A 55,744-nucleotide genomic window follows, 5' to 3' on the forward strand; every position below is an offset into this window, starting at 1 on the left:
ATCCTGACCGTGGAGAAGCGCCCCAAGACCCCTGGGGAGGTGGTGCTCGAGGTTCAGGACCTCCGGGTGGCGGAGGCCGGGAAGAAACCCCGGCTGGATGGGGTGTCGTTCCAGGTGCGCGCGGGGGAGATCGTGGGGATCGCCGGCGTGGAAGGGAACGGCCAGACCGAGCTGGTGGAGGCCGTTACGGGCCTCAGGCCGTACAGCGGAACTGTGCGCTACGGCGGCGAGATCCTCGCGAGGCCGGACGCGCGGCGGGTGCGGGAGTGGGGCGTGAGCCACATCCCGGAGGACCGGAACGCCCGCGGGCTGGTGCTGGACTTCCCCACGCGGGACAACGTCATCCTGGGGGACCATTACAAACCGCCGTTTGTGGGCGCTTTCGGGTTTTTCGTGGACGAGGCGGTGAACCGCTACGCGCAGGAGGTGGTGGAGGCGTTTGACGTGCGTCCCCGCAGCATCCACCTCTCCGCGCGGCGCTACTCGGGCGGGAACGCCCAGAAGATCATCGTGGGCCGCGAGCTCGCCCGGCGTCCCCGGCTGCTGGTGGCGGCCCAGCCCACGCGCGGCGTGGACATCGGAGCGATCGAGTTCATCCACCGCCGCATCGTGGAAGCGCGCGACGCGGGCATGGCGGTGCTGTTGGTCTCCGCGGATTTGAACGAGGTCATGAGCCTATCGGACCGCATCCTGGTGATGTACGAAGGCCGGATCGTGGGGGAGGTGCGGCCGGGCGAGGTCACGGAAGAGGAGCTGGGCTTGATGATGGCGGGGATGCGCGCGAACGCTTAAGCGTACGGCCCACGCCGGGGCGCGCGAAGCCCCCCGGCGTTGTTTTTTTTCGCGAGTGAGCCTTTACTGAGTAGCCCGCATGACACGGTACGGCCCCACGGGTGCGTAGGGTGGAGCGTGGAGGTCAACCGTGCGAAACCTGTATGTAACCGTTTTTTTAGGGTTGCTGTTTGGGGGGGCGGCCGTGGGGCAGAGCTTTAACTTCGTCGTGCTCGAGGTGGACGCTGATACGGCCAACATCCCCGTGAACGAGGTCATCAGCGGCGGCCCCCCGCCCCAGGGCATCCCGGCGTTGGGGTTTACCGGGAGCTTTAACGGCCGGGTGCCGCCCACCCCGGCCCCGAAGTTCATCGCTGCGGAGGCGGCCTCGGCGTGGCTCGAGCCCCAGGAGCCGGTGCTGGCCTTCGGAATGAACGGGGAGGCCAAGGCCTATCCCTTGCAGATCCTGATGTGGCACGAGATCGCGAACGATGTCGTGGGTGGGGTGCCCGTGGCCGTGACCTTCTGCCCGCTCTGTAACAGCGCCTTCGCCTACGACCGCCGCGTCCCCCTCACCCAAGCTCAGCTGGAGGCGGTGCGCGCGAAGAACCCGAACGCGCCCCTCGTGGAGCCGGACGCCGCCTACCTCGAGGCCTACGCGGATGAGGTCGGGGAGGAAGCGGCGGCTCAGGTGGTCGCCGCGCTCGAGGTGACCTTCGGCACCTCAGGGATGCTCTTCAACTCCAATCTGGTGATGTTCGACTCGGCGACCAGTACCCTCTGGGCGCAGCTCGCCGCGGAGGGCAACGTGGGCACCCTGACCGGGGTGAAGCTCCTGCGCTACCCGGTGCAGATCGTGAGCTTCGCGGAGTTCCGCGAGGCCTTCCCGGAGGGCGTGGTGCTCTCGCGAGAGACGGGGTTCTCCCGGCGGTACGGGCAGAACCCGTACGTCGGGTACGACCGCGTGGACCAGCCGCCCTTCCTGTTTAGCGGGCCGACCGACGGCCGCCTGCCCCCCAAGCTGCGCGTGGTGAGCCTCGAGCTCGGTGGGGAACCGGTCGCCTACCCCTTTAGCGTCTTGGAGGAGGTGCGGGTGGTGAACGACGCGGTGGGGGGCGTGCCGATCGTGGTGATGTGGCGGGAGGGCACCACGAGTGCCTTGGACCGTTCCTCGATCAGCGGCAGTAAGGATGTCGGTGCGGTGGCGGTCTTCCGCCGGGAGCTGGACGGGCGGGTGCTGACCTTCGAGTGGAACGGCGAGGCCTTCGTGGACCAGCAGACCGGGAGCACCTGGAATCTGTTCGGGGCGGCGACCTCGGGGCCGCTCGAGGGCCAGCGGCTCGAGCCGGTCATTCACGACAACACCCTGTGGTTCGCCTGGGCGGCGTTTAAGCCCGAGACCCGGGTGTACGGTATCTCGACGGAGTAGCGATGAAGCGCGCCCTGCTGGTGTACGACGGCGGCTGCGGGTTTTGCGTCCGCTGGGCGCGCCGGTGGATGCGGTGGGACCGTGCACGGCGCTTGGAGATCGTCGCGTTTCAGGCGCCGGGCGTTCTCGAGCGCGCGGGGATCGGGTTGAGCGCGGCGCGGGAGGCGGTGTGGCTCGTGGAGGAGGGGCGGTGCTACCGGGGCGCGGCGGCGGTTTTTAGGACCTTGGATCTCGCGCTGGGCGTGCCGGTCTTTTACGCGGTGTACCGCCTGCCGGGGCTGGGGCGCGTGGCGGATGGGGTGTACGGCTGGGTGGCCGCGCACCGGCACCGGTTCGGGGGGGCGGGGTGTGGCTCGCACGGGTTGCCGTGAGGCGCTCGTGTCCCTCACCCGCTTCACATGTTTAACACTCCTTTCACCATGTTGGGGCGCATACTACAGAGACGCTCGTGGAGGCATACCCTAAGGTGGAGGTGCAAAGCCGTGAAGTACGTTCTGCGCATAGCGGTGGTGGTTTGGGCGATGGGACTGGCGTGGCCTGCTTTAGCCCAGGGGATCGGGACGCAGGCCCCGGACTTCACGCTCGTAGGGCGGGACGGGGAGGTGATCCGGCTCTCGGATTTTCTGGGCCGGCCGTTGCTCCTCAATGTGTGGGCCAGCTGGTGCCCCCCGTGCGTGGAGGAGCTGCCGCTCATCCAGGGCGTGGCGGACGCGCTCGGGCCGGAGGTCCTGGGGGTCTTGCTCCTCAACAACAACGAGCGCTTCGAGACCGCGCTGGCCTTTCTGGAGGAGCACAACCTGTCCCTTCCCGCGGCCCTCGACCCCACCCGCGCGCGGCGGAAGGAGCTCGAGGCGGCCGGAGTGAAGCTCGACACGACCCTCGGTGTGCTTCGCGCTTACCGAGTGCGCGGCATGCCCACCTCGTTCTTTATCGACGCGGACGGCGTGATCCGCGCGGTGAAGGTTGGGGCCTTTACCCGGCGGGAGCTTTCGCAACTCCTCGCGGAGATCGGGGTCGAGTGGAGGCCGTGATGGAGGGAGTGTGCACGTTGGGGGTGAGGACGTGAGTACCGTGAACGGCGCGCCTTCTAGAGCGTGGCTGCGCCTGCAGGTCACGCTGCACAGCCTGGCCTTCGTGATGGGCTTGAGCCTGGTTTTTATCGCGCTTGGGTTTAGCGCGGGGCTGGTGAGCGACTTCCTCTTTAGTTTCGGGGACGCGCTCCGCATCGGCGCGGGGGTGTTTTTGGTGCTGATGGGGCTCGTCATGCTTCGAGTGATTCCGATCCCGTTTCTGCAGCGGGATCTGCGGCTGCACCTGGCGCGCAAGCCCTCGGGGTACCTGGGCTCGATGCTGGTGGGGGTGGCGTTCGGCGCGGGGTGGACGCCCTGTGTGGGCCCGATCCTCGCGGGCATCCTGGTGATCGCGGGGACGAGCGGCTCGCCGCTCCAGGGCGGGTTGTTGCTCGCGAGCTACTCCCTAGGGTTCGCGATCCCCTTCCTGATCGCGGCGCAGATGCTGACCTACTGGCGCAAGCTCAACCGGTACACGCTCCTCGTCGAGCGGATCGGTGGGGTGCTCCTCATCGGGGTGGGCGTGGTGCTGCTCACGAACGCTGTGGCCACCTTCTCCCCGTACCTGGCGGGGCTTGGAAGCGCGGAGTACGCGCTCGCCGGGAGCGAACCCACGCACCTAATCGCGTTTTTAGGAGGGGCACTCTCCTTCATGTCCCCTTGTGTGCTCCCCATCCTCCCCGCCTTTTTAGCGTACCTAACAGGATTAAACGCGGACCAGCTCGCGCAGGCCGCCTAGTCCGCGCCCTCTACACGAACGGCCCCCACCCGGGAGCCGTTCGTCATGCGGGGATCAGTCCTGTCCCCGCCCGGCAGAAAGCACCGCCAAGAACGCCTCCTGGGGCACCTCGACCTTCCCGATGGCCTTGAGGCGCTTCTTCCCCTCCTTCTGCCGCTCCAGCAGCTTCTTCTTCCGGCTCACGTCGCCCCCGTAACACTTCGCGAGCACGTCCTTACGCAGGGCCTTGACCGTCGCGCGCGCGATGACCTTCCCGCCGATCGCCGCCTGGATCGGCACCGCGAACTGCTGGCGCGGGATGACCTCGGCGAGCTTGTCCACCATCGCCCGGGCGATGAAGTACGCCTTCTCCCGGTGCGCGATAAAGGCCAGAGCGTCCACGGGTTCCCCGTTCACGAGGATGTTCACCTTGACCAGCTCCCCGGGCCGGTACCCGATCTGCTCGTAATCCATCGAGGCGTACCCCCGGGTGATGCTCTTCAAACGATCGTGGAAGTCGTAGAGGATCTCCGCGAACGGCACCTCGTACACGAGCTCGACCCGCTTACCGATGTAGTTCATGTGAGCCATCCGGCCCCGCTTCTCCTGCAGCAGCTGCATCACCGCGCCCACGTACTCCTCCGGCGTGTACACCGTCACGCGCACGTAAGGCTCGAGCACCTCCCGGATCTTCCCAGCGTCCGGCAGGTCCGAGGGGTTGTGCACCTCGAGCTCCGTCCCGTCGTGCAGCACCACGCGGTACACGACCGAAGGGGCGGTGGCGATCAGGTCCAGATCGAACTCCCGCTCGAGCCGTTCCTGAACGATCTCGGCGTGGAGCAACCCCAGGAACCCGCAGCGGAACCCGAACCCGAGCGCTTCGCTGGTCTCCGGCTCGAACCATAGGGCGGCGTCGTTAAGCTTGAGTTTCTCCAGGGCGTCCCGGAGCCGGCCGTAATCTTGGCTGTCCACCGGGTAGAGCCCGGCGAAGACCACGGGCTTGGCGGGCTTGAACCCAGGGTAGGGCGCTTCGGTGGGGCGTGTGTGGTGCGTGATCGTGTCGCCCACCTGCGCGTCGTGAATCTCGCGGATGCCGGCCATCACCCAGCCCACCTCCCCCGGGGTGAGGGCGGGGGTGGCCTCTAGGTGGCCGGGGCGGAACACCCCGACCTTGTCCACCGTGTACACCTTGCCGGTGGACCAGATGCGGATCGGGTCCCCGGGCTTCACCGTGCCTTCGTAGATGCGCACGTACGGCACGACGCCCTGGTAACTGTCGTAGATCGAGTCGAAGATCAGGGCCTTGAGGGGCGCTTCGGGGTCCCCCTTGGGGGGAGGGATGCGCTGCACGATCGCTTCCAGGATCTCGTCCACGCCCTCCCCGGTCTTCCCGGAGGCGAAGATGGCCTCCTCCGCCGGCAAGCCGAGCGTCTCCTCGATCTCGAGGGCCACCTCCTCAGGGCGTGCCGAGGGCAGGTCGATCTTGTTCACCACGGGGATGATCACGTGGTCGTGCTCGAGGGCCAGGAAGAAGTTCGCGATGGTCTGCGCCTCAACCCCTTGGGTGGCGTCCACCACGAGCAGCACGCCCTCCACCGCGGCGAGCGCGCGGCTTACCTCGTAGTTGAAGTCCACGTGCCCGGGGGTGTCGATCAGGTTCAGGGTGTAGGTGTGCCCGTCCCGAGCGGTGTAGGCGAGCCGTACCGCCGCGGCCTTGATCGTGATGCCGCGCTCGCGCTCGAGCTCGAGGGAGTCCAGGAACTGCTCCCGCATCTCGCGCGCCTGCACCGCGCGCGTCTGCTGCAAGATCCGGTCGGCAAGGGTGGATTTGCCGTGGTCGACGTGCGCAATGATGGAAAAGTTGCGGATCCGCTCCTGCACCCCCTCATTCTAGCCCGTGGGCGTGCCTTGGGGTAGCATGGGGCTGGTGATGCGGCCACCGGTTTCCTTGCGGTACAAGCTGACCTACGCGGGCCGTCCGGCGGGGGAGGAGACGCTGGTCCTCGAGGCCGTCCGGCACGGGTTGCGCTTGACCCTCACGGCGGAGGTCACGCTGCCTTTACCAAAGACCCGGCAGCGCTGGGTGAGCGAGATGGACCCGGCGGGCCTGCCCAGGCGCTTCGTGGAGCGGGTCGAGGGCCGGGAGACCCGGGTTTTTGAGCTCGAGTTCTTGCGGGATGAGGGCGTGGTGGTGGGCCGCGGCCGGGAGGATGTGGTGCTGCCTTACGTGGTGGACTACCACGACCCGCTCTCCTTGATCTACGCGCTCTCCCGCTTCGAGGGGGCGTACGCTATGTTCCACATGGTGGGTGGGCGGGCGTACGCGGAGCGGTTGCCGGACGAGACCTTGGAGATGCCCTGGGGTCCGGTAACGGCGCGTGTCTTCCGGTTACGGCCGGGCATCGGCCTGGTGTACTACGATCCCGAGGGCATCCCGTTGCGCTTCACGCAGCGGCTGGGCGGGCACGTCTTCGAGGCCCGGCTCGAGCGGCTGGAGCGGGGGGCGCCGGAACCCAAATCGAAGGAACGTCGTGGTCGCCGCCGCCGACGGCGGCGCAGATAGGGGTGAGGTATGGCCGAGATGCGCGTGTATCGAGCGGAGGAGGTTCGGGACCGGTTTCGTTCCCGGCGGCTCGCGTTCACGGTGAGCGAACGCCTGAAGGAAGGCATCGCGCGGCATTTTGGGGAGGCGCTCTCCCCGGAGGAAGCCGTGCGCCGCATCCTAGCGGAGGTGGCGCGCGAGGGGGACACGGCGCTTGACCGGTGGAGCGAACGCCTGGACGGGCACCCGGTGGAGGAGGTGCCCAAGCGAGCCTGGCGCGAGGCATACGACGACCTGCCCGCCGCCTTAAGGCACGCCCTTGATGCGATGCGCGAGCGGGTGCAGGCCTTTTACGCGCGCGAGCCCCAAGGGGGGTTCGTGCACGCGGATGCGGATGGGGTGTTGATGCAGCTCGTGCGCCCCCTGGAGCGGGTGGGGGTGTACGTGCCCGGAGGCAGCGCGCCGCTGGTGTCTACGGTTGTGATGACCGTGGTGCCCGCGCGGGTCGCGGGGGTGGAGGAGGTGATCCTCGCCACCCCGCCCAAGCCGCACCCCGCGATCCTAGCCGCGGCCTGGGTGGTGGGGGCGGACCGGTTGTTTGCCATGGGGGGCGCGCAGGCGATCGGGGCCCTGGCGTACGGCACGGCGCGCGTTCCGCGCGTGGACAAGATCGTGGGGCCGGGCAACCTCTTCGTGACCCTCGCGAAAAAAGAGGTCTTCGGCACGGTAGGGATCGACGGCCTCGCGGGGCCCACCGAGACCCTGATCGTGGCCGACTCGAGCGCGGATCCTAAGGTGCTCGCGGCGGACCTGCTCGCGCAGGCGGAGCACGATTCCCTCGCCGAGCCGTGGCTCGTCTCGCCGGATGCGGCGCTTTTGGAGCGGGTGAAGGCGGAGCTGAAGGCGCAGCTCGCCGACCTGCCCAGGGCGGGGATCGCACGCGAAGCCCTGGCGCAGGGGGGGATGGTGTGGGTGCGGGATTTGGAGGAGGCCGTGGAGCTCGCTAACCTGTACGCGCCCGAGCACCTGTGCCTTTCGGTGGCGGACCCGGCAGCGCTGTTGGGCAAGGTACGGAACGCCGGGGGGGTGTTCCTCGGGGAGCACTCGGGGGAGGCCCTGGGGGATTACGTGGCGGGGCCGAGCCACGTGATGCCCACCGCGGGCACCGCGCGCTTCCAGGGAGGCTTGAGCGTGCGGGACTTCCTCAAGGTGATCCCGGTGGTGGGGCTCACGCGGGACGCGGCCGCGCGGTTGGCGGAGCCCGGCGCGGAGGTGGCGCGGGCCGAGGCCCTCGAGGCGCACGCGCGCGCGCTGTTGCGACGAAAGACAGACTAAGCCCCCGCCATGGCTTTATCTACGGTGGGGGCTCGGGTGGGTTTAGCGGTGTAGGTCCTTGAGGTGCCTGAGGGCGATGGGAGCGGCGAGGGCGAGGCCGAAGAGGAGGAAGGCGCGCTCGCCGCTCCAGCCAAGCGCGATCAAAGGCAGGATGCCTGCCGTGATGAACGCGGCCCGGTACGGGCGGCGGGCGGCGAGGGTGAACAGCGCCCAGAGCCCAAAGGCGCTCGCGAACACCCGGGGGTCCACAGCGAGAAGCACGCCCGCGGCGGGGGCGATGCCTTTGCCGCCCCGGAACCCCAGCCAGGCCGAGTAGGCGTGCCCCCATACGCTCGCGGCGCCGGCGGCGAGCGCGCCAGGAAGACCGCCTATAGCCTCGCCGTAGAGCACGGCCAGGACGCCTTTCGCGACGTCCAGGAGCAGCACCATAAGGCCCGGCACCACTCCCAACACCCGCAGGGCGTTGAGGGCGCCGGGGTTTTTCGAGCCGAGTTCGAGGATGTTCTTGCGCTGGATGAGGCCGAACCAGTACGCGAAGGGCAGACTGCCGAGCAGGTAACCGATGACCGTGGCGGTAAGAGGCTCCATCAGCGGTGCATTCCGTAGTACTCGGGGTTGGGCTTCCAACCCAGGGCGTTCGCGAGCCGGTTCGTGAAGTTGAACATCGCGATGATCTGCGCAGCCTCGAAGATCGCCTCGTCGCTGAGGCCCGTTTGGCGTAGCGGCTCGAGGTCCTCGGGGCGCATCTCCGCGGAGTTACGGGTCATTTGGATGGCGAACTCGATCAAGGCCCGTTCGCGTTCGGTAAGCCCCTCGGCGCGGCGTGGGTTGTGCGTGAGCACGTCCACCTGGATGGGGTCCGCGCCTGCTTCGCGCAGGTAGGCCGAGTGACTCGCGAGGCAGTACTCGCAGGCGTTCTCGCGCGAGACGACGACCGCGAGCAGCTCGCGTTCGCGGCGGGAGAGAAAGCCCTCGCCGCGCATGAGGAAGTCGTAGTAGTTGAACCAGCGGAGGAAGTGCTCGGGGGCGAGGGCGAAAACGCGGAAAACGTTCGGGACGAAGCCGAACTTCTCGCGGGCCTTGGCGAACAGCGCGCGGACCGCTTCGGGGAGGTCTTTTTCCTCGGGGACCTTGAGCCAGCTGATGGACATGGGCCCTCCCGTGAACTAGCGGTCCTGCTGCGCCGACCAGCGTTGGGGCACGGCCTGCTTCAGGAAGTCTACGATCTCCTGGGTGGGCGTGCCGGGGCCGAAGGCTCGAGCCACCCCGATCTCCTGGAGTTTGGGGATGTCCTCGTCGGGGATGATGCCGCCGCCGAAAAGGAGGATGTCGGAGGCGTTCTGTTCGTCGAGGAGGCGCTTGACCTCGCGGAAATAGTGCAGGTGCGCCCCGGATAGGATGGAGAGCCCGATCGCGTCCACGTCTTCCTGGAGGGCCGCGGAGACGATCATCTCCGGGGTTTGGCGCAGCCCGGTGTAGATCACCTCCATGCCCGCGTCGCGCAGCGCGCGAGCCACCACTTTCGCGCCACGGTCGTGGCCGTCCAAGCCGGGTTTGGCGATAAGGACACGGATACGGCGTTCCATGTAACGTATTTTACCCGATAAATCCGAAAAGCGTTAGTTGTTAGGGCGTAAAGCGCGGCGAGGGCAGGAGGATCCCGCCCTCGCCGGTTCGCGCTCGCGTTACACCATCACCGGTTCCTCGTACACGCCGTACACCTCGCGCAGCACGTCCATCATCTCGCCCAGGGTGCAGTACGCCAGGGCACACTCTACGAAGTGCGGCATCGTGTTCCGGTCCTCGACCGCGGCCTGTCGCAGCCCCTCGAGGGCCTCCTTGGCGCGCTCGGGGTCGCGCTCGCGGCGGACGCGCGCGAGGCGCTCGCACTGGACGCGCTCCACCTCGGGATCCACCTGCAAGAGCGGCACCTCGACGTCCTCGTCGTCCTGGAAGGCGTTCACGCCCACGATGATCCGCTCGCCGGACTCGACCTCCTTCTGGTACTTGTAGGAAGCGTCGGCGATCTCGCGGAGGAAGTACCCCGACTCGATGCCCTTGATCACGCCGCCCATGCGCCGGATCTCCTCGATGTAGCGCATGGCCTCCGCCTCGATCTTGTCCGTGAGCCACTCGACGTAGTAGCTGCCCGCGAGCGGGTCGATCGTGTGCGTGACCCCGGTCTCGTAAGCGATGATCTGCTGGGTGCGGAGCGCGATCTTGGCGGCCTCCTCCGTGGGCAGGGCGAGGGCCTCGTCGTAGGCGTCGGTGTGCAGCGAGTTGGTGCCGCCGAGCACCGCGGCGAGCGCCTGGATCGCGACGCGCGCGATGTTGTTCAGGGGTTGTTGCGCGGTGAGGGAGACCCCGGCGGTCTGGGCGTGGGTGCGGAGCATCCAGCTCCTGGGGTTCTTGGCCCCGTAACGCTCCCGCATCTCCCGGGCCCAGATGCGCCGCGCGGCGCGGAACTTGGCGATCTCCTCGAAGAAGTCGTTGTGCACGTCGAAGAAGAAGCTGATGCGGGGCGCGAACTCGTCGATGTCCAGGCCGCGCTTTAAGGCCCACTCCACGTACTCGAACCCGTCCGCGAGGGTGAACGCCAGCTCCTGGACGGCGGTCGCGCCCGCCTCGCGGATGTGGTACCCCGAGACCGAGATGAAGTTCCAGCGGGGCACGTGCTTGGGGCCCCACTCGAAGGTATCGATCACCAGCTTGGTGCTGGGCTCAGGCGGGAAGATGAACTCCTTCTGGGCGATGAACTCCTTGAGGATGTCGTTTTGGATCGTGCCGCCGAGCTTCTTCCAGTCGTACCCCTTCTTCTTGGCCATCGCCAGGTACATGGCCCAGATCGCGTTGGCCGGGGCGTTGATCGTCATGGAGGTGGTCACCTTCTCGAGGTCGATCCCGTCGAAGAGGATCTCCATGTCCGCGAGGCTGCTGACCGCCACCCCCATCTTGCCGACCTCGCCCTTGGCGAGCGGGTGGTCGGCGTCGTACCCCATCAGGGTGGGCAGGTCGAACGCGGTGGAAAGCCCGGTCTGGCCGGCCTCGAGGAGTTTCTTGAACCGCTCGTTGGTCTGCTCGGCGGTGCCGAACCCGGCGAACATGCGCATCGTCCAGAGTTTCGAGCGGTACATGGAGCCGTACACGCCGCGGGTGTACGGGTACTCGCCGGGGTAGCCCAGTTTCTCCTCGTAGTTGAAGTCCTTGAGGTCCTCCGGGGTGTACAGCGGCTCCGGTTCGATGTCGGAGAGGGTCTTGTGGAGCACCGGCCGCTCGGGCATCTTCTCAACGCTCTTCTGGTAGGTTTCGCGCATCCAGGCGTGCTTGGGCCGCATGGGTTACCTCCTGGATCCGATTATATTACGTTTTACACCCTCAGTGCTCATAAAGCGTGGGGGTTGGCCGGGCTAGCGGGCGGCCAAGACCGAGAGGAGCCCCTCGCTCCGCAGCGGGCCCACGTGCTGCTCCACATGCATCCGCAAGGCGCGCAGCAAGCGGTCCACCGGCCCCGCCTCGAGCGCCGGGATGGCCGCGGTTCCAGGCTGCGTGAGCACGCGCGCAAGCGCCTGCGCGCCCTCCCCCCCCAAAAACACCGCTTCCGCGCCCGCGCACGCCCCGCACGCGAGCGTGCCCCCCGGCTCGAGGTGGGTGGGTGCGTGCCCGCAGCGGCTCGCGAGCGCCGGGCCCAGCCCCGCTGCCCGCAGCATGCGCCAGCCGCCCCACACGAGCGGCACAATTGGACGCGGGTGTGCCCCCACCCCCCTGAGGGCGGAGGTGAGGAGGGGCCAAAGACGAGCCGCGACCTCCGGTGCGGCCAGATGGTAGGCCAGTTCCCCCAAGTAACTCGCCGCAGCGAAGCGAGAAGGGGCGGTGAGGCCCTCGAGCCGGCCCACGAGCTCAGCCTGCGTCAGGGTGGGCAGGTCCGAGCCGGGCTTGTGGTAGGCCTGGAAACGCACGTGGTGGAACAGCATCAACCGGCCCGAGCGCCCCGTGGGACGAAGCGCCTTGCGGGCCACGGCCTCGAGCGAGCCCTCGAGGGTCACGAAGCGCAGCATCACGTCCCCGCCCGGCAGCACCCGACGCCCGACGATGATGCCCTCGTGCAACCGGTACCGCTCCACCCCGTTATGGTAGCGTGGGAGCGTGGTACAGTTGGACGCTTCGCTTACCTTGGCGGAGTTCATCCGCGTAGTACGCAACCACGAACGGGTCGTCCTGGCTCTCGCTGCGCAGGAACGGCTCGCGAAAGGGCGCGCCTACGTGGAGCGCCTCCTCGAGCGGGGCGACGTGGTGTACGGTGTGACCACCGGGTTCGGGAAGTTCGCGAACGTGCGCATCCCTCTGGAGAAGGCGCGCGAGCTGCAACGCAACCTCCTCCTGTCCCACGCGATCGGGGTAGGGGAGCCTTTCCCGACCGAGGTGGTGCGCGGCATGCTCCTCCTGAGGGCCCAATCCTTGGCCCTCGGGTACTCCGGGGTGCGGCCGGTCGTGGTGGAGCGCCTGGTGGACTTCCTGAACCACAATATCCACCCCGTCGTGCCCTCCCAAGGCTCGGTGGGAGCCTCCGGGGACCTCGCGCCCCTCGCGCACATGGCCCTCCCCTTGATCGGGGAAGGGGAGGTGGAGTACCAGGGGCGCGTGCGGCCCGCGCGCGAGGTGCTGCGCGAGGTGGGCCTCGAGCCCCTGGTGCTCGAGGCGAAGGAGGGGCTGGCCCTCATCAACGGCACCCAGGCCATGACGAGCCTGCTGGCCCTTCTGGTCTGGGACGCGGAGGTCCTCCTGAAAACCGCGGACGTGGCCGCTGCGATGAGCGTTGAGGCCCTCAAGGGAAGCCACAAGCCCTTCGACCCCGCGGTGCCCCGCCTGCGCCCGCACCTGGGGGCCCGCGCGGTTGCGGAGAACCTGCGGAAACTCCTCGCGGACTCCGAGATCGAGCGGTCCCACGCGAACTGCAGCAAGGTGCAGGACGCCTACTCCCTCCGCGCGGTGCCCCAGGTGCACGGCGCGTCGCGCGACGCGATGCGCCACGTGCGCGAGGTCGTGGAGCGCGAGCTCGTGAGCGTGACGGACAACCCCTTGGTCCTCTGGGACGAGGGGCGGGTGATCAGCGCGGGGAACTTCCACGGCCAGCCTCTCGCGCTCGCCGCGGATTATGCGGGAATCGCATTGGCCGAGCTCGCGAACATCTCCGAGCGCCGGGTGGAGCAGATGCTGAACCCCGCCCTGTCCGGCCTTCCGGCCTTCCTCGCCGAGCAGGGCGGGCTGCACTCGGGGCTCATGATCAGCCAGTACACCGCCGCGAGCCTGGTGAGCGAGAACAAGGTGCTCGCGCACCCCGCCTCCGTGGACTCGATTCCCACCAGCGCGAACCAGGAGGACCACGTCTCGATGGGCACGCACGCCTGCCGCAAGGCGCACCAGATCTACGAGAACACCCTCTGGGTACTCGCGATCGAGCTGGCCTCGGCCGCGCAGGCCCTGGACTTCCACAAGCCCCTCCGCCCCGGGAAGGGGGTGGCGGCGGTCTACCGCCGCATCCGGGAGGAGGTGCCCCACCTGGACCGGGACCGGTACCTGAGGCCCGAACTCGAGCGCTTACGCCAGATGATCCGGGCTGGGGAGATCATCGCGGTGGCCGAGAGCGCGGTGGGTGCGTTGGCCTAGGGGGTACGGCAGGCGGGTGTGCTACCCTGAGATCAGAAAGAGGTGGTGGTTGTGGGGGAACGTACGCTGGAGGACGTGCTCGAGTGGGTGGTGCTGGGGCTTTTGGTCGCAGTCATCGTCCTGGTCGCCTTCTGGCTGGGCGGTTGGGTCATGGTCTTCGTCGGGCGGGTGTTTCTTGCGCTGGCTGCGTTTATCGTGGCGCTGTTGAAGTTCTTTGTGCCGGCCTTGATCGTGGCGGGGTTGTTCTACCTCCTGGTGCGGTGGCTCTCCCGCCCGCGCACCGCGTGAGGCGAACACAACCCGCCCCAGCGGGCCAGGCCCGCTGGGTTTGTGTTTGCGTGCAGGGCCACTTCCCGGGCCGAGTCCGTGGTTTAGAATGAAGCGCTGGCTCCGGATGGCGGGGCGCAAGGAGGGAAACGCGCAGCGTGAACGAACGGCTTAGGAAACGCATCAAGGAACGGCTCGAGGCGGAACGCGGCACCATCTACAAGGACGCCCCGGTGCGCGTGACGCTCGCGTACCCGAATACCTACGCGGTCGCCATGGCCTCCCTGGGGTTCCAGGTGGTGTACCGCATGTTCAACGCGGAACCCGAGTTCGCTTGCGAGCGGGCCTTCCTCGAGGACGCGGAGTACGTTCGTAAGGGAGAACTCCCCACCTACGAGTCCGGACGGCGCGCCGGGGACTGCCACATCTTCGGGATCTCGGTGGCCTTCGAGCTGGACCTCGTGAACATCGTGCGCCTGCTCGAGGCCGCGGGCCTCGAGCCGTTCCGCGACCGACGGGACGCGCAGGACCCAGTGGTGATCATCGGGGGTCCCTTAACCTCCTCGAACCCTCACCCGCTCCGTCCCTTCGCCGACGTGATCCTGATCGGGGATGGGGAGGAGACCGTCCCGGCCCTCGCCGAGGCCTGGCGTAACGCTTCGAGCAAAACCGAGTTCCTCGACCTGATCGAGGGACTGCCGGGCGTATTCCTTCCGGACCGCGAGGAGCGCGACCCGCGCTGGGCCACCGCGCGGGTGGACTGCTTGCCGGTCTACTCGCAGATCATCACCCCGAACACCGAGCTGCCGAGCATGTTCCTCATCGAGGTGGAGCGCGGCTGTCCTCGGCCCTGCACCTTCTGCCTCGCCCGCGTGATGTACGGCCCCACCCGCAACGCGGACCCCGAGCGGGTCCTCGCGGTCGTGCCGGACGGGGTGGAGAAGGTGGGGTTGATCGGCGCGGCGCTCTCGGACTACCCGCACGTGAAGTACGTGGGCCACAAGCTCCTCGAGCGCGGCGTGAAGCTCGCGGTCTCGAGCATCCGCGCGGACCGCGTGGACCACGAGCTGGCCTGGATCCTGAAGGAAGGCGGGCTGCGCACCTTCACCATCGCGGCGGACGGCCCCAGCCAGCGGTTGCGGGAGCTCTTGAAGAAGCAGATCAAGCTCGAGCACCTCTATAAAGCGGCCCGGATCGCGCGCGACCTGAAGTTCAAAGGGTTAAAGCTCTACCAGATGATCGGCCTCCCCACGGAGACGGACGACGACATCACCGAGATGATCGAGTTCACCAAAGAGCTCGCGGAGATCACCCCGGTCGCGCTCGGGATCTCCCCGTTCGTGCCCAAGCGGCACACCCCGCACTTCAACGACCGCTTCGCGGGCATTCGGGTGATCGAGGCCCGCCTGAAACGCATCCAGAAAGAACTCCGCAAGCTCCGGCCCCGCGTGGAGGTCCGGAACACGAGCGCGAAATGGGCCTGGATCGAGGCCGTGATCGCCCGGGGCGGACCCGAGGTGGGGCGGGCGGCCTACCTCCTCAAGGACCGCGAGTCCTTCAGCGCGTGGAAGACCGCCCTCCGCGAGGTCGGGTGGCACGACCCCCGCACCCTGCCCGATCCCCCTGAGGAGACGGAGCGCCTCGAGCTGCGGGTCGTCTAGCGCGCGACGGTGCGGGAGGGGCGGGTGGAGTACACCGAAGCCGTCCGCTGGTTGTACCGGCAGACCCGCGCCGGTCGTGCCCGCACTCCAGCACGCACCGCGGCCCTCCTCGAGGCCCTGGGGCACCCCGAGCGAACCTTTCCCGCGGTGCACGTGCTGGGCACGAACGGCAAGGGAAGCGTCGCCGCGTACCTCGAGGCCGGCCTCGCCGCGGCGGGGGTGCCTTATGGCGTGACCACGAGCCCGCACCTCGTGGACTTCCGGGAGCGCGTGCGCACGGACCGGGGGCTGGTCCCAGCGGAGGAGGTGGTGCGGTTCGTGCGTTGGGTTCGAGGGCGCGCTTGGGAGGAGCCCCCTACCTTCTTTGATCTGGTCACCGCCCTGGCCTTCGCGCATTTCAGCGTGCGGGGCGTGGCCCTCGCGGTGGTTGAAGCGGGGGTGGGCGGCGCGCGCGACGCGACGAACACCCTGGCGGAGGTGCGGGTCACGGTACTCACGAACGTGGGGGAGGACCACCTCGAGGCCCTCGGCGGCAGCCTCGAGGCCGTGGCCTGGGAGAAGGCCGGTGCGGTGCGTCCGGGGGTCCCGGTCGTGACCGGGGCGCGGGGGGTGGGCCTCGAGGTGATTCGCGAGGTCTGCCGAGAGCGGGACGCGCCGTTATTTGTGTTGAACGAGGCGGAGGTGCTGTTCTCTCTGCCCGCGCCCCCGGCCCTGCCCGGGGCGTACCAGGTGGGGAACGCGCGGCTCGCCGCGGCGGCCCTGCGGCTTTTGGGGTACCCGGAGGGCGTGGTGCGTCGGGCGTTGTTGGAAGCCCGGATCCGTGGGCGGATGCAGGAGGTGCGGCTCGGCGGGGTGCGGGTGGTGCTTGACGGGGGGCACAACCCTCCCGCGGCCCGGGCCGTGGCCCGGGAGTTCGGGGCGTACCACCTGGTGTACGGGGCCTTTCCCCGTAAGGACGCGCGCGCGGTGCTCGCGGCGCTCCTCCCGAAGGCCCGGAGCGTGCGGTACACCTCCGCGGGGCCGGGCAGTTTGGGGCAGGGGGCCCTCGAGGCCCTCCACCCGGCCCCGTACATCCCGGACCCGCGGCGGGCTTTGGAGGAGGCTGTAGCGGCCGCGAAACGCACGGGCGACCCCGTGCTGGTCACGGGGTCGCTGTACCTGGTGGGCGCGTTACTCGCCGAAGGCCTCGGCGAGTAGGCGGCCCTGATCGTCCACGAATACCACCCGGTCCGGGCGAGCGTTGACCTGGATCAGGACGTAAGGGCTGGTCAGAGCCTGGGTGACGATCGCGCCTGGGGGCGGGCTTTGCAGCTCGAGCACGACCGTGAGCGTGCGGCCCGCGAGCCGGACTTCCCGCACGTCCACGCGGTACCCGCCGGTGGGCTTCAGGCCCCAGAAGAAGGCCACGACGCTGTGCCGTCCGAGGTCCACGCTGGGCGGGGCTGGGCGGGGCACGCGGTTTTGCGCGATGAGGTCCCACACCTCCGCAAAGTGCGTGGGGCTTAGGGCCAGGAAGCCCTGCGGGTCGCGCAGGGTGTACCCGCTTTGCGTGCCTTGCTCCAGCAGGCGCCACAGTTCCGGGCGTGGTTCCACCAGGATCAACTCCCTTTCGACCCCGAACTGCACCGCGAGCGCGGCCTCACGGTGGCGGCGGGGAGAGGGACTGAAGCGCAAGCGCTTAAACACCGGCTCCTCCAGCTCGTACACTACGAACGCCTGCCCTCCCGCGCGCTGCACGAGTTCGCGGAGGATCACCCGCGTCTCCTCCCGGGTGAGGGCGGCGAACTCGGGCTCCTCGCGGTCCGGCACGCGCACCGCGATACGGTCCGCGTCGAGCGCACGGGCGAGCTTGTACCAGCGCCCATCATAGTACCAGACCGACCGGACCTCGGTTTCCGTGGACACGACGAACCGGCCGCTGGGGATGGCCTGTACGGTCCGGGCGGGTAGGCGCACGCCCGGCAGCACCTCGCGCAGTAGCGGGGCGCCGTTCACCGCGAGGGCGCCCGGTACCGCCCAGATGTGGTCGAGGCGTTCGTCCGTGAGCTCGAGCACCGCACCCTGGTGCTGGATCGTCTGGGGATCCCCGTAGAAGTACACCCACCGCTCGGCGGCGTCCTCGAGGAGGAGCTGGATCTCGCTCGTGGTGTACCGGGGGCCGGGGGTTTGGGCGGGGAGGCACCCGGAGAGCACCAGGAGGAGCGTCAGAAGGAGGGTAGGATAACGCATGATTTCATTGTATGCCCCGCCCAGGCAGGCGGGGGGTTCCGTGAAGGTTTCCTAAAACCGGGGGCTAGCGGCTTGCTCGCGGGTCCAGCGCGTCGCGCAGCCCGTCCCCGAGGAGGTTGAACCCGAGCACCGCGATCATGATGGCCAGGCCGGGGAAGAGGCTGATCCAGGGAGCGGTGCTGAAGTAGTTGAACCCTCGGGCGATCATCAACCCCCACTCGGGATCGGGGGGTTGCGCACCGAGCCCCAGAAACCCCAGGCCCGCCGCGTCCAGGATCGCGGTGGCGATCGAGAGGGTGCTCTGGACGATCAGGGGGGAGAGGCCGTTGGGGAGGATGTGCCGGAAAAGGATTCGGCTTTTGCTCGCGCCTAGAGCTTCGGCCGCGGTGGCGAACTCCTGTTCCTTGAGGGAAAGGACCACGCTGCGGGTCAGGCGGATATAGATCGGGATCTGCACGATGCCCACGGCCAGCATCGCGTTGAAGATCCCTGGGCCGATCACCGCGACGATCGCGATGGCCAGCAGGATCGAGGGGAAGGCCAGCATGATGTCCACCAGCCAGCTGATCACCATGTCGAGGCGCCCCCCGAAATACCCGGCCACAAGACCCAAGACCGTGCCCACGACGACCGCAATCCCCACCGCGACCACACCGACGCGCAGGCTGATCCGCGTGCCGTGCCAGACCCGGATCAGCATATCCCGTCCGAGTTCGTCGGTGCCCATGGGGTGCTCGAGGGAGGGGGCCTCGAGGCGCTCGCGGAGGTTTCGGTCGCGGCTGGCGTCGTACGGAGCGACGATGGGCGCGATGAGGGCGAGGATGATGAGCCCCAGGACGATGGCCAGGCCGGCTTTACCCGAGCTGGATTTCCAGAACCGGCGTAGGGCCTGCTGGGTAGGGGTGCGCATGGTTGAGGTTTGTGCGGTCATGAAGCCTCCTAACGGTACTGGATGCGCGGGTCGAAGAGCCCGTACGACAGGTCAACGAGCGCGTTCACGATCACGTAGATCGTCGCGATGAAGAGCGTGCCCCCTTGAACGATGGGGTAGTCGCGCGCGCCGATGGCGTCGTACAGCCACTTCCCGATACCGGGCCAGTTAAAGATCGTTTCCGTAAGGATTGCGCCGGTGAGGAGCGTCCCGAAGGAGAGGCCGATGATGGTGATGACGGGAAGCATCGCGTTTCTGAGGGCGTGCTTCCAGATCACCACGCGTTCCGCGAGCCCTTTGGCGCGCGCGGTGCGGATGTAGTCCTGGTTCATGACCTCGAGCATGGAACCGCGCATCATGCGAGCGATGATCGCGGTGGGGATGGTGCCGAGGGCGATCGAGGGGAGGATTAGGTGCTTTAGGGCGTTGAGGGTCACGTCGAGACGACCCTGGAGCAGGCTGTCCAGCACGTACAGGCCGGTGATGGACTGCAGCTCGAGCTGGACGTCGAGTCGGCCTGAGGGGGGGAGCCAGTGCAGGTTGACCGCGAAGATGTAGATGAGCAAGAGGCCCAGCCAGAAGATCGGCATGGACACACCCACCAGCGCGCCTACCATCACCCCGAGGTCCACCAGGCTGTTTTTCCGGATGGCGGCGAAGATGCCGGCCGGGATGCCGATCAGGATGGCGACGATCATGGCGCCCACGGCGAGCTCGAAGGTGGCGGGGAAGCGGGCGGCGAGCTCGGTGCTGACGTCCACGCGGCTGAAGATGGACTGTCCCAGGTCTCCTTGTAGCACGCGAGTCAGGAACGTGAAGTACTGGCTATCCAGAAGGGCGGAGGGATTACCGGTTTGCTGGAAGGCTTCAAAGTTGAAAAATAGGGGTTTGTTCAGGTTGAGCTGTTCTCTGAGTTTTTCCAGGGCCTCTGGGGTGGCCCGTTCCCCCAGCATCACGACCGCGGGGTCGCCGGGGATGAGGTGAACGAAGGTGAACACCAAGAGGCTGACCCCGAACAGTACGGGGATGATGCTCAGAAATCGCCGCACAGCATACGCGCCCATCGGTTCTCCTTTTTACTTCATGTTTATGCATCAGAAAAGGGGGCGCGCCGCATGCGCGACGCGCCCCGCAGGAGCGGGTTACTTCACCTCGACCAGGTTCAGGTTCTCCGAGCTACCCAGGGGGCTCGGCACCCACCCTTCCACGTTCTTCAGCGTGGCGTGAAGCGGGTTGTTGTGCGCTACCGGGATGCGGATCACGTTCTCGTAGACCAGCCGCTGCACCTCGGCGTACAGCTCCTGGCGCACTTCGGGATCCGGTTCGGTGCGGGCCTTAAAGAGCAGCTCACCGATCCGTTCGCAGACCTCGGTGGTGCACCCGCTCGCGCTCTTAATGGTCTCCGGCCCGAAGAAGGTGAAGAGGTAGTTGTCGGGGTCCGGGTAGTCCGGGCTCCACCCCAGCATGTAGAGGGGGAACTTGCCTTGGTTGTAGTCCGAGAGGTAGGTGCCCCAGTCCTCGGTCTTGAGCTCCACCTGGATGCCTACCTCAGCCAGGTAGCTCGCGATGGTTTCCGCGATGGGCTGTGGCGCGGGGAAGTACGGACGGGAGACCGGCATGAACCACAGCTCGGTCTTGAACCCGTTCGGGTAGCCGGCCTCGGCGAGGAGCTTCTTCGCCGTTTCCGGATCATAGGGGTATGGCGGGATCCCCTCGGCGCGGCCCCACATCGCGGGCGGCACGAACTGGGTGGCGCGCTCGCCCAACCCCGCGTAGAAGGCATCCACAATCGCGTCCCAATCCACGGCCATCGCGATGGCCTTACGCACCAACAGGTTGTCGAGCGGCGCGTGGGTCTGATGGATCGCCAGGTACCCGATGTTCAGGCCGTTCTGCTTGACCGCCTTCAAGTTCGGGTCGCTCTCGATGACCCGGAGGTCTTCCGGCGAGAGGTTGTTCGCGATGTGGATCGCGCCCGCTTTCAGCTCGGCCAGGCGGGAAGCCGGTTCGGGAATACCGCGGAAGACCAGGGTGTCCACCTTGGCCTTCTCGCCCCAGTACTCGTCGTTGCGCTCGAGGACGACCTTATCGCCGATCGTCCAGCTCTTGAACTTGAAGGGGCCCGTACCGACCGACCCGACCTCGGGGGTACCGTACTTGTCGGGGTTTTTCATGACGGCGGTGGGGCTGTCGATCTGCATGTAGATCGCGCCGAGCATCTGCGGGAAGAAACCCACCGAGTCGGTGAGGTGGAAGCGTACCGTGTACTCGTCCACGACCTCTACGCGGTCGAGGATGCTGCCCTCGCCCTTGAAGCCGCCGAAGACCCAGGTGAAGGGCACGAAGGACTTGCCCTCGCCGCGGTAGGGGTGGTTGGGGTCATTCCAGCGGTCGAAGTTGAACTTCACTGCTTCGGCGTTGAACGGGGTACCGTCATGGAACTTGACGCCGCGGCGCAGCTTAAAGGTCCAGATCGTGGAGTCCTCGTTGGCCTCCCAGCTCACGGCGAGGCCGGGCACGATGTTGGCGGTGCCGGGCTCGAAGGCCACCAGGCTTTCCGTGATCTGGTAGGCCACGCGCAGCGAGTTGCCGTCCTGGGCGTCCACCGAATCCAGGGTTTTCGGGAGGTCACTCTGACCGTAGATAAGCGTTTGGGCAAACCCGAGGCTCGCCGCGAGCAGAACGGCGAGAATACTAGCCGTCCATCGTTTCATGCCATCACTCCTTTCTCGACTCCCGCAGATTGCGGGTTCATTTGGGTACAGCGAAAGTATATCGAATCCCAGGCCAAAATCCAATACGTTGATGAACCTTCGGGCACAAGCTACCCCCCTCCGATTGCGGCCGGAGGGGGGTAACCCGCGGAGACTCGGTGTGGCTATACCTCGCCGAGGTAGGCGCGGCGCATGGCTTCATTATTCAGCAGATCCTGCGCTGGGCCGGAGAGCACCACCTCGCCCGTCTGCAGCACGTACCCGCGGTCCGCGATCCTCAGGGAGATGTTCGCGTTTTGCTCCACGACGTACACGGTGATGCCCTCGTCGTTGACGCGCTTGATGATCTTGAAGATCGTCTCGACGAGCCGCGGCGCGAGGCCCATCGAGGGCTCGTCCATCAGGATGAGCTTGGGGCGGCTCATCAAGGCGCGGCCCATCGCGAGCATCTGCTGTTCACCGCCGGACATCGTGCCCCCCAGCTGGTTCAAGCGTTCCTCCAGGCGGGGGAAGAGGGAGAAAACGTACTCCATGTCCTCCTTGATTCCCTTCGGGTCGCGCCGCAAAAACGCGCCCATCTCGAGGTTCTCCCGCACGGTCATCTTGGGGAAGATCCGGCGGTTCTCCGGCACCACGGCCATCCCGAGCTCGATGCGTTCCGCGGTGGAGAGCCGGTCCACCCGCTGCCCGCGGAACCAGATCTCGCCCTCCGCGTTACGCACGATGCCTAGGATCGTCTTGAGCGTGGTGCTCTTTCCCGAGGCGTTCCCCCCCAAAAGGCACACCATCTCGCCCGGGTAGAGCACCATATTCACCTTGTTCAAGGCCCGGATGGGGCCGTAGTAGCTGCTTACATTCTTAAGTTCAAGGAGCGGTTCCGGCATCAGTCCTCCTTCCGGCCCAGGTAAGCCTCGATCACCCTGGGGTCGTTCACCACGTCCTTGTAATCGCCTTCCGCGATCTTTTCCCCGTAGTCCAACACGACCACCCGGTCGGAGATCTCACCCACGAGGTTCATCTTGTGCTCCACCAGGACGATCGTGTACCCGCCTTCATCCCGCATCCGCCGGATGATCTGGGTGATCTCCTGGGTCTCGCGCGGGTTCATCCCGGCGCTGGGCTCGTCGAGGAGGAGGAGTTTCGCCCCGGTCGCCATCGCGCGCGCCATCTCCGTGCGGCGGCGGTTCGCGTAGGAGAGCACGTAGACCGGTTGACGCAACCGGAAGGTCATGAGGCGCGGCCCAAAGAAGGAGAGCTTCTCCAGGGCCCGCTGGTGCATCTCCTCCTCCTCCTTGAGGTACTGGGGCGTGCGCAGGATGGCGGAGAGCCAGTGGGACTTGATCCGGTGGTGCTGCGAGATCAGGACGTTTTCGAGCACCGTGAGATTGGTGAAGAGCCTAAGGTTCTGGAAGGTCCGGGCGATCCCACGCCGGCAGATCTCGTTGGGCTTGAGGCCGTGGATCGGCTTGCCCTCGAACAGGATCTCCCCCGCGTCGGGCTTGTACACCCCGGTGATCAGGTTAAACAGCGTGCTCTTACCGGCTCCGTTTGGCCCGATGATGCTGACGATCTCGCCCTCGTTGACGGTAAGGCTCACGTTGTTGATGGCCTGAAGACCTCCGAAGGCCTTGTAGACGTTCCTAAGTTCAAGAAGCGCCATTTTCCCCCTCCTTGTCCTCACGGAGGCCCGGGTTCAGCTCAGGGTTGGAAAGCCAGGCGTCCTGGGCGCGCTGCTCGTCCGTAGGGGTGACGGCGCGCGGCCCGAAGAGCATCTGCCACGACAGCTCCGCGCGGCCCATGATCCCCTCGCGCCGGTAGATCATGATGAGGATCAACACCACCGCGAGCAGGATGCGGCGAAGCCCGAAGAGCTGTTGCGGTTCGGTGAGGAACGGGTGGTTTTGGAAGATCAGCGTAGCGAGGAACAGAACGCCGCCGATCGCGCCGAACCAGTAGTGTTTGGGCTCGAGCACCGGCCGGAGACGGCGAGCGGTGCGGATGTAGTAGGTGAAGCCGAAGGCGAGCAGCATCAGCCCCCCAAGGGTGTAGAAAGCGTAGCTGAGGGGGTAGGGTTGCTCGAGGAACCCGCCGTAGATCCGGACTAGAACCACGATGGCCGTACCGAGAATGGCGCCGGTGATGGAGCCCAGTCCGCCCAAACTGATGGCGACGAGGAGGAAGAAGGTCACGAAGAAGTTGAAGGTTTGGGTGTCGACGGACTGGAGGTAGCTCGCGTACATCCCGCCCGCCACGCCGGCAAAGAAGGCGCTGATGGTGAAGGCCAGGACCTTGTGGTAGGCGAGGTTGACGCCCATGGCTTCGGCGGCGATCTCGTCCTCGCGGATGCCTTCGAAGGCCCGGCCGTAGGAGCTGTACTTCAGGCGGCTGAAGAAGAAGATGGTGAGGACGAAGACCGTGAAGGCCCACCATATGGAGCCCGCATCGGCGGGGATGCCCTTGATTCCCAAGGGGCCGTTCGTGAAGCGGGCGACCTCGGGCGTGCTGGGGAGCAGGCGGATGATCTCTCCGAACCCGAAGGTAACGATCGCGAGGTAGTCGCCCTTAAGGCGCAGCGAGGGGAACCCCACAATGAACCCGACCAGGGAAGCCGCGGCTCCGGCGATGAGGAGCGCGATGATGAACTTCGCGTCCATGGAGTTGGCCAGGAAGTCCAGGCCAAGGCCGCGGAGCCACTTGTCGAGGTCCAGGTTCTCGCGGGCCCACTCTGAGAGGAGCCGGGTGCGGAACGGGGAGCGTTCCTGCTCGGGAAGAACGAGCAGGGCCGTCACGTACCCGCCGATCAGCATGAAGCCGTGGTGCCCCAGGGAGAGGATGCCGAGCTGGCCGTTGATGAGGTTCAGGCTGATGGCCGCGATGCCCCAGATGAACACCAGGGTGAGGGCGGAGACCAGCCCCCCGGCGCTAGGGAGTTGCGTGAGGATGTAGATCCCTAGAGCGGCCAGCAGCACGGTAGCGAGGGTGAGGAGCGTGTTTCGGGTCCGCATCATACCTTCTCCGTCAGGTCTTCACCGATGAGACCAGAGGGCCGGAAGAGCAGGATCAGGATCAGGAGGACGAACGCGAACACGTCGCGGTAAGCGGTAAGGGCAGGGAAGAGGCTGACCACGTAGATCTCGATGAAGCCGAGGACCAACCCCCCCAAGACCGCGCCGGGGAGGCTGCCGATGCCTCCAATCACGGCGGCAGTAAAGGCCTTGATCCCGGGCAGCAGCCCCATGAGGGGGTGGACCTGCCCGAACCGGAGGGCGTACATCACGCCCGCGGCGGCCGCGAGGGTCGCGCCGATGAGGAAGGTCAGGGAGATGATCTGATTGACGTTCACCCCCATCATCTGCGCGACCTCGGCGTCTTGGGCCGTGGCGCGCATGGCCTTACCCAGGCGGGATTGCGTAATGAAGCGGTTGAGGATGAAGAGCAGCACCGCGGTAATCGCTGGAACCAGGAGCAGGATGCCGGTGAAGTACACGGTATCGCCGCCGATGTTTAGCGTGAGGACCTGGTTCAAAGAGGTCTCCACCGTAAAGCCTTGGATGCGGGGACCGAAGATCAGCTGCCCCACGTTCTGAAGGAAGAAGCTCGCGGCGATCGCGGTGATCAGCATGCTTTCGCGTGGAGCGCCGCGCAAGGGGCGGTAGGCGATGGCCTCGAGCAACACGCCGGCGACGGCGGTGAGCAGCATGCTGATCAGGAGGGCCTCGACCCAGCCTACCGCGCGGAAGGTGAGCAGGAGGAAGCTTCCGATAAAGATGACCGCCCCGAGGATGATCTGGCGGCTTCCCGAGGAGGCGCTGAGTACGGCGCGTAGCACCCCTAGGACCACGCCGCCGACGAGCACGGTGACGAGCAACGCCACAGCCCAGGGGAGGGGGGTGAAGAGCATCGCGTAGAAGGCGAAGAACGCCCCGAGCATGAAGATCTCACCGTGGGCGAAGTTGATGAGGCGGATGATCCCGTAGACCATGGTGTAGCCCAGGGCTATGAGCGCGTATAGGCTGCCGAGCGTGAGGGCGTTGAAGAAGTCCTGGACGCCGCGGGCCAGCGTGTAGTTCTCCAGGGAGATCACGCGCCACGCGAGGAGGAGGGCGAGGACGATCCCGACGAGGAGGGTGATCTGTCCCGATCGCGTCTTGGGTACTGGAGAGGGTTTGGGTGCTGCCACAGTCGCTAACCTCCAACGGAACCGGTTCCTGTGCTTCTTTTTCTGGGCCGGGGCGAGCCCTTCTGCTCGCGTTAGGACTCGCCCCGGGGCTTGCTTACGCTCTAGAGTGCCTCAGGCTTTACCGCGTGGAGCGCCCGAACAGCGCGACGCGTTCCCAGGAGCCGTCGTCGTTGAACTTGTACTGGTAGAAGCCGATCGTCCGGTCGGCCGGCGTGCCGTCCGTGCCCTTGTAGGTCACGTCGCCAGAGACGCCAGGGAAGTTCTCCAGGTTCGCGAGCGCATCGCGCACCGCCTTGACGTCGGTGGTCCCCGCGCGTTTGATGGCTTCGATCACGACGTTGTAGGAGTCCGCACCGGCGAGGGCGAAGCCGCTGAAGGAGCTGTTCGGGAACATCTCGAACAGGGCCTCGCGGAAGGCTTCCGCGCGCGCTTTGGCTTCGGGGTTGGGGATCAGCTCGGGCGCCGCGAAGCCGGTGAAGAGGTAACCGTCGAAGGCCTTACCGGCCCCGTTCGGGCACTGCGGATCGTCCGAGGCGTCCGCGCCGAGCACCTGCTGGTTGAATCCTTGCTCGCGCAGCTGCTTCATGAAGGGGGCCCCTTCGGCGCAGAAGCCCGAGTAGTAGATGACATCCGGATTGAAGGCGCGGATGTTGTTGAGTTGCGCGGTGAAGTCCACCGTGTTGGAGACGAAGTCCTGGATCAGCGTACGGGCACCAAGGCGGCGGGCTTCCTGATCGAAGAACTCGGCCAGGCCGAAGGAGTAGTCGTCGTCGATCTGACGGAAGATCGCGATGCGCTGGGCGCCCAGGTCCTGCACCGCGTAGCGGGCGGCGACCACGCCCTGGAAGTCGTCGGTGTAGGCCATGCGGAAGATGAAGTCACCGATCTGCGTGGTTTGCGGGTTGGTGGAGCTGGTGGAGATCATGATGATGCCCGCGTCCTGCAGCACCTCGGCGGCGGGGATGCTCATGGACGAGGAGATCGCCCCGAGCACGGCCACCACGCCTTCGTTCACGAAACGCTGGGCGCAGGCGATCGAACCTTCACGGGTAGTTTCGTTGTCGCAGATGGAGAGCTCCACCTGCTGCCCCAGCACCTCAGGCAGCTGCGCGTGGGCCACCTTGATCCCGTTCAGGGTCTCCTGCCCGATCGCGGCGAACCGCCCGGAGAGCTCGAGGTTCACGCCGATCTTGATCTGCGCCGATGCAAGAGAACCTACAGCCAAGGTCGCGGCAACGAGAAGTAAAGCCTTCCTCATACTCCCTCCTTTGCGAGTGCGAGCTAGGTTATTTTTTCTCGCACCCGTATTCTATAAGCCGGCACAGCGGAAATGTCAATACAATCACATGCGCAAAGATGCAGGAGGCATGCGGTTTGGGGTAAAAGCATACCCGGTCCAACCCCTCGGGGTTGGACCGGGGCGCTAGGTGCGGTGCACGCTAGAGCCTTCCGAAAGGTGCGGTGCATTCGAGATCCCGTGCTACGCCGCCCAGCGTGCGGCTTGCGCCGACGCGATTAGTACTCGGCCAGGTACTGGTCGAGCTCCCACTGGTGCACGCTGGTGCGGTAGGACTCCCACTCGATCTGCTTGGCCTGGATGAAGTGCTCGTAGATGTGCTCGCCCAGCGCTTCCTGAATGACCTTGTCCTTCTTGAGGGCTGCCGTGGCCTCGCGGAGGGTGCCCGGAAGTTCGCGGATCTTGTGGCGCCGCCGCTCCCGTACGGACATCTGGTAGATGTTGCGCTGGATGGGGGGCGGGGGCGTGAGGTCCCGTTTGATGCCATCGATGCCGGCGGCCAGCATGGCCGCGAGGGCAAGGTAGGGGTTGCAGGAGGGGTCGGGCATCCGGAGCTCGGCGCGGGTGCCGACGCCGCGGCGGGCCGGGATCCGGATCATGGCGCTGCGGTTCGCAGCCGACCAGGCGATGTTGGTTGGGGCTTCGTACCCGGGGGTGAGGCGCTTGTAGGAGTTCACCAGCGGGTTGGTCAGGGCTACCATGCCGGGGGCGTGCTCCAGCAGTCCCGCGATGAAGTTCAGGGCCGTGCGGGAGAGCTGATACTCGGCGGTCGGGTCGTAGAAGGCGTTCTCCCCGTTCTTGAAGACCGAGAGGTGGGTGTGCATACCCGAGCCGTTGATCCCGGCGATGGGCTTGGGCATGAAGGTGGCGTGCAGCCCGTGGTTGAGCGCGACGCGCTTGACCACGAACTTAAAGGTGCTGATGTTGTCGGCGGTGGTGAGGGCGTCCGCGTACTTGAAGTCGATCTCGTGCTGGCCGGGGGCCACCTCGTGGTGGTCGGCCTCGATCTCGAAACCCATCGCCACCAGGACGTTCACCATGTCCCGGCGGGCCTCCTCGCCTTTGTCGATGGGGGCGAGGTCGAAGTAACCGGCGGCGTCGTGGGTTTCCGTGGTGGGGAGGCCGTTTTCGTCGCGTAGGAAGAGGAAGAACTCGGGTTCGGGGCCGGCGTACATGTTGTCGAACCCGAGTTTTTGGAGTTCCTCGATCTGGCGTTTGAGGACGTAGCGGGGGTCTCCCGGGAAGGGGCGGCCATCCGGGTAGGCGACGTCACAGATGAGACGAGCCACCCGCCCCTGGCTGCTGTTTTCGAGGGCGTCGGGAAGGATGACGAAGGTGTTGTAGTCGGGTTTGAGAAGCATGTCCGACTCCTCGATGCGGGTAAACCCCTCGATCGAGGAGCCGTCGAACATGATCTCTCCGTCCAGGGCCTTTTCGAATTGGGAGGCGGGCACCTGGACGTTCTTGTTCATCCCCATGATGTCGGTGAACTGAAGCCGGAGGAACTGAACGTTCTCCTCTTTGAGGATCTTTAGGATCTCCGCCTTGGTGTACGCCATCTTGTTTATGCCCTCCTATCTAGCCATTCGGCTGTGACAAATGTACAAGTCAAAGCGGAGGGTTGTCAATATGAACCTGGTCAAGTGTCAACAGTTTTGTGAACGATGAGTTATAATTTTTGGGTCAATTCAACGGATGGGTCTGCACGAGGCGTTCGGTTGATTCGGAGAAAGGGATGCATTTAGTTTCGCGCGGTTTAAGGCATGAGGGTGGCTTCAACAAAGCATGGCTCCACGCCTACGGGGCTTGAGAGGTCCATAAAAATACCCCCCCTGCCCTAGGCAAGGGGATACCCGTGACCGGTCGGGGGGTTACGCCTGGCGGTGAGCCAGCTCGCGCAGGCCTTTGAGGTTGATGAGGGCCACTTTCCCGTATCCGGAGCGGATATATCCTTCGCGCGCCAACTCCCCGATCACTTTGGTAACCGTCTCCCGCACCGAGCCCACCGCCGCCGCGATCTCGTCATGGGTAACGTGCACGACAGGGTTTCCAGCCTTGTCTTGCGTGGCGAGCGGGGTGTCGGCAAACGTCAAGAGCGCCGCGGCGATGCGGTTTTTAAGCCGCTGGGAGACGAGCCGTTGGATCGTGCGGTAGCTTTCGCTGATCGCGCTGACCAGGTGCACCGTGAGCTCCACGGTCTCTTCAGGGGAGAGCAGGGCGGGGTTCAGCTCGTCCACCTTGGTCAGGGTCGCGGCTTCGGCGAAGTAGATGCGTTCGATTCCCGCGAGCGCCTCCTCACCGAAGTACTCTCCAGGCCGGACGAAGCGCAGCGTCAAGGCGTTCCCCTCGTCGTCCACGCTCTGAATGCGGACCAACCCCTCGCGCACCTGATAGAGCTTGTCGCGGGGGTCCGGCACCCCAGGGTACAGAATGATCTCCCCAGGGCGAAAGGTCAAAGTATCCACAACACTCGCGGGCATTACAATCTCCTCCTAATCCCAGGCTAGCACGACCCCCATATTTTGTAAATACCTAGGTTAATTAAAAGGGGTGTGGACCGTTCGGGTGCACGCCGCGTTCCGGCTACCCCTGGGTTTCCGCAGCCAACCACTCCAAGTAAGGCCGCGCCCCAGCCTGGATCGGCAACGCGATTACCTCGGGCACGGTGTACGGATGCAGCGCCCGCACCCGCGCCTCGAGCGCCGCGAAGCGGGCCTCAGTGGTCTTGATGACGAGTAGAAGCTCCGCGTCCTCAACCACCTTACCTTCCCAGCGGTACACCGAGGTGAGTCCCGGCACGATGTTCACGCAAGCGGCAAGCCGTTCCTCCACCAGCGTGCGCGCGAGCGTCTTTGCGGTTTCCTCGTTAGGTACCGTCACCAACACAACCAGGTTCATAGATCACCTCCAGCGGCTGTATCCGCAAAAACCAGCACCTCGGGAGCTTGGATCCGCTTAGGGGGCAGGTCCTCGCCCGCTAGCCACGCTCGCAGGGCCGCGCGCTTTCCAGACCCCGTCACCAGATAAAGCACGGTCGGGGTTTGCGACAAGGCCCTTGGAGTCAACGTAACCCGTGACGGGGGGGGCTTGGGAGCCTGGAAGACCGGGGCCACCAGCGTGGGGGCTTCGAGGGCCGCGTGAGCAGGGAAGAGGGAAGCGGTGTGCCCATCCTCACCTAAGCCCAAAAGCACCAGGTCGAACGGCACGAGCGAAGCGACCACCGCCTCCATAGCTTCCGCGGCTGCTACTGGGCCGTGCTCGGCGGGATAGGCGTGCAGGGTGTACCCGAGGTTTCCCAATGCCTCCCGAAGCGCGCGGTCGTTGCGCTCCGGGGCCTCCGGCGGGACGCAGCGTTCATCCGAAACGATCAGTTGGATGCGGGACCAGTGCAGATCCGATTGGGCGAGGTGGCGGTAGGCCGCCAAGGGGGTGCGCCCTCCCGCGAACACCGCGCGACCCCCAGCCCGTAGACGCTCGGCCAGAAACGCCGCGGCGGCCGTTGCGGCCTCCTGTGCCGTGGGAAACACCTTCAAAGTGGGCGCCATCGATGTCCCTCCTCCATCAGGCGGTGCTGCGCCTCCGGGCCCTCCGACCCCGGCGCGTACGTCGGTAGATCCCCTGAGGGATTGGCCCAGGCTTTAAGGATCGGGTCCAGAATGCGCCAGGACCACTCCACCTCGTCAAAACGCAAGAACAAACTCCGGTCCCCCTCCAACACGTCCAGGATCAACGTGGCGTACGCGGAAAGCCCCTCGTCCGTCTCCCGACGGTAATGCGCCTGCAGCGTGATCGAGTGGGTGTGCAGCTCGAGGCCCGGGCGCTTGGCCTGCACGATCAAGTTCAGACACTCGTTCGGCTGGATGTCCAGGACCAGCCAGTTGTTCTCGAGGCGCTCGTCCGGATTGGCGGAACGGAAGAGCTGCTGCGGCTGCGTGCGGAACTCGAGCGCGATCTCGGTGTGCTTGCGCTTCAAGCGCTTCCCGGTACGCAGGTAGAAAGGCACCCCGCGCCAGCGCCAGTTGTCCAGATAGAGCTTGATCGCGGCGAAGGTCTCGGTGCTGGAGTTTTGATCCACGCCTTCCTCCGCGCTGTACCCGCGGTACTGGGCGCGCACGGCATAGCGGGGCACCTCCTCCGGTTGGATGGGGCGTACCGAACGCAGCACCTTGACTTTTTCGTCGTGCAGGAGGTCGGACTCCAGGCGCGGCGGGGGCTCCATCGCGGTTAGCGTGAAGAGCTGCATCAGGTGGTTTTGCACCATGTCTCTGAGCGCCCCTACCTGGTCGTAGAACTCACCGCGCCCCTCAAGGCCGATCTCCTCCGCGACCGTGATCTGCACCTGGGTGAGGTGGTACCGGTTCCAAAGGGGTTCGAGCAGCGTGTTGGCGAACCGGAAGACCAGGATGTTCTGCACGGTCTCCTTGCCGAGGAAGTGGTCGATGCGGTAGATCTGCCCCTCACGCCAGTACGGTGCAGCGCGTCGTTCAACGCCTGAGCGGAGGTGAGGTCCGCCCCGAAGGGCTTTTCGATCACGAGGCGGCGGAACCCCTGGTCCTCCCGCGCGAGGCCGGCCTCCCCGAGCGCGTTCGCGGCGGCGATGAACGCCGTAGGGGGCAGCGCCAGGTAGAAGAGTGCGTTAGGGGCGAGGGTATCGCTCAGGGATTGCAGGGCGTTGGCCTCGAGCTCGAGCTGGCGGTACTGGAAGCGCTCGAGCAGCTTGCGCGCGACCTCCGCGTCGCAAGCGTGGATAAGGCGGTGGAGGTCCTCCCGTAAGCTGTCCAGGTACGCTGCCTGGGCAAGCGCTCGCCGCCCCACGCCGAGCACCCGGAGGCCCTCGGGCAGTAACCCCGCGGCCTCGAGCTCGTAGAGCGCGGGAACGAGCTTGCGCCGGGCGAGGTCGCCGGTGGCACCGAAGATAACCAGATCAACCTTCATTTCGCTTCACCGCATGGCCGCCAAAAGCCCGGCGCATCACCGCGAGGAGCTTGTAGGCGTACCGCGCTTCTTGCTGGCTCGCGAAGCGCTCCCACAAGGCCCCGCTGATCGTGGGGACGGGCACGCCGAGGTCCACCGCCTCCTGCACCGTCCAGCGGCCCTCCCCGGAGTCCGGGACGTAAGGGGCCACGCCCTCGAGGTCCTGGTCCTCGGCGAGGGCCGCCGCGGTGAGGTCCAACAACCAGCTGCGGATCACGGTCCCGTGCCGCCAGGCCTCGGCCAGCCGTGCTAGGTCGATGCGGAACTCCTTCTTCTGGCGCAGGATCTCGAAGCCCTCCGCGTAGGCCTGCATGAGGGCGTACTCGATTCCGTTGTGCACCATCTTAGCGAAATGCCCCGCGCCCACCGGGCCTACGTGCACCCACCCCTTGTCCGGCGCGGGCGCGAGGGCCTTGAGGATCGGTTCGAGCCGGGCGGCTGCGGCAGCGGTGGCCCCCATCATCAGGCCGTACCCGTGCCGTTCCCCCCAGACGCCGCCGGAAACCCCCACGTCCGCGAACTGGATGCCGCGCGCCTCGAGCCACGCGGCGCGGCGCATGGAGTCCTTGTAGAAGGCGTTCCCGCCGTCCACCACGAGGTCCCCGGCTTCCAGCACCTCCCCGAGGGTTTGCACGGCTTCTTCGGTAACCGTTCCGGCCGGGAGCATCAGCCAGACGATGCGCGGTGCGGTCAGGGTGGTGCGGACCTCTTGGATGGCCTTGAGGGGGCGTAGGCCCTCGGGCTCGAGCGCGGCGACGGCCCCGGGGTTCACGTCGTACCCCGCGACGCGGAACCCCTGCTTGAGCAGCCGCCGGCTCATGCCGCTGCCCATCTTGCCGAGACCGATCAGGGCGAGTTCCATGCTCTTCAGTCTACACGCCTAGTCTTGCGGGCGGATGACGAAGCACGCGGCGATCTCGTCCTCCTCCTGGAGGTTCATGATCTTCACGCCGCTGGTGGCGCGGGAGTACTGCGCGACCTGGTCCACGCGGGTGCGGATCGCGAGGCCGCGGCGCGAGAGCACCAGCAGGTCCTCATCCCCCTCCACCGCGAGCAGGGCAGCGAGCTGTCCGACCTTGGGGGTGCTGCGGAAGGTAAGGACGCCCAGTCCGCCGCGGCCTTGGGTGGGGTATTCCTCGACCGGGGTGCGTTTGCCGTACCCGCGCGTGCCGACCGCGAGGAGATCGCCGGTCCAGCCTTTGGGTACGACGATAAGCGAAACCACCTCGTCCCCGTCCTTAAGGCGGACGCCGCGCACGCCCTGGCTCGCGCGGCCGGTGGCCCGCACCTCCGTGAGCGCGAAGCGGATCGCTTGCCCGTTTCGAGTGGCAAGGATCACCTCCGCGTCCTCCTGGGCAACACCCACCTGGATGAGGGTGTCTCCGTCCACCAGGTTGATCGCGATCAAGCCGGACGCGGTGAGGTTCTGGTACTCGCGGATTGGGGTTTTCTTGATCAAGCCGCGGCGCGTAGCGAAGACGAAATGTCCGGGGATCGTGAGCCCCCGCACCGAGAGCAGGGTCGCGACCTCCTCGTCCTCAGCGAGCGGTAGGATGCTCCGGATGTGCACGCCGCGGGCCTGGCGGCTTGCTTCGGGAAGCTCGAAGACCTTTTCCCGGTACACCCGGCCCTTGTTGGTGAAGAAGAGCAGGTCGTCGTGCATGTTCGCGACGAAGAGCCGGGTGGCCTCGTCCTCGTCCTTGGAACGGCTGGCCTGCACCCCCACGCCGCCCCGGCCTTGCGCGCGGTAGGCCTCGAGGGGCGTGCGCTTCAAGAACCCCGCCGCGGTCATGGTGATCACCATGGGCTCGTCCTCGATGAGGTCCTCGGGGTTGAACCCTCCGGCGAACTCGTTGATCACCGTGCGGCGCGTGTCCCCGTGCCGTTCCTTGACCGCGAGGAGTTCCTCCTTAACGACCCCCCAAAGCCGAGCCTCGTCCTCGAGGATCGCCCGCAGGTAGGCGATGGTCTCCTGCAGTTCGCGGTGCTCCGCCTGGATCTTCTCGCGCTCGAGTCCGGTGAGGCGCTGCAAGCGCATATCGAGGATGGCCTGGGCCTGCACCTCGGTGAGGCCGAACCGGGCGATGAGGCCGGCCTTGGCCTCGGCGCCGTCCTGGGAACCCCGGATGAGGGCGATGACCTCGTCGAGGTTGTCGAGCGCGATGAGGAGGCCCTCGAGGACGTGGGCGCGTTCCTCGGCCTTTTTGAGCTCGAACCGGGTGCGCCGGGTGACCACCTGGCGGCGGTGCTCGAGGTAGTGGCGCATCAGCTCGAGGAGCGGGAGCACCCGGGGCTCGCCGTCCACGATGGCGAGCATGTTGACGGTGAAGCTGGTCTGGAGGTTGGTGTGTTTGAAGAGCTGGTTGAGGACGACGTCCGGGTTCGCGCCGCGCTTGAGTTCGATCGCGATGCGCAGGCCCTGCCGGTCGGACTCGTCGCGCAGGGCGGCGATGTCCTCGATCTTCTTGGCCTTAACGAGGGAGGCGATCTGGCTGATGAGGTGGGCTTTGTTGACCTGGTAGGGGATCTCGGTCACCACCAGGACAACGCGCCCGTTTTTTTCCTCCTGGCGTACCTTGGCGCGGAGTTTGAGGCTGCCGCGCCCCGTGGCGTAGGCCTCGCGGATCCCGCCCTTGTGGAGCCGACCTCCGGTGGGGAAGTCGGGGCCCGGGAGGTAGGTCATCACCTCGTCCAGGGTGATCTCCGGCCGGTCGATCATGGCGACGAGGGCGTCAATGACCTCGGAGAGGTTGTGCGGGGGGAGGGAGGTCGCCATGCCGACCGCGATACCGGCCGAGCCGTTCACGAGGAGGTTGGGGAACCCTGCGGGCAAGACCTCCGGCTCGGTGGTGGTGCCGTCGAAGTTCGGTTTGAAATCAACGGTCTCCTTATCGATGTCGCGCAGCAGCTCGAGGGCGATCTGGGAGAGGCGGGCCTCGGTGTAGCGGTAGGCCGCGGCGGGGTCACCGTCGATCGAGCCGAAGTTCCCCTGCCCGTCCACGAGGGGGTAGCGCAGGTTCCAGTCCTGCGCCAGGCGGACCATCGCGTCGTAGACGGCCTGGTCGCCGTGCGGGTGGTACTTTTTGATGACCTCCCCCACCACGCCGGCGGACTTGGAGTGCTTGCGGTTGGGGAGGAGGCCCTCTTGCAGCATCGCGTAGAGGATACGGCGCTGCACAGGCTTGAGTCCGTCGCGGACGTCGGGCAGAGCCCGGTCCACGATAACGGACATGGCGTAGTTGATGAAGCTCTGCTTGACTTCCTCTGTGATTTCTACGGGTAAGACCTGGGACATAGTCCTCCTTCGCGCTTCACACAAGAAAAAACTGCACCCGAGGCGCAGCCGAGCCCTTAGTGACGGGCGTCGTTCACCCCATTAGTATAGCAAATCCCGCGGTTTTCGCTGCGAACAGAACGCAGCTAGGGTACCGCAGCCACGCCTTCGGCGAGGGCTAGGATGCGCTTGGCGACCTCCTCAGGCACCGGCACGACACTTAAGCGGTTGCCGCGGCGCAGGATCCAAAGCTCCTCCGGCGTGAACACCTCCCGCAGGGTCGAAAGGGGCACCATCCGAGGGAAGCGCCGCACGAACGCGACCTCCACCGTGTGCCAGCGGGGCGCCTCCGGCGTGGCCTTCGGGTCGTAGTACGGGCTTTGGGGATCGAACTGCGTGGGGTCCACCACCCCCGCGCGCACTACGCGCGCCAGCCCGACGACCCCTGGCGGCCTCGCGTTCGAGTGATAGAAGAACGCCAGGTCATCTTCTTGCATTTCGCGCAGGAAGTTCCGCGCCTGGTAGTTCCGCACCCCGTCCCATACGGCCCGCCCTTCGCGGGCCAGGTCGTCGATGCTGTAGGTCTCCGGCTCGGATTTTAACAGCCAGTAGCGCATACGCTCAGTCTAGGGTAGGATCGGCCGGCGTGGGTCAGGGGTGCGCAAGGTCAAGACGTCGCCTCACGTCGATCCACGCCACCTGGAACGGGCGCGTCGACCGGGCCGTGAGAGCGATGACCGCCCCCGGTGCCACACGGGTCCAGCCCTTGCGGGACCATCTCCATACTCCCTGTAACGTACCGATCCAAAGGTTTCCGCCGGGGTCTGCCAAGAGGCCGGTGAGGTCCTGGGTGGGGGTGGCGAGCGGTTGGAACCCCCAGTTAAGATCCGTGGCCCACCGCGCCCCGATCCCCATTCCCACGAGGAAGATACGGCCTGTGGCGTCGAGATAAAGCGCGTGCACCATCTGTTTCTCGCCCAACTCCGGCGGCGGCAACCCCCGGGCGGCGATCCGCCCCCAGCTGCGCCCTCCGTCTTCGCTTGCGAACAGCCCGTGATCCCGCACCCAGGCGTAGTGACGGCGGGGGCGGTTAGGGTCGACGGCGTAGGCGTCCAGCTCCAGGGAGGGAAGGCCCCGCGGCGTGAGGGGCACGAAACTTCCGTCGGCCTTCAGGACGCCGTATACCCCGTGGCCCGCCACAAAGATCCGGTTGCCGTCGAAGGCCAAGGCGAGCACCTCGGTGTCGGGGCGCCGGAAGAGATCGCGCCAGGTCCGCCCGCCGTCTCGGGAGACCGCCACGCCCTGGTGGTGCCCTAGAAGGAGACGGCCGTCGGGTAGCCACAGCAGCGTGTGCAGCCCCTCCGTGGCGATCGGAATCCGGGATTGGGCGTATCCACCCCCAGCCAGAAGGGGGAACACGACCAGGAGCGGGTACAGGAATCGGAGCATCGCCTCAAGGCATTCTAAGGGAGGGCTCCCGGTGATCCCAAGGGACGGATGTCCGTATCCCCCCCCAGGAGGGGAGGGTATACTGGAGGGGAAGGGGGTGCGGTGACCATGAACGAGCGTGTGCAGGGCGAGGTGCTCTCCCGGTTGGCCTCGACGCGCGGACACCTGGAGGGTGTATGCCGCATGGTGCGGCGTGGCAGCGCGATCCGCGAGATCCTGGACCAGATCCGCGCGGTGCGCGGTTCCCTGGCCGAGGTGGAGACCTTCCTGGTGCGGGAGGCGCTCTACGAGTATTTACGGGAACCCGAGCCGGGCCGGAGCGAGAAGCTGGAACGGGTATGGGCCCTGGTCTCCCGGAAGCGCTCCTTCCGTTAACCCCGCGGAACCCCAGGCTCGCAGGAGGCACGATGCCAGAGGTTGTGATCGTGGGAGGCGGCTTTGCGGGACTGGCCGTGGCTCGAGCCCTGGGCCGACAGGACGCGGTGCTCGTCGACCCCCATCCTATCGGAGCTTACGTCAAATCGGCCTGCGCCCTGCCCCTGCCGGTGGTGCACGCCTTCGGTGCCGAGACTTCCGTGCGGGAGGTGCACTCGAGCCTCGTCTTCCACGTGGATGGTGCGGTGGTGCACCAGCACGCGGATCCACCGTACGCGACGGTGGATTACACGGCCTTCTGCCATGCCTTGATGGCGCGGTCCGGGGTGCATGTGGTCCGTGCGCACGCCGTAGGGTATGCGCCAGGCCGGGTCCTGACCACCCAGGGGGAGCTACCCTGCCGTTACGCCGTGGATGCGAGCGGCCCCAGGGCCGTGCTGGCCTCCGCGTTGCGCCCCGGTTACGCGATCCGGCGGTTCATGGGAGCGGGGCTTGAGGTGGAGGTGCCGCGCCCATCGGGTTTCCCGAGCGGTCTGCACTTTTATGTGGACCCGGACCTTCCCCCGGGGTATGCGTGGGCCTTTGGGGCGGGGGAGCATGTACGGGTCGGCGTGTACGCCTACGCGGGGGGGCGGGGGTTACGGAAGGCTTTGCAGCGCCTCCTCCAGCGGTTGGGAATCCCGTTGGCCGCCTCCCGCCCGCACGGCGGCCTGATTCCCTGGCGGCTGCGCGACCCCGTTGTGGGGAGGGTGCTGGTGGTAGGGGACGCGGCGGGGCAGGTGCTGCCCATGACCGCGGAAGGGATTCGCCCGGCCCTCTACTACGGCACCGTGCTCGGACGGCTGCTCGAGCAGGTGCTCTCCGGACGCATGACGTACGTGGCGCTGATCCGGAGCTACCGTGCCGAGATCCACCGTAGGCGGTGGGCTTTCGGGATGCTTGGGGGGCTCCAACGGTTCGTGGGCAGCGTGCCCCCGAACGTAAGCGGACGGCTCCTCGAGCTGGGGCAATACCTAGGTTTGGGGAAGCGGCTGTACCGCCGGTACGTCCAGGGGTTCCAGGGGAGGTGAGGATGGGAAGGAGGGTTACCATCGTGGGGGCGGGCCCGGCAGGGCTCACGGCGGCGATCACGCTGGCCCGTGCGGGGTGGCGCGTGGTGGTTTGCGAGCGTCACCCGGGGGTCGGGCGGCGGTTCGCCGGGGATTTCCAGGGGTTGGAGAACTGGAGCGAAGCGGTAGACGTCCTCGAGTGGGTGCGGAGGATGGGGGTCCAGGTGCGCTTTGAAGCCGCGCCCTTTCACGTAGTGACCTTTTACGGTCCGGACGGAAGGCCTCGAGTGCTGCGCACGCCGCGCCCTCTGTTCTACCTGGTGCGCCGTGGGGACGTAGCGGGGAGCCTGGACCGCGGCCTGTTGGCCGAGGCCTTGGAGGCCGGAGTGGAGATCCGTTTCGGTAAGGCTCTTCGGCACGTGGAGGGCCCGGCGATCATCGCGACGGGACCGCGATTTGGCGACGGGATCTGCGTGGGGTACACCTTCACAACGGACCTGCCCGACCAGGCCCACTGCATCCTTTCGGACCGGTTGGCCCCGCTGGGATACGCTTACCTTTTAATTCGTGCGGGGCGGGCAACCCTGGTGAGTTGCCAGTTCGCCCGGCTGCAAGAGTGGCGCGCGCACCTGGCGCGCACCGTGGAGGCGTTTTCCCGGATCGTGCCTGGGCTGGAGTTGCGGGAGGCGCGGTTTTTTTCCGGGTACGGGAACGTCTTCACCCCGCCACGCCTCGTAGACCATGGCCGGTACTACGTAGGGGAGGCGGCGGGGCTGCAGGACGCGCTGTGGGGGTTTGGCCTGCGTTATGCGATCCGCTCGGGGTACCTCGCGGCACAGAGCCTGATCCGCGGGGTTTCCTACGCGGCGCTTGCGCGGCGTGAGCTGTTGCCCAGGCACCGGGTAGGTCTAGAGAACCGGGCCTTGCTGGAGGCTAGTCGCGCGCTTTTGGGGGAGCGGGTGTACGCCTGGCTGCTCGACCGCGTCGTGCAGCACCCGGATGTGCGCGCCTACCTGCGCAAGCATCATCGTCCACTGGCCTGGAAGCGTGCGCTGTGGCCGTTGGTTCGTCTGGGCATGCGGTTTCGCTCGCGCTACCGTGACGCGCGTTGCCGCCTGCGCGACTGCACCTGCGTGTGGTGCGCTTGTGGTCGGAGTGGGAGGAACGAATGCGACAGGATGAAGTCACCCGTATCTACAACCGGAACGCCCTCGTCTACGATTTGATGGAAGCCCCCATGGAGCGGTTGGCCTTTGGGCGTTGGCGGCCGTTGCTGTTTCAGGAATTGAAAGGCAAGGTGCTCGAGGTCGGTGTGGGGACGGGGAAGAACCTACCGTACTACCCTTCGAGCGTGGAGGTGGTGGCCGTGGATCCCAGTCCGGCGATGCTGGAGCGCGCGCGTCGCAGGGCCCAGCGCCTGGGCGTGGTGGTGGACCTGCGACAGGTGGATGCCCAGCGGCTGCCGTTTGAGGATGGGAGCTTCGACGCGGTGGTGGCCTCCTTTGTGTTTTGTTCCGTGGCGGATCCTGTGGCCGGCCTTCGGGAGGCGCTGCGCGTGCTGCGTCCTGGAGGAGAGTTGCGTTTACTGGAGCACCTGCGGCCCCCGCAACCCGCGCTCGCCCGGGTTTTCGACTGGTTCAATCCCCTCGCGGTGCGCCTGACCGGCGCGAACATCAACCGGCGCACCGATGAGAACGTGCGGGCAGCGGGGTTTGCACAGGTCCGGTCGCGCCCGCTGGACCGCTTGGGGATCGTCCGCCTGATCATGGCACGCAAGGAGGATGGGCGTGGGTAGCGTGCGGCTTAGCCGGGTGGCGAAAACTTATGGCCGGGAGGAAACGCGGGTCTGGGCGTTGCGGGAGGTGACCCTCTCGGTAGAGCCGGGGACGTTCGTGGTAATTCTAGGGCCCTCCGGGTCCGGGAAGACCACCCTGCTCAACCTCATTGGCGCGTTGGACGTCCCAAGCGAGGGCCGGGTGGAGGTGGCCGGCCACGACCTAACGCGCAGCACCGAGGCGGAACGGGCTCGGTTTCGGCGGCACAAGGTGGGGTTCGTCTTCCAGTTTTTCAACCTCGTACCCACCCTGACTGCCCGCGAGAACGTCCTTCTGGCGGCGGAGCTGGTACCCCACCCCCGTGACCCCGACGCGCTTTTGGCCGCCGTAGGGCTTTCCCATCGTAAGCACCACTTCCCGGGGGAGCTCTCTGGGGGGGAGCAGCAACGGGTGGCCGTAGCCCGGGCGCTGGCCAAGAACCCTGAGGTGATCTTGGCGGACGAGCCCACGGGGAGTCTGGACTCCCAAAGCGGCGCGCAGGTGCTTGCGTTGTTGTGGAGGTTCGCGCGGGATGAGGGGCGTACGGTGCTTATGGTGACCCACAACCAGGCCCTCGCCCAGATCGCGGATCGGGTGTTGCGCCTTAAGGACGGCCGGATTGTGGAGGACCGACGGAACGAGGAGCCGCGGACTCCGGAGGAGGTCGTGTGGTGATCCTGTGGAGGAAGCTCCTCCGTGATCTGCGCCGCCACCCGGGCCAAGCGATGGCGCTCTCCCTCGTGTTTGTGCTGGGCATCGGGGCCTTTGTGGGGCTGCGCATTGCCTACGAGGGCCTAGAGCCCGCTACCGAAGCGCTCTACGCACGACGGGGATTGCCGGATCTGGTGGCGCGGGTCACTTTCGCGCCGGCGCGCGTGGTTCCGGATCTTGAGGCGATCCCGGGAGTGGCGGTGGTGGTGCCCCGGATCGCGCTGGAGACCACGGTGCAGGAACTGCCTGGGGTGCGGGTGCGGGTGCTTTCCCTCCCGGCGCCGGAGCGCCCCCGGCTGGGAGATGTGGAGGTGGTGGCGGGGCGTTACCTGAGCGGTGCGCCGGATGAGGTGCTGGTGGTCGAGGGGATGGCGCGCTACCACGGCCTGGGTGTGGGAGATCGGTTGCAGCTGCGCACCCGCAAGGGGGGGTACCGAACGTTCCGTGTGGTGGGGGTGGTGCGGCAGCCCGAGCACCTTTCGTTGATTCCGCCTGGAGGGTTCATGGCGCTCCCCCGGGTGTACGGGGTGGTGTTGGTGGGAGAGACGGCGGCCCGATCCCTGCTAGGGCGACAGGGAGGGTACACGGAGTTCGCCTTGGCTCTGGAGCCCGGCACGGACGAGGCCGTAGTGGTGCGGGCGGTGGAGCAGGTGTTGGACCGGTACCGCCTCGAGCTCGTGTGGGGACGGAGCCTGCCAAGCGTGCGGAACGTGCAGGCACATATCGATTTCTTACGGCAGAGCGCGCGGATCTTCCCTGCCTTCTTCCTCGTCGCGGGGGCGTTGGGCGGGTTTATCCTCCTTTCTCGAGTGGTGCGGCAGGAGCGGGGCATCGCGGGGCTCATGCGGGCCTTGGGGTACGCGCCGGGCACGGTAATGCGCCACTACCTGGGGTACACCCTGATCCTGGCTGTGGTCGGGGGAGGACTTGGGATTCTCCTCGGTTTGCCCATTGCCCGCGTGGTTCGGGAACTGCTCGCTTGGGATCTGGGCCTGCCCCCGGACGGGGTTGTGGAGGGAAGGGCGGCGATACTCCTCGGGGGGGTGTTTGCGGTGCTCGCAGGGCTGGCCGCGGGGGTGGGGCCGGCGTGGATGGCTTCGCGCGTGCCTCCTGCGGCCGTGATGCGCGAGGAGCCGCCGTGGGGTGCGCGTACGGTTCGCTGGTTGCGCCGCGTTCCCGGGGGGGTGTGGGTGCGGATGGCGGTTCGGAACCTGTTGCGCCATCCCATGCGCACCCTCTGGACGGCGGTGGGTGTGGCGTTCGCGGTGGGGCTTGCGTTGGCTCCCGCCCTACTGCTCGAGGAGATGGACCGGGTGGAGGCCCGGGTAGAGCAGGTGCGCCGTTACGACTTCCGCTTGGTTCCTACCTTCCCCCAGCCGGAGCGCTGGCTCGAGGAGGTTGCGCGCGTGCCTGGAGTCCAGCGGGTGGAGGGGGTCGTGGAGGTTCCCGTACGGCTCCGGATCGGGGAAGAGGAGGTGCGCACGTACGCGCTGGGGTTTTCGGAGGATGCCCGGTTGTTCGACCTTCCGGTACCTCCTCCGGGGGAGGCGTACCTGGCGCAGGGCCTGCCCCAAACGGCCGAGGTTGTGGAGGTGCGTGGGCCGTACGCGCGGCTGCAACTGCGGGTGGCGGGATCGGTGGACTATCCTTTGGGACGCCCCGTGGTGTTGAACCTCGAGGACGCCCGGCGGTTGCTGATTCCCTTTGAGGGGGTGGGCAACCTGTTCCGCTTGTTCTTTGGAGTGGACCTCGAGGTGCTTGAGGATCCGGTGACCTCGGTGTTGGTCGCGGTGGAGCCGGCTCTTCGGGAGGAGGTCCGTGCGCGGTTGTCGGCCCTCGAGGCGGTGGGGCAGGTGGATGACCGTGTACTGGAGCGGGAGGACCTCTCCCGGATCTTCTCTGCGAGCCGCTTGTTCGTGTGGGTGGTGGAGATCTTCGCGCTACTGCTGGCTCTCTCGCTTTTGTACAACACCGTGATGATCAATGGTCTGGAGCGGCGTAAGGAGCTGGCCATGCTGCGGGTACTTGGGGTGCGTGTTCGTGAGATTGTGGGGCTGTTTATGGGGGAGGCGTTTGCGATAGCCTTGCTAGGGATCGTTCTGGGTATGCCAGCGGGGTTGTGGGTGGCGCGACGGAGTTTGGGGGATTTCCAGGAGTTCCTACCGGGTGGGATCGGGCTGTACCCAGGGGTGGTGGCCCTGGTGATTGGGGGGGCGGTGGTCGTGGTCGTGTTGGCCTCCCTTCCGGTATTGCGGGGATTGTTCCGCTGGAGCCTGGCTGAGGTGGTGCGTCAGCGGGACTAGGGACAGGTGTCCCTGGTCTGATGAAGGTAGGCTGTGCATTCTGAGGATATGGCGCGCAAGAAACCTTCTTCTAGGTTTAGCTGGCGTATGGTGTTCGGCGTCGGAGTCTTACTGGGTGTGTTGGGGGTTGCGTTTGGGTTGTTCCTTTCCCCGTACCTCCGGAGCGCTGGGGGAGCGGAGGAAGGGGTGGTGTTGCGGATCAGTATGTCCGGTTGGCAGCCTGCGGTGGTGCGCGCAGAGGCCGGGAAACCAATCACCATCACGATCGTGAACTTGGACAACCGTTTCCACACGGACGGAGGAGGCTGGCACAATTTTGTGGTGGAGGCTCTTGGGGTCGAGGAGCGGGTGCCGCCCAAGGGGGTGCGTACTATCACCCTCGTGCCCGAAAAGTCTGGAGAGTATCTATTCTACTGCGATATCTGCTGTGGAGGTAAGGAGAACCCGTTCATGCAAGGGAAGCTCGTAGTGCTATGAGCCGTTGGTTGTTGCGTGGACTCCTCGCCGCGCTCGTGCTGATCGGGGGGGGGTATCTGGCTCTAGGGCAGCCCAGACCTGACTTCTCTACGGCCTGGCTCGAGGCCCATCCGCTTTTGGCCTTCCTCCTGGCAGGTACGGCCGGATTCGCGGATGGCCTGAACCCGTGCGCTATAGCTACACTTCTGCTCTTCATGGGTGCCTTGACGGTGGTGGTGGAACGCGCCTCGCGTTCGGGGAATGTGCTGGGTGCGCGGGCATACGTGTGGAGCGTGGCCGGAGCTTACATCCTGGGCATATTCCTGCTGTACTTCACCCTTGGCGCAGGGTTTGTGGAGGTGACCAGCCTGAGGGTGTTCGGGAACACCCACGTGTTTACCCGGATTGCAGGGTTGATCGCGGTGGTGCTGGGGTTGGTCATGATCGCAGAGGTGTTGTACCCGGGGATACCCGTTAAGCTGAGTATGCCGGCGGGGCTTCACAGAGTCGCGCGGCGATGGGGACGGCGTACCACCGCGGGAGCGGCCCTCGTGGGGGGGGTGTTGATCGGTGTTTGCACCATTCCCTGTGGCGGAGCGATGTACCTCGCAGTTGCAGCGTTGATCGGAGGGGTGTCGAGCAAGCTCTATGCGTACAGCCTGTTGTTGGTCTACAACCTGGCGTTCGTGCTCCCGCTGGTGTTGCTCGTAGCGGTGGGAAGTAGCCGGTCGGTGCTGCGAGAGTTGGGCCGTTTACACATTGTGTATCGATCGCGGTTGAAGCTGGGGTTGGGGGCGTTTGTGGTGTTGGTAGGGTTGTTCGCGTTATGGTAAGGTCTCCTTGACCCACCCCAGGTGGGGTGGGGTAAACTAACGGTGTGAAGGGAGGTCAAGCATTATGACTGAAAAAGTGAAGGACCCCGTGTGCGGCATGGAGGTAGACCCCAAGACCGCGAGCTTCTCCACCGAGTACCAAGGGAAGACGTACTACTTCTGTTGCAAGGGTTGCAAGAACGCTTTCGACAAAGATCCGGAAAAGTACCTGAGCGGCGGGCATACCGGGCATCACCACGGGCATCACGGTCACGGGCATCACCACTAATGAGCCCCTAAGACCGTGAGGCGCGCCCCTAAGGGCCCTCGGGGGCGCGCTTCTTTGCGCCGCACTGCTGGAAACATCCCCCGGTAAACTAAAGAGCATGGCGGCCCTCGAGTCCCTCCGGCAGGCCCTCGGCCCGCGCAAGGTGCTGCTGGACCTTGCGGACCGGATCCTCTACCGCTACGACGCGATCGACACGGGGGTAACCCCCCTCGCCGTGGTGCTGCCCGAGACCACGCAGGACGTGGTGGAAACGCTCCGTTTTGCGCAAAGGGCCGGGATTCCGGTCGTGCCCCGCGGCAGCGCGAGCGGCCTCTCGGGCGGCGCGGTTCCCGTGACCGAGGCCATCGTGCTCGCGACCAACCGCATGACCCGCCTTAAGATCGATCCCGAGCGCCGCGTGGCCTACGCCCAGCCGGGCGTGGTGACTGCTCGCGTTTCCGAAGCCGCCGCGCCCTACGGGCTCTACTACCCCCCGGACCCCGCGAGCTACCGCCAAAGCACGATCGGCGGCAACCTGGCCGAGAACGCCGGCGGCCCCCAGTGCTTCAAGAAAGGGGTCACCGGGGATTACGTCCTCGAGCTCGAGTTCGTCACCGCGGACGGCGCGGTGCATCGCGTGGGCCGGGAGGCCTACGACATCGCGGGGCTGCTCATCGGTTCGGAGGGCACCTTAGGAGTGATCACCGACAGCGTGCTCCGCCTCGAGCCCAGGCCCCGGTACACGCGCACCCTGATGGGCGTCTTCGCCGAGCTCGAGGCGCTCGCGGAGGCCGTGGCGCGCGCGGTGCGGCAGGGAGCGGTGCCGGCGAAGATGGAGTTCATGGACCGGCGCTGCGTGCGGGCGGTGGAGGAGGCCTTCGCTTTGGGGCTGCCGACCGAGGCCGGGGCGCTCCTCTTGGTGGACACGGACGGGGACGACCTCGAGGTCGTGGAGGAGGAGCTCGAGTGGATGGCCGAGGCTTGCCGCGCGGCGGGTGGGGTGGTGCGGGTGGCGCGGGATGCGGCCGAGGCCGCCGAGCTGTGGCGAGCCCGGCGTGCGGTGAGCCCCGCGTTGGGGCGCATCCGCCCCCAGCGCATGAACGAGGATATCGTGGTGCCGCGCTCCAAGCTGCCCGCGGTGGTGCGTGAGATCCTAGCCGCGGCGGAGCGCTACCCCTTCCCGCTCGTGCTCTTCGGTCACATCGGGGACGGCAACCTACACCCCAACATCCTCTACGACCCTCGGGTAGACGATACCCGCGCGGTGATGGAGCTCGCGCACGAGATCGCCCGCATCGCCCTCCAGCACGGCGGGGTGCTCTCGGGGGAGCACGGGATCGGCACGATGAAGCGCCCGTTCATGCGGGAGGCCTTGGATGAGACCACCCTCGGGGTGCTGCGCGACCTCAAGCGCGCTTTGGACCCCGAGGGTTTGTTGAACCCGGGTAAGGTGCTCCCGGACTAGCGGCCGTGCAGGGTGTCGAGCAGCTCCTGGTGGATGCGGCCGTTGCTCGCGACCAGGTACCGGTTCCCCAGGGCGTACGGCTCCCCGTGGATGCCGGTGACCGTGCCGCCAGCCTCCTCGATCAACAGCCAGCCCGCGGCGACGTCCCAGGGGTTGAGCTTCACCTCCCAGAACCCCTCTAAACGCCCCGCGGCCACGTATGCCAGGTCCAGCGCGGCCGCGCCCGGCCGGCGTACCGTGAGCCCCTTGCGTAGGACCCGTTCGAAGTACTGGAGGTTCTCCGGGTCCTTATTAACGTCGTACGGGAAGCCCGTGGCGAGCAGGCTGCCGATCAGCGTCCCGGTCTGGCTTACGCGCAAGGGCCGGCTGTTCAGGTACGCGCCCCGGCCCCGGATCGCGGTGAAGAGCTCGTCCCGGGTCGAGTCCAGCACCACGCCGAGCTGGATCGCGCCGTCGATCTCGAGCGCGATCGAGACCGCGAAGAACGGGAAACCGTGGGCGAAGTTCACCGTGCCGTCCAGGGGATCCACGATCCACCGGAACGCCCCCTCGCCCTGCTGGCCTTCCTCCTCTCCTAGCACGACGTGGTCGGGGTGACGCTCCATAAGGAACCGCCGGATCGCGGCCTCCGCCTCCCGGTCGGCCTGCGTGACCAGGTCGGTCGGGCCGGACTTGGTGGATTGGCTGAACCCCTTCTCCAGGTAGTACAGATGAATCCCCCGCGCGAGCCGAGCGGCCTCGATGGCGTCACGAAGCAACGCGTCCATGTCCATACGCCTCTACCTTACCCGATCCGCGCGGTGAGGTACCGCGCCCGGCCCGCGAGGTCCTTACGAACCGAAACCGATGAGAACCCGAGCGCCTCGAGCTCCTCGGCCATCGTGTGCGCGTGGGTGGGGGAGAGCTCGAGCGCGAGCCACCCTCCGGGCTCGAGTGCCGCTTGGGCGACGCGGGCGAGGGGGCGGAGCACGTCCAGGCCCTCCGGTCCCGCGTAGAGGGCGGAGGGAGGCTCCCAGGCGAGTTCCGGGGGGGCCTCACGCCGGTACGCCTCGGGGAGGTACGGGGGGTTGCTGACGATAAGGTGGAACCCGGTGAGGCCGGCCGTGAACGCACCCTCCACCACCTCGATGGTGAGGCCCAGCCGGGCGGCGTTTTGCCGCGCGAGCGCGACGGCCGCGGGGTTGGTGTCCGTCGCCCACACGGCCGCGTCCGGCCGGGCGTGCTTGAGGGCGAGGGCGATCGCGCCGCTTCCCGTGCCCACGTCCAGCACCCTGGGGGCCGGCTGGTCCCGGAGCAGCTCGAGGGCGAGCTCCACCAGCCCCTCGGTCTCCGGCCGGGGGATGAGGACGCCCGGGGCGACCTTCAGGACCAGGCCGAAGAACTCGGCGGTGCCGAGGATGAGCTGCAGGGGTTTGCGGGTGACGCGTTCGCGCAGGATGGCTTCCAGGCGATGCACGACCGCCTGGGGGAGGGGTTCGTGCCGGCGCAGCCAGAAGGTGGCCGCGTCCTCCTGGGTGAGTGCCCGGAGGATCTGCTGGGCTTCCGCCTCTGGCGTCAAGACGCCCGCCTCCCGGAGGCGGGCCTCGGCGTGCTTTAGGGCCTCGAGGCGGGTCACTTCAGGCGGAGTCGGGGGGGTTCTCGAGCGCGCGGGGCTTCACGACGACGTGCCGGCCCTCCCCTTCCCCGATGGACTCGGTGGTGACCTCGGGGTGGTCCTTGAGCGTCATGTGGATGACGCGCCGTTCGGCCGGGCGCATGGGGGGCAGCTCGAGGGGCTGTCCGGTTTTGGCGACCCGGGCCGCGGCCTCGAGGGCGCGTTTTTTGAGGCGTTCCTCCTGGCGGCGTTTATAGCCAGCCGCGTCGAGGGTGGCGCGGTACTGGCTGCCGAAGTGCTTGGCGAGCACGGTGTTCACCAGGAACTCGAGGGCGGCTAGGGTCTTGCCCTCACGGCCGATGATGCGGCTGAGGTCGCCACCCAGGATCTCCACGTAGAGGCGGTCACCGTCCTGGCGGGTTTCGATCGCGTAGGAAGGGTCGAGGTAGAGGAGCAACCCCACCAGGAAGTGCTCCACGACGTCCTTCGGGCTTGGGGCGTTCCCGGTGTTGGCCTCGGCGGTGGGCTCCTCGAGGAGGGGTTTTAAGGGGGGTTCTTCCTCCCCGATGCCCAGTCCGGCGAGCAGGTCGTCCAGTCCTTTGTCCTTGTGTTCGTCCATGATCGTTACCCCGCTTTGGCGGGCGTGATGCCCAGCTGTTTATTGATGAGGAGCTGCTGTCCCAGGCCGATCAAGGTGGAGAAGACCCAGTACAGGGTGACGCCGGAGGGGAACTGGAGCACCAGGTACACGAAGAAGAGGTTCATGAAGATGCTCTGGCGGATGATGTCCTTGTTCCCGTGGGCCATCAGGAGGGTCTGCACGATCATGACGCCCACGTAGAGGATGGGCAGGATGTAGTACGGGTCCGGAAGGGCGAGGTCCGGGAGCCACAGGAAGCCCTGCCCGAACTCGAAGTTCGCGATCACACGCCAGAGGATGAACAGGATCGGGAGCTGGATGAACAGGGGCAGGCAACCAGAGGCTGGGTTGACCTTGTGCTCCTGGTACATCTTCATGAGGGCCTCGGTGCGCTTCTCCGGGTCGTTCTTGTACTTCTTGTTGATCTCGTCCATGAGCGGCTTAAGCCGGTTCAGCTCCGCCATGGACTTGAACTGCTGGTGCATCAAGGGCCAGAGCAGAAGGCGCACGAAGAGGGTGAGCACCAGAATCGCGAGCCCCCAGTTTCCGGTAAAGCGGTAGGCCGTCTCCATGATGTAGATCAGGCCCAGGGAGAGCGTGCCCCAGATGTTGGCCTGGAAGAGGCCCGGAAGGTCATAGTAGCCTTCCACGTAAAAGCGCACCAGCTCGTTCTGCCCCCCGTACACCTGGAGCCGGTGGGTGCCTGCGGGCAACGTGATCGCTGCAACCGCCCCGTTATTCTCGAGGGTTACCTTGCCCTCGAGCACCTCGTCCGGGCGCAGCACCAGCGCGAACCCCGCCTTGGGCTTGGTCTGGAAGGCGATGTAGCTAAAGGGGGATTGTCCCGCTTGCAGTGGCACCGTGTCCCCAGGGGGGAGGAGCTTGGTGACGGGACGGTCCGTGCCGTTGATCCCGGACCAGTACAGCGTGGTTTGGGTGGGGACGGTGACCGTGAGGTCCACGGTGTAGAACTGAGGGTTGATGGTGTAGACGATCTCGAGCCCTTCCGCTTGGAAGGCGGCCACCAGCAGGTCGCCCTGTTGGGTGAACTCGGCCGTTGGGTTTGTGAGACCCTCGAGGGTGCCGGGGAGAGGGAGGCCCTCTTTAACCAGGTTGATCTTGCCCTGGTAGTTGTCCTTGTAGTCCTGTCCCTTAAACCGCTTGACGAACCACCCGACGATGCGACCTTGTTCGTCGAATGCGATGTCCGCCAGGTTGGTGACCGCGACGTGCTCGGGCGTGCCGTCACTGTTCACATCCACGCGACGCCACTCGGCGTTCAGGGCGAACGCGGGGAGCAGCAGGATCAGCAGTAGGGGAAGTACTCGCTTCATCGTTCCTCCGTACGGCGTGGCGCGGGCGGGACGGGGTCGAACCCGCCGGGGTTGAGGGGGTGGCAGCGTAGAATCCGACGCACCGCCAGGTAGCTTCCCAAAACCGCGCCGTGTATGCGGATCGCCTCCACCGCATAGTGCGAGCAGGTGGGGTGGAACCGGCAGCTGGGTGGCTTCAGCGGGGAGATGAACCGCTGGTACCCTCGGATAAGTCCGATCAAGAGGGTGCGCATACCTTCAGCAATTTTAACCCTTGACCAGACCGCTTTTGGCAAGGGCTTTCCTGAGGTCACGGGCGAGTTCTTGGAAGCTGGCCTGAGCGGCTTCGGGGCGGGCGATGATCATGATCTCGGCGGGCGGTAGGTGCAACCGACGCACGATCTCACGGATGCGCCGGCGGACCTTGTTGCGTACCACGGCCTTCCCGACCTTTTTAGAGACGACGATGCCGACCCGAATCTCGGAAGCGTTGAGGGGCAACCACCGCACCGAAACCAGGCGGCTTCGGCCGGGGCGCCCCTTGCGGACACGGCGGAACGCCGCGTCCCCGCGCAGCGAGGTTAGACGGTGAGGCGCTTGCGTCCCTTGCGACGACGGCGCGCCAGCACCTTTCGACCACCGGGCGTTTTCATGCGTGCCCGGAACCCGTGGGTCTTCGCCCGCTTGCGACGATTGGGTTGCCATGTGCGCTTCATTCATGGACCTCCTTCAACTCCGTTTCGTATGGTACAGGTTCAAGCCGCAACGGTGCCGCGCGGCTCCATACAGGGCCGAATGATTGTACCACAGGCCGCGTGGGCGCTTCCAGTAGGGGCTCGGTAAGCGGGCATGGGGGCGTGTGTAGCTCAGCTCGCTTTTTGAATTTTATTCCCATATATATTTGAAGGATATGAAGAGTCCGCCCGCGCACCTGGTGGAGGAGCTGTCCCAGCTGGGGTACACCCTCATGCGCCTTCTGCTCACCGAAGCCAAGGAGATCTTTGCCCAGGAGGGCCTCTCCCGGCTGCAGGCTGAAGTACTCAAACTTGTAGCCGAGGGCATTAACCTGCCCTCACGCCTGGCCGAACACCTCGAGGTCCAACCCTCACAGATCTCCCATCTCCTGGCCTCCTTGGAGGAAGCCGGACTGATTGAGCGCCGGCTCGACCCGCAGGACCGCAGGCGGGTACTGTTAACCCTCACGGAAAACGGTGTGGCTTTGCAACGCAGGATAGAGGCGGCCTGGCACCAGGTGTACGGCCGCCGCTTGAGCCGCTTAAGCCCGGAGGAGCTGCACGCCTTCCGGGACGTACTGCGCAAGCTCACGGAGGTGGATGATGCGTAGGATCTGGGGGGTTTTGCCCTTTCTCCTTCCTGTGTGGGCCCAGACCGCACTGGCTCCCCTCCAGGCACACCCCCTTCGCCTCCAGGCAGAGGCGAGCCTTCAAGCGGCCCAGCGAAACCTCGAGGCGCAGGCCCCGTTGTGGTCCTTGAACCTCCAGGGCAGCTACGCCCGGTTTGGGTACGAGTGCACGCCGGAACGTCTTTGCGATAGCCTCCCGGAGACGGCGCAGGGGCTTACCGTGGCGTTGGTGCTCACCCCCTTCCCCTTTGGGGACGCGGAGGACGGGGTGCGGAGGGCCCGTATCGCTTTACGGCGCGCGGAGCTGGCCTACCGGCGTACCCTCACGGCCTTGCAGGCCCAGGCGGTGGCAGCGTACGGGCGCTACCAGGAAGCCCGGCTTGCGGAGGCGCTGGCGCAGAAAGGGCTGGCCTTAGCCCAAAAAACCCTGGAGGCCGCCAAGGCGCGCCAGGCGAGCCCGCGCGAGATCCGCGAGGCCGAGATTGCCTTGCAGGAAGCGCAAAATCGGTTGGCCGAGGCCCAGCGAGGGGTAGCGCTGGCCCGGCAAGCAGTGGAAGGGCTGGTGGACCTGGAGGTCCCCCTGCCCGAGATTCCTCTCCCCCAGGGAAGAACGCCCTTGAGCTTGGAGGAGGCCCGTTTGGGCGTGGAGGAGGCTGAGGTAGCCTACAGCGCGGCGCAACGAAACCTCCTTCCCACCCTGCAAGGCAGTTTTTCCTTCTACCCGAACGATCACGACACGATTTCCTTAAGCCTGAGCTCCCGCACTTTCCAACCCACCCTAGCGTACACCCGTCAGGACCCGGCCCGGAGCGCTACTCCCGTGCCGGGTGGGGGGAGTTACCGGAGTACGGACGAGGCGAAGCTCTCCCTTTCCCTGACCCTTTCCCCAGCGCTGCTCGCCGCCTTGGACGCGGCCAAGGCCCAGGTGCAGGCTGCGCAAAGGGCCCTCCAGGCGGCGGAAGTCCAGGCGCGGGTTCAGGAGGAAACCTTAAGGAACGCCTTGCGGGACGCGGAGGCGGCTTTAGCCCTCGCCCGGTTACGCCAAGACGCCGCGCGCAAAACCTTGGAGGAGGCCCGGGCGCGGCTGGCCCTAGGCTTAGAAAGCCCCTTGGGGGTGCTGCAAGCCGAGCTCGCCCTTCTCCAAGCGGAACTCGCCCGCTTGCAAGCGGAGAATGCCCTGAGAAACCGCACGTTGGAGTTGTACCAGTTCTACGGAGAGATTCTGCCGGAGGTGATGCCATGAGAGCGGTTTGGCTGGTCCTTTTGCTCACGCCTGCCCTAGCGCAGTCCCTACCCGAAGCCCTACAAAAAGCACCGGAGGTCCCTGCCGTGGTCACGGCCCGGCTGGAGTACGAGACGCGCTCGAAGGATCTGGAGCGCACGCTCCAGGATCCCTTGCGGACCTCCCTCGCCGAGCTCCAGGCGCGGCAAGCGGTTGCGCTAGCCAAAGCCCAGCTCGAACAAGCCCTTGCCCAAGCGCGAGCGGAGATCGTTACCGTCTACACCCAGGCCCTCGAGGCCACCCTCCAGGTGCGCTTGGCGGAGAAGGCCTTGGAGGTGGCGAAGCTGAGCTTAAAAGCCGCGGAGATCCGCTACAACGGAGGCGGAGCCACGAGCCTGGATCTACTAGAGGCGCAAAACCGAGTCCTGGAAGCGCGCAAGAACCTGGAGCAGGCCCGGCGGGGGCAGGAGAGCGCTCTGGCTAGCCTCGCCAACTTGGTGGGTTCCTGGACTCCGGAAAGCGTTACCGAGCTTCCTCCCTTGCCTGAACCCACGATCGTTGCAGAACTTCTGGCCGCACACGCCGACCTATTGCAGCTCAAGCAGTCCCTGGAGCGGCTCCGTTTTCAGCGGGGTTTGCTCGACGAAAGCTTCACCCCCAAAAAAGAGATCGAAGCCCTCGAGGACCAGATACAGACCCTCGCCACGAACCTGGATAGCCTGGAGCGATCCCTAAAGGTAGGGCTGGAGGCCCGGTACGCCCAGCTCGAGCCGCTGCTTCAAGGGGTCAAGACGGCGGAGGAAGCGTTGAAGATCGCTCAGGAACGCTACGCAGCCGAGGAAGCGCGTTTCCAGGCAGGACTGGCCAGCCAGCTCTCCCTTTTGCAACAAGAACTGAACCTGCAGCAGGCGGAGCTGGCTTTGGAGCAGGCCAAGCACGCGTACCTGAAGGCCTACTACGACCTTCTATCCACGAGGTGACCATGCGCAAGGTTGTGCTGTTCCTCCCCCTTCTCCTCATTGCTTGCGCGCCGAAACCCAAAGCTACCGCCTCCACCCTCGCCGTTGACGCGCCGGAAACGGCCCGTGAGGCTCCGGCCCTGGTCGTGCGTACGGTCCTGGCGGAGCGGGGCACCCTGTACAGGGAAGGCCAGACCCAAGCGCGGATAGAGCCCGAACGGGAAAGCCGGGTGGCCGCGGGGGTTTCGGGACGGGTGGTTCAGGCCCTGGACCCGGGCACTCGAGTCGAGGCGGGCGACGCCGTGGTGGTGCTGGACGAGCAACCCTTCCAGGACGCTTTAGAAGCCGCGCGTTTGGCCCTGAAACAGGCGCAGGCCAACCTGGAACGGGCCGAGGCTCAGGCGCGAGAAAACCGCCCGGTGCTCCTGGCGCAGCTGGAGTCGGCTCGCCTTGCCTTGGAGGCCGCGACGAAACGGTACGAGGAGGCCAAAGCCCTTTACGAAGCCGGGACCCTGGCGCGGCTGGACCTGCTCAACCTCGAGGCCCAGTGGAGGCAGGCGGAAGCGGCTTATAAAAACGCTCAGGAGGCCCTCAACCGGCTGGACCGGGGGGATGACCTACGGTTGTTACGGCTTCAGGTGGAGCAGGCCGCCCTTCAGGTGCGGCAGGCGGAACGGAACCTGAGGGAGGCGCGAATCCGTGCGCCTTTCGCCGGGGAGGTGATGGAGCTCTATGTGCGGGTGGGAGAGTTCGCGGCTGCAGGACAGCCCGCCTTTCGCCTGGGTTCCTTGAGCCTGCTCGCCAAGGCCCACTTGGCCCCGGAGGAGGCCGCGCTCCTCACCCCGGACGGATCCTTCGAACTGGCGCAGGACGGAAAACGGTACCCGGCCCGCTTGGTGCGAAAAACCGGGCTCCCAGGCCAAAACCGCCTGGTGGAGGTGGTGTTTGCGCCCGAAGGCGCGCTTAAACCTGGAACGGCGGAGCTTCGCTACCGCATGCCCTTGGCCGAGGGGGTGCTCCTTCCCGCCGGAGCCCTTAAGGTCGAGAACGGACAGGCTTATGTGTTCGTGATGGCGGAGGGCCGGGCGCAGAAAACAGCGGTGGTGCTGTTGGCGAGCCAAGGGGGCCGGGTGGTCGTACAGGGCCTGCCCGAAGGCGCTCGGGTGATCTACCCGGTACCGGAGAGCTTGCAGGATGGGGATAAGGTGGAGGCGCTATGAGGAACCCCCTGGTGGCGTTCTTCCTAAAAAGAGCGGTGTTCGCTACCGCCATCTTTCTGGGCATGGTGTTGGTGGGGTTGATCCTGGGCAGCCGCTTGGGGGTGGAGCTCCTGCCGCGTTTTAGCATCCCCGTGGTGGCGGTAAGCGTGGCCTACCCGGGAGCGGGGCCGGAGGAGGTGGCGGAGCAGGTAGCCAAGCCGTTGGAGGACGCGCTGTCCACCCTTACGGGCGTGGATGTTCTGGGATCCACCAGCACGGAAGGATTCGCGCTGGTCTTCGTTCAGTTCAAGCAAGAGGTGGACGTGGACCAGGCCCTGGTGGAGGTCAGCCAGAAGGTGGCCGCGGCCCGAGGTAGCCTGCCCCAAGACGCCTCCGCACCCGTGGTGCAAAAGTTCGACCCGAACCAATCCCCCATCCTCTACCTGTTCCTCGAGGCGCCGGGGGAGGACCTGGCCCGGCTGGGGCGTTATGCGCGCGAGGTGCTCAAGCCCAGGCTTCAGCTGGTCTCCGGGGTGGCGGATATCCGGATCAGCGGGGTTCCGGAGGAAGCCATCCAGGTCTTGCTGGACCCCAAGAAGCTGGCCGCCTACGCGCTGAGCCCCACCCGTGTGGTGCAAGCCATCCAGGCGAGCAGCTTAAACCTTCCCCTGGGCAGCCTGGAGGACGAGGACCGGCGCGTTACCTATACCTTGCGGAACACTCCAGCGACCCCGGAGGAGGTGGCCGGGATTCTCGTGGATCCGGTGCGGGGTTTAAAGGTGGGGGACCTGGGGCGGGTTCTTTTGGCCAAGGAAGATCCCAGGAGCCTGGCCCGCCTCAACGGCGTGCCGGGGATCCTCCTCGGGGTGCTCAAGACCCCCGAGTCCAACGCGGTCAGCGTGGCTCGAGGGGTCAAGCAAGCCGTGGCCGAGACGCGCCTGCCGCCAGGGTACCGGGTTCAGGTGGCGTCGGACACCACGCGGTTTATCGAGGCCGCCGTACAAGACACCTTCCGGGAGATGCTCCTCGCCGCGCTCGCGGTCAGCCTTGTGGTGCTCGTCTTCGTAGGCCAGCTCAACTCCGCTTTCTCGGTGATCCTGGCCATCCCCATCACCCTCTCCGGCGCCCTCATCCTCTTCGGGGTGATGGGGTTTACCTTTAACTTGATTAGCTTGCTGGCCCTCACGGTGGCGGTGGGCATCGTGGTGGACGACTCCATCGTGGTGGCCGAGAACATCGACCGCCTTCGGAAGGAAGGCAAGAAGCCTTTTGAAGCGGTGCTCGAGGGAGCCAGCCAGGTGAGCGTGGCTGTGGCCGCGGCGACCCTCTCCCTCCTCGCGGTTTTTTTACCCATCAGCTTCCTTCCCGGTATCGTAGGGCAGATCTTCCAGCAGTTCGGGCTTGTGCTGGCGGCGGCCATCGCCATCAGCTGGCTCGAGGCCTTCCTCTTCCTCACCGTGCGTTTGGCTTACTTCCCGGATCCTGAGCCGCCCACCTTAGGGGAGGCCTTGCGGGCCCTGCGCTTGCTGCCCCAGGACCTGGCTTGGGCGTATGCGCGAGGCTTCCGGACCGTGTGGGGGCTTTTCCTGGGGGTGTTGACCCTAGGGATCTTGTGGCGTCTGGGAGGGGTGTACCTGCTGTTGCTGCCCCTTTACCCTCTGGGGCTGGGCGGGCTTCGCTACCTGGGGCGCTTGGG

At 66.3% G+C, this 55,744-nt stretch carries 57 protein-coding genes and 1 pseudogene (2 of these 58 only partly in view); 26 read left to right on the top strand and 32 right to left on the bottom strand.

The window, feature by feature from the left end; genetic code table 11:
- From MARKY_RS04975 to MARKY_RS11955, 5 genes are all read left to right on the top strand, one after another.
- On the top strand, positions 1-792 hold the 3' portion of the coding sequence (locus MARKY_RS04975) for an ABC transporter ATP-binding protein (RefSeq protein WP_013703784.1). It extends 726 nt beyond the left edge of the window; 792 of the gene's 1,518 nt are visible here — the last part of the coding sequence; the start codon falls outside the window, past its left edge; it ends in the stop codon at positions 790-792.
- Between the two features lie 130 nt (positions 793-922).
- Positions 923-2,200: a DUF3179 domain-containing protein gene (locus MARKY_RS04980; RefSeq protein ID WP_013703785.1), complete on the top strand. Its 1,278-nt coding sequence runs from the start codon at positions 923-925 to the stop codon at positions 2,198-2,200.
- Positions 2,201-2,202: 2 nt separating this feature from the next.
- Positions 2,203-2,571 carry a thiol-disulfide oxidoreductase DCC family protein gene (locus tag MARKY_RS04985; RefSeq protein WP_013703786.1) on the top strand — a complete coding sequence of 123 codons (369 nt, stop codon included), beginning with the start codon at positions 2,203-2,205 and terminating at the stop codon, positions 2,569-2,571.
- A gap of 111 nt (positions 2,572-2,682) precedes the next feature.
- Positions 2,683-3,231 (top strand): TlpA family protein disulfide reductase, encoded by a 549-nt coding sequence (locus MARKY_RS04990; RefSeq protein WP_013703787.1) that lies wholly within the window; start codon positions 2,683-2,685, stop codon positions 3,229-3,231.
- A 10-nt stretch (positions 3,232-3,241) separates the two neighbouring features.
- Positions 3,242-4,009, top strand: coding sequence for a cytochrome c biogenesis CcdA family protein (locus MARKY_RS11955; protein ID WP_013703788.1), 768 nt, complete (start codon positions 3,242-3,244; stop codon positions 4,007-4,009).
- Positions 4,010-4,063: 54 nt separating this feature from the next.
- Here the strand turns inward: MARKY_RS11955 and lepA are convergent, their stop codons facing one another.
- The gene (gene lepA / locus MARKY_RS05000) at positions 4,064-5,869 is read right to left on the bottom strand and encodes a translation elongation factor 4 (RefSeq protein WP_013703789.1); all 1,806 of its coding nucleotides are present in this window, start codon (positions 5,867-5,869) and stop codon (positions 4,064-4,066) included.
- Positions 5,870-5,918: 49 nt separating this feature from the next.
- Between lepA and MARKY_RS05005 the strand changes: the two genes are divergently transcribed.
- Both MARKY_RS05005 and hisD read left to right on the top strand, forming a co-directional pair.
- A complete protein-coding gene (locus MARKY_RS05005; RefSeq protein ID WP_041657824.1) occupies positions 5,919-6,551 on the top strand; it encodes a DUF3108 domain-containing protein in 633 nt (210 codons plus the stop codon).
- Between the two features lie 18 nt (positions 6,552-6,569).
- Positions 6,570-7,865: a histidinol dehydrogenase gene (gene hisD, locus MARKY_RS05010; RefSeq protein ID WP_013703791.1), complete on the top strand. Its 1,296-nt coding sequence runs from the start codon at positions 6,570-6,572 to the stop codon at positions 7,863-7,865.
- 42 nt (positions 7,866-7,907) lie between these two features.
- On the opposite strand, the gene MARKY_RS05015 is transcribed toward hisD, so the two are convergent.
- From MARKY_RS05015 to recO, 5 genes are all read right to left on the bottom strand, one after another.
- Positions 7,908-8,453, bottom strand: coding sequence for a glycerol-3-phosphate acyltransferase (locus MARKY_RS05015; protein WP_013703792.1), 546 nt, complete (start codon positions 8,451-8,453; stop codon positions 7,908-7,910).
- Entirely contained in the window at positions 8,453-9,016 is a 564-nt protein-coding gene (locus MARKY_RS05020; protein WP_013703793.1) for a peroxidase-related enzyme, read from the bottom strand. Before MARKY_RS05020 ends, MARKY_RS05015 begins: the two co-directional genes overlap by 1 nt.
- A 15-nt stretch (positions 9,017-9,031) precedes the next feature.
- Positions 9,032-9,451 carry a cobalamin B12-binding domain-containing protein gene (locus tag MARKY_RS05025; protein ID WP_013703794.1) on the bottom strand — a complete coding sequence of 140 codons (420 nt, stop codon included), beginning with the start codon at positions 9,449-9,451 and terminating at the stop codon, positions 9,032-9,034.
- A gap of 99 nt (positions 9,452-9,550) precedes the next feature.
- Positions 9,551-11,200 carry an acyl-CoA mutase large subunit family protein gene (locus tag MARKY_RS05030; RefSeq protein WP_013703795.1) on the bottom strand — a complete coding sequence of 550 codons (1,650 nt, stop codon included), beginning with the start codon at positions 11,198-11,200 and terminating at the stop codon, positions 9,551-9,553.
- A 72-nt stretch (positions 11,201-11,272) separates the two neighbouring features.
- Positions 11,273-11,986, bottom strand: a complete 714-nt coding sequence (gene recO, locus MARKY_RS05035) for a DNA repair protein RecO (RefSeq protein ID WP_013703796.1) — start codon at positions 11,984-11,986, stop codon at positions 11,273-11,275.
- A 22-nt stretch (positions 11,987-12,008) separates the two neighbouring features.
- Between recO and hutH the strand changes: the two genes are divergently transcribed.
- The 4 genes from hutH to MARKY_RS05055 all read left to right on the top strand — a co-directional run bounded on the left by hutH (position 12,009) and on the right by MARKY_RS05055 (position 16,654).
- Positions 12,009-13,529: a histidine ammonia-lyase gene (hutH, locus tag MARKY_RS05040; protein WP_013703797.1), complete on the top strand. Its 1,521-nt coding sequence runs from the start codon at positions 12,009-12,011 to the stop codon at positions 13,527-13,529.
- A gap of 51 nt (positions 13,530-13,580) precedes the next feature.
- Positions 13,581-13,817, top strand: a complete 237-nt coding sequence (locus tag MARKY_RS05045; RefSeq protein ID WP_013703798.1) for a hypothetical protein — start codon at positions 13,581-13,583, stop codon at positions 13,815-13,817.
- A 137-nt stretch (positions 13,818-13,954) separates the two neighbouring features.
- Positions 13,955-15,457: a B12-binding domain-containing radical SAM protein gene (locus tag MARKY_RS05050; protein WP_013703799.1), complete on the top strand. Its 1,503-nt coding sequence runs from the start codon at positions 13,955-13,957 to the stop codon at positions 15,455-15,457.
- Between the two features lie 24 nt (positions 15,458-15,481).
- Positions 15,482-16,654, top strand: a complete 1,173-nt coding sequence (locus MARKY_RS05055) for a bifunctional folylpolyglutamate synthase/dihydrofolate synthase (RefSeq protein ID WP_013703800.1) — start codon at positions 15,482-15,484, stop codon at positions 16,652-16,654.
- Here the strand turns inward: MARKY_RS05055 and MARKY_RS05060 are convergent.
- The 19 genes and pseudogenes from MARKY_RS05060 to MARKY_RS05145 all read right to left on the bottom strand — a co-directional run bounded on the left by MARKY_RS05060 (position 16,628) and on the right by MARKY_RS05145 (position 36,505).
- The gene (locus tag MARKY_RS05060) at positions 16,628-17,686 is read right to left on the bottom strand and encodes a protease complex subunit PrcB family protein (RefSeq protein WP_013703801.1); all 1,059 of its coding nucleotides are present in this window, start codon (positions 17,684-17,686) and stop codon (positions 16,628-16,630) included. The genes MARKY_RS05055 and MARKY_RS05060 overlap by 27 nt on opposite strands.
- A gap of 64 nt (positions 17,687-17,750) precedes the next feature.
- Positions 17,751-18,596 (bottom strand): ABC transporter permease, encoded by an 846-nt coding sequence (locus MARKY_RS05065; RefSeq protein WP_041657827.1) that lies wholly within the window; start codon positions 18,594-18,596, stop codon positions 17,751-17,753.
- 29 nt (positions 18,597-18,625) lie between these two features.
- Positions 18,626-19,681, bottom strand: coding sequence for an ABC transporter permease (locus MARKY_RS05070; RefSeq protein ID WP_013703803.1), 1,056 nt, complete (start codon positions 19,679-19,681; stop codon positions 18,626-18,628).
- A gap of 78 nt (positions 19,682-19,759) precedes the next feature.
- Positions 19,760-21,331, bottom strand: a complete 1,572-nt coding sequence (locus tag MARKY_RS05075; protein ID WP_013703804.1) for an ABC transporter substrate-binding protein — start codon at positions 21,329-21,331, stop codon at positions 19,760-19,762.
- Between the two features lie 164 nt (positions 21,332-21,495).
- A complete protein-coding gene (locus tag MARKY_RS05080) occupies positions 21,496-22,215 on the bottom strand; it encodes an ABC transporter ATP-binding protein (RefSeq protein ID WP_013703805.1) in 720 nt (239 codons plus the stop codon).
- Positions 22,215-22,991, bottom strand: coding sequence for an ABC transporter ATP-binding protein (locus MARKY_RS05085; protein ID WP_013703806.1), 777 nt, complete (start codon positions 22,989-22,991; stop codon positions 22,215-22,217). Before MARKY_RS05085 ends, MARKY_RS05080 begins: the two co-directional genes overlap by 1 nt.
- Positions 22,978-24,339, bottom strand: coding sequence for a branched-chain amino acid ABC transporter permease (locus MARKY_RS05090; protein WP_245526798.1), 1,362 nt, complete (start codon positions 24,337-24,339; stop codon positions 22,978-22,980). The genes MARKY_RS05085 and MARKY_RS05090 overlap by 14 nt, the downstream gene beginning before the upstream one ends.
- Complete coding sequence (locus MARKY_RS05095; protein WP_425357343.1) at positions 24,336-25,406, bottom strand: branched-chain amino acid ABC transporter permease; 1,071 nt, start codon at positions 25,404-25,406, stop codon at positions 24,336-24,338. The genes MARKY_RS05090 and MARKY_RS05095 overlap by 4 nt, the downstream gene beginning before the upstream one ends.
- A 223-nt stretch (positions 25,407-25,629) precedes the next feature.
- A complete protein-coding gene (locus MARKY_RS05100) occupies positions 25,630-26,769 on the bottom strand; it encodes an ABC transporter substrate-binding protein (protein WP_013703809.1) in 1,140 nt (379 codons plus the stop codon).
- Positions 26,770-27,026: 257 nt separating this feature from the next.
- The gene (gene glnA / locus MARKY_RS05105; protein WP_013703810.1) at positions 27,027-28,367 is read right to left on the bottom strand and encodes a type I glutamate--ammonia ligase; all 1,341 of its coding nucleotides are present in this window, start codon (positions 28,365-28,367) and stop codon (positions 27,027-27,029) included.
- A 312-nt stretch (positions 28,368-28,679) separates the two neighbouring features.
- A complete protein-coding gene (locus MARKY_RS05110; RefSeq protein ID WP_013703811.1) occupies positions 28,680-29,288 on the bottom strand; it encodes a helix-turn-helix domain-containing protein in 609 nt (202 codons plus the stop codon).
- A gap of 103 nt (positions 29,289-29,391) precedes the next feature.
- Positions 29,392-29,706 carry a divalent-cation tolerance protein CutA gene (gene cutA / locus MARKY_RS05115; RefSeq protein WP_013703812.1) on the bottom strand — a complete coding sequence of 105 codons (315 nt, stop codon included), beginning with the start codon at positions 29,704-29,706 and terminating at the stop codon, positions 29,392-29,394.
- The gene (gene pgl / locus MARKY_RS05120) at positions 29,703-30,353 is read right to left on the bottom strand and encodes a 6-phosphogluconolactonase (protein ID WP_013703813.1); all 651 of its coding nucleotides are present in this window, start codon (positions 30,351-30,353) and stop codon (positions 29,703-29,705) included. Before pgl ends, cutA begins: the two co-directional genes overlap by 4 nt.
- A complete protein-coding gene (locus MARKY_RS12075; protein ID WP_342626877.1) occupies positions 30,338-31,258 on the bottom strand; it encodes a glucose-6-phosphate dehydrogenase (NADP(+)) in 921 nt (306 codons plus the stop codon). The genes pgl and MARKY_RS12075 overlap by 16 nt, the downstream gene beginning before the upstream one ends.
- A 15-nt stretch (positions 31,259-31,273) precedes the next feature.
- A pseudogene (locus tag MARKY_RS12080) lies at positions 31,274-31,743 on the bottom strand (glucose-6-phosphate dehydrogenase); the annotation flags it as partial.
- The gene (gnd, locus tag MARKY_RS05130; protein WP_013703814.1) at positions 31,733-32,644 is read right to left on the bottom strand and encodes a phosphogluconate dehydrogenase (NAD(+)-dependent, decarboxylating); all 912 of its coding nucleotides are present in this window, start codon (positions 32,642-32,644) and stop codon (positions 31,733-31,735) included. The gene gnd and the pseudogene MARKY_RS12080, both read right to left, overlap by 11 nt.
- Positions 32,645-32,662: 18 nt before the next feature.
- On the bottom strand, positions 32,663-35,077 hold the full coding sequence (gyrA, locus tag MARKY_RS05135) for a DNA gyrase subunit A (RefSeq protein ID WP_013703815.1): 2,415 nt from the start codon (positions 35,075-35,077) through the stop codon (positions 32,663-32,665).
- A gap of 125 nt (positions 35,078-35,202) precedes the next feature.
- Entirely contained in the window at positions 35,203-35,673 is a 471-nt protein-coding gene (locus tag MARKY_RS05140) for an EVE domain-containing protein (RefSeq protein ID WP_013703816.1), read from the bottom strand.
- A 34-nt stretch (positions 35,674-35,707) separates the two neighbouring features.
- Positions 35,708-36,505 carry a WD40/YVTN/BNR-like repeat-containing protein gene (locus tag MARKY_RS05145; protein ID WP_013703817.1) on the bottom strand — a complete coding sequence of 266 codons (798 nt, stop codon included), beginning with the start codon at positions 36,503-36,505 and terminating at the stop codon, positions 35,708-35,710.
- A 108-nt stretch (positions 36,506-36,613) separates the two neighbouring features.
- Between MARKY_RS05145 and MARKY_RS05150 the strand changes: the two genes are divergently transcribed.
- From MARKY_RS05150 to MARKY_RS05190, 10 genes are all read left to right on the top strand, one after another.
- Positions 36,614-36,880 (top strand): metal-sensing transcriptional repressor, encoded by a 267-nt coding sequence (locus MARKY_RS05150; protein WP_013703818.1) that lies wholly within the window; start codon positions 36,614-36,616, stop codon positions 36,878-36,880.
- Between the two features lie 32 nt (positions 36,881-36,912).
- Positions 36,913-37,950 (top strand): FAD-dependent monooxygenase, encoded by a 1,038-nt coding sequence (locus MARKY_RS05155; RefSeq protein ID WP_013703819.1) that lies wholly within the window; start codon positions 36,913-36,915, stop codon positions 37,948-37,950.
- A 2-nt stretch (positions 37,951-37,952) separates the two neighbouring features.
- Positions 37,953-39,155, top strand: coding sequence for an NAD(P)/FAD-dependent oxidoreductase (locus MARKY_RS12210; protein WP_013703820.1), 1,203 nt, complete (start codon positions 37,953-37,955; stop codon positions 39,153-39,155).
- A complete protein-coding gene (locus MARKY_RS05160; protein WP_013703821.1) occupies positions 39,098-39,724 on the top strand; it encodes a class I SAM-dependent methyltransferase in 627 nt (208 codons plus the stop codon). The genes MARKY_RS12210 and MARKY_RS05160 overlap by 58 nt, the downstream gene beginning before the upstream one ends.
- Positions 39,711-40,418, top strand: a complete 708-nt coding sequence (locus MARKY_RS05165) for an ABC transporter ATP-binding protein (RefSeq protein ID WP_041657831.1) — start codon at positions 39,711-39,713, stop codon at positions 40,416-40,418. The genes MARKY_RS05160 and MARKY_RS05165 overlap by 14 nt, the downstream gene beginning before the upstream one ends.
- Positions 40,415-42,757, top strand: a complete 2,343-nt coding sequence (locus tag MARKY_RS05170; protein ID WP_148230405.1) for an FtsX-like permease family protein — start codon at positions 40,415-40,417, stop codon at positions 42,755-42,757. Before MARKY_RS05165 ends, MARKY_RS05170 begins: the two co-directional genes overlap by 4 nt.
- A gap of 87 nt (positions 42,758-42,844) precedes the next feature.
- On the top strand, positions 42,845-43,234 hold the full coding sequence (locus MARKY_RS05175) for a cupredoxin domain-containing protein (protein WP_013703824.1): 390 nt from the start codon (positions 42,845-42,847) through the stop codon (positions 43,232-43,234).
- On the top strand, positions 43,231-44,046 hold the full coding sequence (locus MARKY_RS05180; RefSeq protein WP_013703825.1) for a cytochrome c biogenesis CcdA family protein: 816 nt from the start codon (positions 43,231-43,233) through the stop codon (positions 44,044-44,046). Before MARKY_RS05175 ends, MARKY_RS05180 begins: the two co-directional genes overlap by 4 nt.
- A gap of 64 nt (positions 44,047-44,110) precedes the next feature.
- Entirely contained in the window at positions 44,111-44,314 is a 204-nt protein-coding gene (locus tag MARKY_RS05185; RefSeq protein ID WP_013703826.1) for a YHS domain-containing protein, read from the top strand.
- Between the two features lie 97 nt (positions 44,315-44,411).
- Entirely contained in the window at positions 44,412-45,758 is a 1,347-nt protein-coding gene (locus MARKY_RS05190) for an FAD-binding oxidoreductase (protein ID WP_013703827.1), read from the top strand.
- Here the strand turns inward: MARKY_RS05190 and MARKY_RS05195 are convergent.
- From MARKY_RS05195 to rpmH, 7 genes are read right to left on the bottom strand one after another with little or no spacing between them, the layout of a single operon-like run.
- Positions 45,755-46,525: an inositol monophosphatase family protein gene (locus tag MARKY_RS05195; protein WP_013703828.1), complete on the bottom strand. Its 771-nt coding sequence runs from the start codon at positions 46,523-46,525 to the stop codon at positions 45,755-45,757. The genes MARKY_RS05190 and MARKY_RS05195 overlap by 4 nt on opposite strands.
- 17 nt (positions 46,526-46,542) lie before the next feature.
- Entirely contained in the window at positions 46,543-47,373 is an 831-nt protein-coding gene (gene prmC / locus MARKY_RS05200; RefSeq protein WP_013703829.1) for a peptide chain release factor N(5)-glutamine methyltransferase, read from the bottom strand.
- Between the two features lies 1 nt (position 47,374).
- Positions 47,375-47,971, bottom strand: coding sequence for a Jag family protein (locus MARKY_RS05205; protein ID WP_013703830.1), 597 nt, complete (start codon positions 47,969-47,971; stop codon positions 47,375-47,377).
- Between the two features lie 5 nt (positions 47,972-47,976).
- Entirely contained in the window at positions 47,977-49,326 is a 1,350-nt protein-coding gene (locus tag MARKY_RS05210) for a YidC/Oxa1 family membrane protein insertase (RefSeq protein ID WP_013703831.1), read from the bottom strand.
- Positions 49,323-49,559, bottom strand: coding sequence for a membrane protein insertion efficiency factor YidD (gene yidD, locus MARKY_RS05215; RefSeq protein WP_013703832.1), 237 nt, complete (start codon positions 49,557-49,559; stop codon positions 49,323-49,325). The genes MARKY_RS05210 and yidD overlap by 4 nt, the downstream gene beginning before the upstream one ends.
- A gap of 13 nt (positions 49,560-49,572) precedes the next feature.
- Positions 49,573-49,881 carry a ribonuclease P protein component gene (gene rnpA / locus MARKY_RS05220; RefSeq protein ID WP_083804445.1) on the bottom strand — a complete coding sequence of 103 codons (309 nt, stop codon included), beginning with the start codon at positions 49,879-49,881 and terminating at the stop codon, positions 49,573-49,575.
- A gap of 5 nt (positions 49,882-49,886) precedes the next feature.
- Positions 49,887-50,021: a 50S ribosomal protein L34 gene (rpmH, locus tag MARKY_RS11630; protein WP_083804417.1), complete on the bottom strand. Its 135-nt coding sequence runs from the start codon at positions 50,019-50,021 to the stop codon at positions 49,887-49,889.
- A 194-nt stretch (positions 50,022-50,215) separates the two neighbouring features.
- On the opposite strand from rpmH, the gene MARKY_RS05225 reads away from it, so the two are divergent.
- The 5 genes in view from MARKY_RS05225 to MARKY_RS05245 are tightly spaced (at most 2 nt apart) and all read left to right on the top strand, a layout consistent with a single transcriptional unit that may run on beyond the window.
- On the top strand, positions 50,216-50,650 hold the full coding sequence (locus tag MARKY_RS05225; protein WP_013703834.1) for a MarR family winged helix-turn-helix transcriptional regulator: 435 nt from the start codon (positions 50,216-50,218) through the stop codon (positions 50,648-50,650).
- Entirely contained in the window at positions 50,643-51,911 is a 1,269-nt protein-coding gene (locus MARKY_RS05230) for a TolC family protein (RefSeq protein WP_013703835.1), read from the top strand. The genes MARKY_RS05225 and MARKY_RS05230 overlap by 8 nt, the downstream gene beginning before the upstream one ends.
- Positions 51,908-52,870, top strand: a complete 963-nt coding sequence (locus MARKY_RS05235; RefSeq protein WP_013703836.1) for a TolC family protein — start codon at positions 51,908-51,910, stop codon at positions 52,868-52,870. The genes MARKY_RS05230 and MARKY_RS05235 overlap by 4 nt, the downstream gene beginning before the upstream one ends.
- A gap of 2 nt (positions 52,871-52,872) precedes the next feature.
- Positions 52,873-54,069, top strand: coding sequence for an efflux RND transporter periplasmic adaptor subunit (locus MARKY_RS05240; protein WP_013703837.1), 1,197 nt, complete (start codon positions 52,873-52,875; stop codon positions 54,067-54,069).
- Positions 54,066-55,744: the 5' portion of an efflux RND transporter permease subunit gene (locus tag MARKY_RS05245; RefSeq protein ID WP_013703838.1), read on the top strand. 1,651 nt of this gene lie beyond the right edge of the window; the window shows 1,679 of its 3,330 coding nt (coding positions 1-1,679); its start codon is at positions 54,066-54,068; its stop codon lies off the right edge, out of view. The genes MARKY_RS05240 and MARKY_RS05245 overlap by 4 nt, the downstream gene beginning before the upstream one ends.

Origin of the sequence: Marinithermus hydrothermalis DSM 14884, from assembly GCF_000195335.1 — a bacterium.
GTDB classification, from domain to species: Bacteria; Deinococcota; Deinococci; order Deinococcales; family Marinithermaceae; genus Marinithermus; species Marinithermus hydrothermalis.

Coding starts and splice junctions, on each gene's coding strand:
- MARKY_RS04985 (WP_013703786.1), top strand. CDS start 2,203: ATGAAGCGCGCCCTGCTGGTGTACGACGGCGGCTGCGGGTTTTGCGTC.
- MARKY_RS05005 (WP_041657824.1), top strand. CDS start 5,919: ATGCGGCCACCGGTTTCCTTGCGGTACAAGCTGACCTACGCGGGCCGT.
- hisD (WP_013703791.1), top strand. CDS start 6,570: ATGCGCGTGTATCGAGCGGAGGAGGTTCGGGACCGGTTTCGTTCCCGG.
- MARKY_RS05015 (WP_013703792.1), bottom strand. CDS start 8,453: ATGGAGCCTCTTACCGCCACGGTCATCGGTTACCTGCTCGGCAGTCTG.
- MARKY_RS05020 (WP_013703793.1), bottom strand. CDS start 9,016: ATGTCCATCAGCTGGCTCAAGGTCCCCGAGGAAAAAGACCTCCCCGAA.
- MARKY_RS05025 (WP_013703794.1), bottom strand. CDS start 9,451: ATGGAACGCCGTATCCGTGTCCTTATCGCCAAACCCGGCTTGGACGGC.
- MARKY_RS05030 (WP_013703795.1), bottom strand. CDS start 11,200: ATGCGGCCCAAGCACGCCTGGATGCGCGAAACCTACCAGAAGAGCGTT.
- MARKY_RS05060 (WP_013703801.1), bottom strand. CDS start 17,686: ATGCGTTATCCTACCCTCCTTCTGACGCTCCTCCTGGTGCTCTCCGGG.
- MARKY_RS05065 (WP_041657827.1), bottom strand. CDS start 18,596: ATGCGCACCCCTACCCAGCAGGCCCTACGCCGGTTCTGGAAATCCAGC.
- MARKY_RS05070 (WP_013703803.1), bottom strand. CDS start 19,681: ATGGGCGCGTATGCTGTGCGGCGATTTCTGAGCATCATCCCCGTACTG.
- MARKY_RS05075 (WP_013703804.1), bottom strand. CDS start 21,331: ATGAAACGATGGACGGCTAGTATTCTCGCCGTTCTGCTCGCGGCGAGC.
- MARKY_RS05080 (WP_013703805.1), bottom strand. CDS start 22,215: ATGCCGGAACCGCTCCTTGAACTTAAGAATGTAAGCAGCTACTACGGC.
- MARKY_RS05085 (WP_013703806.1), bottom strand. CDS start 22,991: ATGGCGCTTCTTGAACTTAGGAACGTCTACAAGGCCTTCGGAGGTCTT.
- MARKY_RS05090 (WP_245526798.1), bottom strand. CDS start 24,339: ATGATGCGGACCCGAAACACGCTCCTCACCCTCGCTACCGTGCTGCTG.
- MARKY_RS05100 (WP_013703809.1), bottom strand. CDS start 26,769: ATGAGGAAGGCTTTACTTCTCGTTGCCGCGACCTTGGCTGTAGGTTCT.
- glnA (WP_013703810.1), bottom strand. CDS start 28,367: ATGGCGTACACCAAGGCGGAGATCCTAAAGATCCTCAAAGAGGAGAAC.
- MARKY_RS05110 (WP_013703811.1), bottom strand. CDS start 29,288: ATGCCCGCGAGTGTTGTGGATACTTTGACCTTTCGCCCTGGGGAGATC.
- cutA (WP_013703812.1), bottom strand. CDS start 29,706: ATGAACCTGGTTGTGTTGGTGACGGTACCTAACGAGGAAACCGCAAAG.
- pgl (WP_013703813.1), bottom strand. CDS start 30,353: ATGGCGCCCACTTTGAAGGTGTTTCCCACGGCACAGGAGGCCGCAACG.
- gnd (WP_013703814.1), bottom strand. CDS start 32,644: ATGGAACTCGCCCTGATCGGTCTCGGCAAGATGGGCAGCGGCATGAGC.
- gyrA (WP_013703815.1), bottom strand. CDS start 35,077: ATGTCCCAGGTCTTACCCGTAGAAATCACAGAGGAAGTCAAGCAGAGC.
- MARKY_RS05140 (WP_013703816.1), bottom strand. CDS start 35,673: ATGCGCTACTGGCTGTTAAAATCCGAGCCGGAGACCTACAGCATCGAC.
- MARKY_RS05145 (WP_013703817.1), bottom strand. CDS start 36,505: ATGCTCCGATTCCTGTACCCGCTCCTGGTCGTGTTCCCCCTTCTGGCT.
- MARKY_RS05150 (WP_013703818.1), top strand. CDS start 36,614: ATGAACGAGCGTGTGCAGGGCGAGGTGCTCTCCCGGTTGGCCTCGACG.
- MARKY_RS05155 (WP_013703819.1), top strand. CDS start 36,913: ATGCCAGAGGTTGTGATCGTGGGAGGCGGCTTTGCGGGACTGGCCGTG.
- MARKY_RS12210 (WP_013703820.1), top strand. CDS start 37,953: ATGGGAAGGAGGGTTACCATCGTGGGGGCGGGCCCGGCAGGGCTCACG.
- MARKY_RS05160 (WP_013703821.1), top strand. CDS start 39,098: ATGCGACAGGATGAAGTCACCCGTATCTACAACCGGAACGCCCTCGTC.
- MARKY_RS05165 (WP_041657831.1), top strand. CDS start 39,711: ATGGGCGTGGGTAGCGTGCGGCTTAGCCGGGTGGCGAAAACTTATGGC.
- MARKY_RS05175 (WP_013703824.1), top strand. CDS start 42,845: ATGGTGTTCGGCGTCGGAGTCTTACTGGGTGTGTTGGGGGTTGCGTTT.
- MARKY_RS05180 (WP_013703825.1), top strand. CDS start 43,231: ATGAGCCGTTGGTTGTTGCGTGGACTCCTCGCCGCGCTCGTGCTGATC.
- MARKY_RS05185 (WP_013703826.1), top strand. CDS start 44,111: ATGACTGAAAAAGTGAAGGACCCCGTGTGCGGCATGGAGGTAGACCCC.
- MARKY_RS05190 (WP_013703827.1), top strand. CDS start 44,412: ATGGCGGCCCTCGAGTCCCTCCGGCAGGCCCTCGGCCCGCGCAAGGTG.
- MARKY_RS05195 (WP_013703828.1), bottom strand. CDS start 46,525: ATGGACGCGTTGCTTCGTGACGCCATCGAGGCCGCTCGGCTCGCGCGG.
- MARKY_RS05205 (WP_013703830.1), bottom strand. CDS start 47,971: ATGGACGAACACAAGGACAAAGGACTGGACGACCTGCTCGCCGGACTG.
- MARKY_RS05210 (WP_013703831.1), bottom strand. CDS start 49,326: ATGAAGCGAGTACTTCCCCTACTGCTGATCCTGCTGCTCCCCGCGTTC.
- yidD (WP_013703832.1), bottom strand. CDS start 49,559: ATGCGCACCCTCTTGATCGGACTTATCCGAGGGTACCAGCGGTTCATC.
- rpmH (WP_083804417.1), bottom strand. CDS start 50,021: ATGAAGCGCACATGGCAACCCAATCGTCGCAAGCGGGCGAAGACCCAC.
- MARKY_RS05225 (WP_013703834.1), top strand. CDS start 50,216: ATGAAGAGTCCGCCCGCGCACCTGGTGGAGGAGCTGTCCCAGCTGGGG.
- MARKY_RS05230 (WP_013703835.1), top strand. CDS start 50,643: ATGCGTAGGATCTGGGGGGTTTTGCCCTTTCTCCTTCCTGTGTGGGCC.
- MARKY_RS05235 (WP_013703836.1), top strand. CDS start 51,908: ATGAGAGCGGTTTGGCTGGTCCTTTTGCTCACGCCTGCCCTAGCGCAG.
- MARKY_RS05240 (WP_013703837.1), top strand. CDS start 52,873: ATGCGCAAGGTTGTGCTGTTCCTCCCCCTTCTCCTCATTGCTTGCGCG.